Here is a 53,527-nt window from a genome sequence, read left to right as displayed (position 1 = left end):
CGGCCACATCCTCGCCTTCGCCGGAACCGTGCCGGGAGCCGAGGACGCGCTGGCGCGCGCGGTGAACGAGGCGCTGGTCTTCTCGGGCATCGAGGCGGGCGCGCTCGACGTGCTCTTCCTGCGCGACAGCGATCCGCTGGCGGCCTCGCTGACCCGCGTCGGCCTGCGCTTCGACCTGCCCGAGATCGAAGAGCCCACGCGGATCGAGCGCGTCGCCCCCGGTTCCGACCCCGACAGCCCGCCGATCCTGCGGTGATGCGCCTCCGCTGAGCGGGGCGCCCTAAAGGCCGAGCTCCTCGCGCAGCGTCGGCAGCGTGTCGCCCAAGGCCGGCGTCGCCTCCCAGACCGCGCGGGCGATGGCCCGCGACAGGCACAGGCTTGCCGCGTGTCCGATCTGCGCCAGCTGCTGCGCCGGGGCGCGCAGCGCCTGTCGCCCCGTGGCGCAGGCGAACACGAGGTCCCCGTCCATCGGCGAATGCGCCGGAAGGATCGCCCGCCCGATGCCATCCTGTGCCGCCACCGCCATGCGATGCGCCTGCGCCTTGTCGATCTGCGCGTCGGTGGCGACCACGGCGATGGTCGTATTCCCGAGCGCCGCCATCGCCCCCGCCTTGCGACTCTCCGGCATGTCGTGGAAGCCCGTCATCGGCTCGCCTCCGAGCCCACCGAACTCTGCGTCGAACTCGAAGGGCGCGGCCCAGAAATGCCGCCCCGAGGGGGTCGTGACGCTGCCCATCGGGTTCACCGCCACCAGCGCACCGACGGTGATCCCGCCCTCGAGCACCAGCGAGGCCGAGCCCAGCCCGCCCTTGTGCTGCGCGGTCTGCGCACCGCAGCCCGCCCCGCGCGAGCCCAGCCGAAAGCACGTTGACGCATTGGCCAGCGCCTGCCGCCCCAGCGCCGGGTAGGGGTTCACCCCCCAGCGCTTCTCGCCACCATTGAGCAGGTCAAAAAGGATCGCCGCCGGCACGATCGGGACACGTGCCGAGAAGACCGCGAAACCGCGCCCCTCTTCGTAGAGAGCGTCCATCACCCCCTGCGCCGCGGCAAGGCCGAAGGCACTGCCGCCCGCGAGCACCAGCGCATCCACGCCCGGCGCGGTCTTGTCGGGGGCAAGAAGGTCAGTCTCGCGCGTGCCGGGCGCGCCGCCCATGACCGAGACAGAGGCCACCATCGGTGCCTCGGCAGTCACCACCGACACTCCGGACTTCAGCAGGGAATCCTCGGCATTGCCCACCTTCAGGCCGGGCACGTCGGTGATCAGGTTGAGAGGTCCGGGTCGCATGAGTCCACTCCTTGCAGCCACTGGTAAACATTTTGCTGCACTGCGGCGAAAGAACAAGGGCGCCTGCTGTCGCAGGCGCCTTTGCGTATTTGACGAACAATGAAAGGCGTGATGCCGCCGTGCTCAAGGCAAAAATCCGCGCGTGTCCCGCCGCTGAGACATCTGTCTCGGAAAGGTCGCGCGTGTCTCGCCTGCTGGCCTCAGATGCAGCGCCCGCCATCCACCTCCATGCACACGCCTGTCACCAGCGAGGCTTCGTCGGAGCACAAATAGAGCGCCGCGTTGGCCAGGTCCTCGGGGGTCGAGAACCGCCCCATGGGGATGGTCGAGAGGAACTTCGCACGCATCTCGGGGGTGTCCTCGCCCATGAAGCTCTTCAGCAGCGGCGTGTCGCCCGCCACCGGGTTCAGCGCGTTGACCCGCACGCCGAAGGGCGCCAGCTCGATCGCCATGGCCCGCGTCGCGGTGATCATCCAGCCCTTCGAGGCGTTGTACCAGTTCAGCTTCGGCCGCGGCGAGACCCCCGCCGTGGAGGCGACGTTGAGGATCGCCCCCGCGCCGCGCTCCTTCATGCCCGCGACCAACGCGCGGGCCGTCAGGTAGACCGACTTGCAGTTCACCGCCATGACGCGGTCGAAATCCGCCTCGCTGATGTCTTCCATGAAGCCCGGCAGGTGGGTGACCCCAGCGTTGTTCACCAGGATGTCGACCCGGCCCAGCTCGGCCCCGGCGCGCAGTGCCATCTCCTCGACCGAGGCGCCGTCGGCGACGTTCACCTCATGCGCGATGCCACCGAACTCCGAGGCCACCTCCATGGCGCCCTCCATGTTGATGTCGGCGACCATCACCCGCGCGCCCTCAGCCGCGAAGCGCCGCGCGATGCCCGCGCCGAAGCCCGAACCCGCGCCGGTCACGATGGCGGTCTTTCCCGAAAGTCTCATGCCTGTCTCCTCCCTCATGTCGTCTCGCGCGGCGCTCAGCCGTGATGCGCCGCCACCGTCTTCAGCACCGAGAAGCCGTAGAGCGCCTCGAAGCCCTTCTCGCGCCCGTGGCCGGACTTGCCGACCCCGCCGAAGGGCAGCTCGACCCCGCCCCCGGCGCCGTAGTTGTTCAGGAACACCTGCCCCGCCTTCAACTTCTTCGCGAGCCGCATCTGGCGCGCGCCGTCGCGCGTCCAGACGCTGGCGACGAGCCCGTAGTCGGTGCCATTGGCGATGCGCAGCGCCTCCGCCTCGTCCTCGAAGGGGATCACCACCTGCACCGGGCCGAAAATCTCGTCCTGCGCCAGCGCGTGCTCCGCAGGGACCGGGCCGTAGAGGCAGGGGGCGACGTAATGCCCGCCCTCGGGCAGCCCCTCGGCCAGCCTTGCGCGCGCCAGCACCGGCAGGTCGGCCCCCTGTTCGAGAAACCCCTCGACCCGGCGCTTCTGGGTTGCGTTGATCAGCGGGCCGATGTCGCGGTCATCCATGGCGGGGCCAACGAGCTTGGCCTCGTAAGCGGCGGCCATGCGGGTCATCACCTCGTCGAGCACCTCGCGCTGCACGAGGATGCGCGAGGAGGCCGAGCAGGTCTGCCCGGCGTTCTGCAGCCCGGCATTGACGAGGAACGGCAGCGCCGCATCGAGATCGGCGTCGGCAAAGACCAGCTGCGGGGATTTGCCGCCGAGCTCCAGCGTCACGGGGATCACGTTGTCAGAAGCCGCGCGCTGCACGGCGGCACCGGTGGCGACCGAGCCGGTGAAGCTCATGTGCTGAACGCCGGGATGGGACGACAGCGCCGCCCCCGCCTCGGACCCCAGCCCCGGCACCACGTTGAGCGCCCCCGCCGGAAGCCCCGCCTGCTGTGCCAGATCGGCGAAATGCAGCGCCGTCAGGCAGGCATCCTCGGCCGGTTTCAGCACGCAGGCATTGCCCATCGCGAGCGCCGCGCCGACCGAGCGGCCGATGATCTGCATCGGATAGTTCCACGGCACGATATGACCCGTGACCCCATGCGGCTCACGCAGGGTGTAGACGGTGTAGCCGTCAAGATAAGGAATGGTCTCGCCGTGGATCTTGTCTGCCGCGCCGCCGTAGAACTCGCAGTAGCGCGCCAGAGCCACCGCGTCGGCCCGCGCCTGCGAAAGCGGCTTGCCCACGTCCTGCGCCTCGATCCGGGCCAGCAGCTCGACGTTTTCCAGAACCAGCAATCCGATCCGGGTAAGGATGCGCCCGCGCTCCAGCGCGGTCATCGCGCCCCACTCCCCATCGAGCGCTGCCTGCGCCGAGGCCACGGCCGCGTCGATCTCGGCCTTGCCGCCGCGGGCGATGCGCCCGATCTCGGCTCCGGTCGACGGATCGCTCAGTGGCAGCGTCTCCGCGGTCTCGCGCCATGTGCCGCCAATGAGCACGCGGGCGCTGTCAAAGGGGTTCCCCTCCGGCATCGTCCTCTCCTCCCGTCTCCGGCGCCCGAAGTCTCGGCGCCGCCTCCATGAGGGTTTTGGTATACCAGTGCCGGGGATTGTCAAACACGTCGCTTGTGTCGCCGCGCTCGACGATCTCGCCCTCGCGCATCACAAGCACCCGGTCGGTGATCGAGCGCACGACGGAAAGATCGTGGCTGACGAAGAGATAGCTGAGGCCGCGCCTGCGCGACAGTTCGGCCACAAGGTCGAGGATCTGTGCCCGCACCCGCACGTCGAGCGCCGAGACCGCCTCGTCGAAGATCACCAGCTCGGGCTCGATGATCAGCGCGCGGGCGATGGCAATGCGCTGGCGCTGCCCGCCGGAGAAGGCGTGGATCGGGGCCCCGGCGTGCTCGGGCTTCAGCCCGACGGCGGTGAGCGCCCCGGCGATGGCGGCCTGCCGCGCGGCGCCCTTGGGCGGGTCCGGGAGCAGGTGGAAGGGCTCGGCGATGATCCGTCCGACGCTGTGGCGCGGATTGAACGAGCCGTAGGGGTCCTGGAACACCACCTGCACGCGGCGGCGGATCTCGGGGTCGGGCCTGCCATGCGAGAGGATCGGCTTGCCGTCGAGGGTGATCATCCCCGCCTGTAGCGGCTCCAACCCGAGGATCGCCCGGCTCAGCGTCGACTTGCCACAGCCCGACTCGCCCACGAGTCCGACCCGCTCGCCGCGGCGGATGTCGAAACTGACGCCCTTCACCGCGCGGAACATCCTGCGCGGCGCAAGGGGATGCCGGCGCGGCAGCGGGTAGTCGCGGACCGCCTGCTGCACGCTGAGCTGCGTTTCGCCGGGTGTGACCGGGGCCAGCGGCGCCTGATGGCGCGAGGCCTCGAAAAGCTGGCGGGTGTAAGGGTGGCGCTGCTCGGCCAGCACCTGCGCCGTAGGCCCCTGCTCGACGATGCGCCCGGCGTTCATCACCGCAATGCGGTCGGCCATGCCCGCTACCACTGCAATGTCATGGGTGATCATCAGCAGGCCCATCCCCTCGTCGCGCACCAGCCCGGTGAGAAGATCGAGGATCTGCGCCTGCGTCGTCACGTCGAGCGCGGTGGTCGGCTCGTCGGCGATCAGCAGCTTCGGCCGCAGCGCAATGGCCATGGCGATGCCGACCCGCTGGCGCTGCCCGCCCGAAAGCTCATGCGGGTAGCGGGTCGGCGGAATGCGCTCCGGGTCGAGCCCGACGCGGGCCATGACCTCGGCGGCGCGGGCGCGGGCGGCGTCGCGGGACATCGCCTTGTGGATCAGGATGGTCTCCATCACCTGGTCGCCAATGCGCTGCACCGGGTTGAGCGCGGTCATCGGCTCCTGGAAGACCATGCCCACCTCGCGGCCGCGCAGCGCGCAGAGATCGCGCTCGGGCAGGGTCATGAGGTCGCGGCCCGAGAGCAGCAGCCTGCCGGACGTCTCGGCCCGCTCCGGCAGCAGACCGATGGCGGCGAGCGCGGTCATCGATTTGCCCGAGCCCGACTCGCCGGTCAGCGCGAGGATCTCGCCCTGCGGCAGCGACAGGGAGACGTCCCTGAGGATCGCGGTGCCGCCGAAGGCGAGGCTGAGCCCTTCGACCTGCAGCAGCGCTTGCGAGACCTGCCGGACCGGGGGCTCTGCCCCCGGACCCCCGGGATATTTCTGCCCAGAAGAAACACTCATGCGCGGGACGGCCTCAGGCGGGGATCGAGGGCGTCGCGCAGACCGTCGCCGAGCAGGTTGAGGCCGAGCACCGTCAGCAGGATGGCGAGGCCCGGCACGATGGCGACATGCGGCGCCAGCGACACCATCGTCTGCGCGTCGGCCAGCATGCGGCCCCAGCTCGGCACCGGCGGCTGCGCGCCGAGGCCGACGTAGGAGAGACCGGCCTCGGCGAGGATGCCGAGCGAGAACTGGATGGTGCCCTGCACGATCAGCAGGTTGGCCAGGTTCGGAAGGATGTGCTCGAGGCTGATCCGCGGCGCGCCCTTGCCGGCGACGCGGGCGGCGAGGATGAACTCGCGGCGCCAGAAGCTGAGCGCCGCGCCGCGGGTAAGCCGGGCAAAGACCGGGATGTTGAAGATGCCGATGGCGAGGATCGCGTTGAGCGCGCCGGGGCCGAAGATCGCGGTGATCAGGATGGCGATGACCAGCGAGGGGAAGGCGAAGATCAGGTCGTTGGCGCGCATCACCAGCTCGTCGAGCCAGCCGCCCTGCCTTGCGGCGGCGGCAAGCCCCAGCGGCACACCCAGCCCCATGCCCAGTCCCACAGCCACCAGCGCAACGGCGAGCGAGGTGCGCGCGCCGGTCATCACCATGCTGAGCATGTCGCGGCCGAGGTGGTCGGTGCCCAGCCAGTGCGCCACGGAGGGCGGCTGCAGGCGGGCGGCGATGTTCACCGCCTCGACGTCACCCGGCGTCCAGAGGAACGACAGCAGCGCCGCGAGGGTGAAGGTCAGCGTCAGCAGCGCGCCGAGGATCAGCGTGGGTTTCATCGCGCGTGCCTCAGTCGCGGGTCGGCGATGGCATAAGCCATATCGGTGAGGAAATTGACCGCGATCACCGCGAAGACCAGCAGCATGACGACGCTTTCGACCACGATCAGGTCGCGCTGGGTGATCGACTGGAAGATCAGCCGGCCCAGGCCGGGCAGGAAGAACACCTGCTCGATGATGATCGCCCCCGCCAGCAGGAACGAGAACTGCAGCCCGAGGATGGTCAGCACCGGGATGAGCGCGTTGCGCAGCCCGTGCCGCCAGAGCGCCTGCCGGCGCGAGAGACCCTTGGCGCGGGCAGTGCGGATGAAATCCTCCGAGAGGATGTCGATCAGCGAGGACCGCATGACCCGGGCGAGGATCGCCGCCTGCGGCAGCGCCAATGCCACCGCCGGCAGGGTGAGGGATTTCAGCGCCAGGAGCGGCTGCTCCCAGCCGGGAAAGCCGCCGGCGCTGAACCAGCGCAGTTTCAGCGCGAAGAGCAGCACCAACAGCATGGCGAACCAGAAGTTGGGGATCGCGATGCCGAGCTGCGTTGCGCCGATCACCCCGGCGTCCCCGGCCTTGCCGCGGCGCGCGGCGGCGTAAATTCCCGCGGGCAACGCGATCAGCGTCGAGAGCCCCAAGGCGTAGAGCGCCAGCGGCAGCGAGACGGTGATGCGCTCAGCCACCATCTCGGCCACCGGCGTGCGGTAGGTATAGGACGTGCCGAAGTCGCCCGTGAGCATGCCGCCGAGCCAAGCGAGGTAGCGCTGCCACTTCGGCAGGTCGAGGCCGAGTTCCGTGCGCAGCGCCGCCACCGTGTCGGGCTGGGCGTTCATGCCGAGCATGTAGCTGGCCGGATCGCCGGGGGCGACCTCGACCACCAGGAAGATGACCAGCGACGCCACCAGCAGGGAAACCGCCAGCGAGGTCAGACGTTTGAGCGCGTAACCTAGCATGGGGCCACGTTAGGCGCGGGGCGCGCCCCGGTCCAGATGCTCAATGCTGGATCAGCTCGAGCGGGTCGTATCCGAAGCCCCTGCCCCAGGCCACATGCGGCAGGCTGTCGGGCTTGAAGCGCAGCGCCGCCATCTCGTCGCGGGTGACGAAGCGGCGCTCGGTCACCACGCCTTCGGGGTCCTGCCAGGTGGCATCGAGCTGGCCCGCCATGATGTGGCAGCGGAAGAAGATCTCGACCTGGTGGAAGCCGCTGCCCGGATCGTGGAACTCATTCACGAGACACGGCGGGCCGACCTTCACCGCGAGCCCGGTTTCCTCGCGCAGCTCGCGGGCAAGATTGTCGGGGAGCGAGGCACCGGTCTCGACGCCGCCACCGGGGGCACACCAGAGGTCGCTCTTGCCGCCGGGCCAGGCGTTGACCAGCAGCAGCCGGTCCTCGTGCAGCAGCACGGCGCGGGCGGCGAGGCGGGGGGACTTCGGCATGGGCTTCCCTTCGGGCGTGTCCTTTTGCCCCTTTCATAGGGCCGGGCGGGCGCGTATCTCAAGCGCCGACCCAGCCCTGCCCCTGACAGGCCCGAAGAAAGGCCCCTGCCCGTGCTCAATCTGACCCTTCTGAATGCCCCCGCCCTGCGCCCCGAGGGCTGGAGCGACGCGCCGCTGTCCATTGCGGGCGGGGTCATCGGCGGCGGCGGCGGCAAGGAGGTGGACCTGTCGGGCTTCGAGCTGCTGCCGGGCATCGTCGACGCGCATGGCGACGGCTTCGAGCGCCACATGGCGCCGCGCCGCGGGGCGCTGCGCGAGCGCGCCTCCGGGGTACAGGCATGCGCCGCCGAACTGGCGGCCTGCGGCATCACGACGGCGGCGCTGGCGCAGTTCTGGTCCTGGGAAGGCGGCATGCGCGGGCCGGAGTTCGCCGAGGAGGTCTTCGCCGCCGTCACCGAGGTCGCCCCGACCGTGCCCGTCGACCTGCGCCTGCAGCTGCGGCTCGAGACGCATTTCCTCGAAGGCTTCGCCGGGGCCGAAGACGCCGTGGCGCGCTGGGGCATTTCCTACGTGGTGTTCAACGACCACCTGCCGCACCAGCGCCTCGCCGAGGGGCGCAAGCCGCCGCGGCTGACCGGTCAGGCGCTGAAGAGCGGTCGCAGCCCCGAGGCGCATCTGGCGCTGATGATGGATCTGCACGACCGCGGGGCCGAGGTTCCGGCGGCGCTCGACGGGCTTTGCGCCCGGCTCGCGGCGCGCGGCGTGACCATGGGCAGCCACGACGACCGCACCGCCGAGGGCCGTGCCGCATGGCGCGCGCGCGGCGCGCTTGTGTCGGAGTTCCCCGAGACGGTCGAGGCGGCGCAGGCGGCGCGCGACGCCGGGGAGTTCATCGTGCTCGGCGCGCCCAACGTGGTGCGCGGGGCGAGCCACGCGGGCAATGTCTCGGCGCTGGAGCTGGTGGGGATGGGGCTGTGCGATGCGCTGGCCTCGGACTACCACTACCCCGCCCCGGCGCGCGCGGCCTGGCGCTGCGTGGAACTTGGACTGCTGAACGAGGTCGAAGCTTGGAAGCTGGTGTCGGAAGGACCCGCGCGCCTGCTGGGGCTGACGGACCGGGGACGCATCGAGGAAGGGCTGCGCGCGGATCTCATCATTCGCGAGCGGGAATCGCGGCGCATCGTGGCGACCATCGCCGGGGGCGTTGTCGCCTACATGAGCGGCGAGGTGGCCGGGCGCTTCATCGTCTGAAGCGCCCCTTCACGACTGATCAGCCGCCGCGGACGATGCGGTTGACGTGGCCCATCTTGCGGCCCGGCTTGGCCTCGGCCTTGCCATAGAGGTGCAGCGCGGTGTCGGCCTCGCGCAGCAGTTCGGGCAGCCGGTCCATGTCGTCGCCGATCAGGTTCTCCATCTGCACGTCGGAATGGCGCGCGCCATCGCCCAGCGGCAATCCCGCCACCGCGCGGATGTGCTGCTCGAACTGGTCGACGCTGCAGCCGTTCTGCGTCCAGTGGCCCGAGTTGTGCACCCGCGGTGCGATCTCGTTGACCACCAGCCCATCGGCGCAGACGAAGAGCTCGACGCCCATCACGCCGACGTAGTCGAGCGCGTTGAGGATGCGCCCCGCCAGCAGGATCGCGTCCTGCCGGTGCGCCGGGGTCAGCCGTGCGGGCACGGTGGTGGTGCGCAGGATGCCGTCGCGGTGGACGTTCTCGCCGGGGTCGAAGCAGGCAACCTCGCCATCGACGCCGCGCGCGGCGATCACCGAGACCTCGTGGCTGAAATCGACAAAGCCCTCGAGGATCGCCGGGGCGCCGTTCATCGCCTCGAAAGCATCTGCGGCATCGTCCTTCGACAGGATGCGTGCCTGACCCTTGCCGTCGTAGCCGAAGCGGCGGGTCTTGAGGATGGCGGGCGCGCCGATCAGCTCGAGCGCATTGCTCAGGTCAGCCTCGGTGTCGATCGCGGCGAAGGGCGCGGTGCGCAATCCGAGACCGGCGAGGAATTCCTTCTCGGTCATGCGGTCCTGGCTGACGCGCAGCGCCTCGCGGCCCGGACGGATCGGGCGCAGCGCCTGCAGCGTGTCGAGCGCCTCGGTGGGGATGTTCTCGAACTCGTAGGTCACCACGTCCACCGACTCGGCGAAGCGGGTCAGCGCCGCCTTGTCCTCGTACGAGGCGGTGGTCACCGCGTGGGCGACATGGCCGGCGGGCGGCTCGGCACCCGGCTCGAAGACATGCGTGCGGTAGCCGAGGCGGCTGGCGGCCACGGAGAGCATCCGTCCCAGCTGTCCGCCGCCGAGAATGCCGATGGTTGCACCTTGGGGAAGAGCGTCAGACATGGGGGTCTCCGTTGCTGGGGTCGGGTTTGGCCGCTTTTCCTGCGGATTGGCGCGGCTTGCAACACCCCTTTGTGTGGCGCGGTGAAGGAGTGCGCCACGGAGGGCGCACCCAAGGCATCTGCGCGTGCCGGGGTATCAGTCCGGGGGTCAGTCCCGCAGCGGCTCGTCGGGGATCGAGTCCGAGAGCGCCTGCCGCCAGGCGTCGAGCCGTTCGGCCAGCGCCGGATCCTGCAGCGCAAGGATGCCCGCCGCCATCAGCCCGGCGTTGGCCGCGCCCGCAGCCCCGATCGCCATGGTCGCCACCGGGAAGCCGCGCGGCATCTGGAGGATCGAGTAGAGGCTGTCGACGCCCGAGAGTGCCTTGGTCTGCACCGGCACGCCAATCACCGGCACGCGCGTCTTGGAGGCCATCATGCCCGGCAGGTGCGCCGCGCCGCCGGCGCCCGCGATGATCACCTGCAGCCCGCGCCCGGCGGCTTCCTTGCCATAGGTCCAGAGCCGGTCCGGCGTGCGGTGCGCAGAGACGATCTTGACCTCATGGGCCACGCCCAGCTCGTCGAGCATCTGCGCCGCTTCCTGCATCGTGGGCCAGTCCGACTGGCTGCCCATGATGATGCCGACCTTCACCTGTTCCGTCATGTCCGGGCCTCTTTCGCCTGCTGGATCCGTGTTGTGAAGGCGGCACTATAGCCGCGCCGCTCCCGGTGTCCATGCGTACCCATGCCGTGACGGGCGATTGCGCGCGGTCTGGGCGGCGGGCGAGAAATTGCGCCCCGTGACCGGCTGCCCGATCCTCCGGGTTTGGTGCCCCGCGCCCGTCGTGCCATGGTACCGCGAACGGCGTCGCAAGGGAGAATGCCATGAAGGTGGGGATCGTGGGGGCGGGCATGGTCGGCTCGGCGGCGGGCTATGCGCTGGCGCTGCGCGGCGGGGCGAGCGAGATTGTCCTGGTCGATCGCAGCGCCGCACTGGCGACAGCGCAGGCCGAGGACATCGCCCACGCGGTGCCCTTCGCCCACCCCTGCCAGGTGCGCTCGGGCGGTTACGAGCGGCTCGAGGGGGCGGCGATCGTCATCCTCGCCGCCGGGGTGGCGCAGAAGCCCGGAGAGAGCCGCCTGAGCCTGCTGTCGCGCAACGCCGAGGTGTTTGCGCAGGTGATCGAGGGCGTGCAGAGAGCCGCTCCCAAGGCGATGCTGCTCGTCGCCTCGAACCCGGTGGACGTGATGACCGAAGTGGCGCTGCGCGCTTCGGGCCTGCCCGCCGGGCAGGTGATCGGCTCGGGCACCATCCTCGACACCGCCCGCTTCCGCTGGCTGCTGGGCGATCACCTCGGCATCGCGGCACAATCGGTTCACGCCTACGTGCTCGGCGAGCACGGGGACTCGGAGGTGCTGGGCTGGGCCTCGGCCCGCGCCGGGGCGATCACCGTCGGCGAGTTTGCCGAGCAGGTCCACGCGCCGATCACCGAAGAGGTCCGCGCCCGCATCGACGAGGCCGTGCGCCGCGCCGCCTATCGCATCATCGAGGGCAAGGGCGCGACCTGGTACGGCATCGGCGCCGGGCTGGCACGGATCGTGCAGGCGGTCCGCGACGATCAGCGGGCGGTGCTCTCGGTCTCGGTGGTGACGCCAGAGGTGGAGGGGGTGCGGGATGTCGCCCTGAGCCTTCCTCGCGTGGTCGGTGCAAGCGGGGTGGTGGCGACGCTGGCCCCCGATCTCGATCCGTCCGAGGCAGCCGCGCTGCGCGCCTCCGCGGAGATGTTGAAGGAAACCGCGCTCGGGATCCGCTAGGGGCGGTGCGAGGGCCGCGCCGGCCCGTCGCAATGCTGGGTCAATGGGCCGTGCTCAGGCGCGGCCGTAGGCTTCCGCGATGGCGATTTGCAGGGCTTCTTCGGCGGTCTTGCCAGCCCAGTTGATCAGCTGGAAGCAGGGGTAGTAGCGCTCGGATGCCATCACCGCCGCCCCGATCATCGTGTCGATCTGATCGGCGCTGGCGACCTGACCGCCGGCCAGAACGAGGCCGTAGCGGTAGACCATCAGCTTGGAGTCGGGCCAGTAGCAGAAAGCACCCGCCCAGCACTGGTCGTTCACCAGGTTGAGCCCGGCATAGAGCTCGGACAGCGAGTCCTTGGGAGGCTCCATCTCGAAGCTGCAGATCATCCGCAGCGTCTCGTCATAGGGCGACCATGCGAGGGTGATGGAATAGGTGCGCCATTGCCCCTCAACCGCCATGGCGATTTGGTCTTCGCCAACGCGGTCGAAATCCCAGTCGTTGGTCTCGGCCAGAGTCTCGACGATGTCGATGGGGTGCAGCTCTTCGCTCAGGAAATCTTCGGACAGTGCCATGCGCCACCTCTTATGGTTGTAGCTTCGGGGCTTTGGCAGCGCCCCGAGTGCTAGGTGCCTGCTCGAGAGATGTTGGGGTTAGGCCCTCGTCTCTTACCATATATCGTGCCTGTGGCGCGCACCTTCTGTAAAGCGAAATATTCGCGACACACGCAATAAGTTGTGGAGTGATCTGTTATTTAATCAAGATGCAGATTCCCCCCTCTGTGGGCAACTCCGGGGAATCCGCAGGGGGGCAGACTCAAGGTTCTGAGTCTTTTCAGCGGCCTGACTCCCGCGGTTGGCATGTGGATGAAATCGGTGAAACGGTTGCGAAAGACGGGACAATTCCGCGGTTGAAAATGCCGGTGATTTTTCTGGAAAATGCCGTGTCGCACGTATCGGGTGACACAAATACCCTAAGATACCGTTTAGCGTGTTAAGGATCGCGAACGCGCCCCGATCACGACACTGCCGCCGGGCCATCGCAGGCCGCCAGCACCGGCCGGGCGGCATCGCCGGGGACCACGGTGAACTGCTGTTCGAGCAGACGCTCGCCGCCGGCCTCGAGCGCCATCGTCCAGCTGCCCTCGACCATCTCGTAAGCGTATTCGAAGGTGAACAGGCTGACGCTCGGTGCCCCCGGCGCAGCCTCGGTGGTCCAGCTCTCCACCTCGACCCCGCGCGGTCCCATCGGCGGGTGGGTGACGATCACCCGCAACGCCATGGGCGCGGCGGTCTCGGACAGGGTGAAGCGGATGCCGAAGCTGATGCCGAGCGCGGCAGGCACGATCTCGGTCAGTACATCGACACGTCGGCCCGGCTCGATCAGGTTGATCACCCCCTGCTCGGTCTCGGGCGCCGGGCGACTGCCCTCGGGGGTGACCTGGCAGATCACCCCGCGCTCGATCAGCACCAGGGGCGGCTCGGCAAAAGAAAGGCCGGACCCCGCCAAGGCGGGTCCGGCCAGCAGCATGAGGATCGCGGCGAGGCGCATCAGCCGATCGCGGCGGCTTTCACGTCTTCGTCGATGTAGGGCACGTATTGCGCGAAGTTCTCGGCGAACATGTTCACCAGCTTCTCGGCCTGCGCATCGAAGGCCGCCTTGTCCGACCAGGTGCGGCGCGGATCGAGCAGCAGCTCGGGCACACCCTCGACCGAGACCGGCACCTCGAAGCCGAAGTTCGGGTCCTTGCGGAACTCGACCTTGGCAAGCGAGCCGTTCAGCGCCGAGTGCAGCAGCGAGCGGGTCGCCTTGATCGGCATGCGGTGGCCGGTGCCATAGGCGCCGCCGGTCCAGCCGGTGTTCACCAGCCAGCAGGTCGCGCCGTGCTTGGCGATCTTGTCACGCAGCAGGTTGCCGTAAACTTCCGGGCGCAGCGGCATGAAGGGCGCGCCGAAGCAGGTCGAGAAGGTCGGCTGCGGCTCGGTCACGCCACGCTCGGTGCCCGCCACCTTCGAGGTGAAGCCGGACAGGAAGTGGTACATCGCCTGCGCCGGGGTCAGCCGCGCGATCGGCGGCAGGACACCGAAGGCGTCGCAGGTCAGCATGATGATGTTCTTCGGGTGGCCGCCAAGCGCGGTGGACGACGCGTTCGAGATATACTCGAGCGGGTAGGCGCAACGCATGTTCGCGGTCAGCCTGTCATCCTCGAAGTCGAGCTCGAAGGTCTCCTCGTCGAAGATCATGTTCTCGATCACGGTGCCGAACTTCGAGGTGGTCGCGTAGATCTCGGGCTCCGCCTCGGCCGACAGGTTGATCGTCTTGGCGTAGCAGCCGCCTTCGAAGTTGAAAGTGCCGCGGTCCGACCAGCCATGCTCGTCGTCGCCGATCAGCACACGCTCGGGGTCGGCTGAAAGGGTGGTTTTTCCGGTGCCCGACAGGCCGAAGAACACGGCGGTATCAACCGGGTTCCCCGGCGCGTGGTTGGCCGAGCAATGCATCGCCATGATGCCCTTCATCGGCAGCATGTAGTTCAGCAGCGTGAAGACCGACTTCTTGTTCTCGCCGGCGTATTCGGTGCCGCCGATCAGGATGGTCTTCTTGTCGAAGTTCAGCGCGATCACGGTGTCGGTGCGGCAGTTGTGCTTCGCCGGGTCGGCCTTGAAGCTCGGGCAGTTGATGATGGTGAAGTCGGCGAGGAACTCGTCGAGCTGCTCGCGCTCGGGGCGGCGCAGCATGTGGCGGATGAACAGGCCGTGCCAGGCCAGCTCGGTCACCATGCGCACCTTGATCGAATGCGCCGGGTCCGCGCCGCCGATCAGGTCCTGGACGTAGTAGTCCTTGCCCTTCATGTGTTCGAGCATGTCGGCATGCAGGGCGTCGAACCCTTCGGGCGACATGGCGCGGTTGTTTTCCCACCAGATGTGCTCTTCGACCGAGGGGGTCTTCACCACGTGCTTGTCCTGCGGCGAACGGCCGGTGAACTTGCCGGTTGTGACGTAGAAGGCGCCGCCCTTGCCGAGGGTGCCCTCGCCGCATTTCAGGGCGGCCTCGATCAGAGCAGGCTCCATAAGATTGTAATAGACATTGCCCAGGCCTTCGATCCCCTGATCTTCAAGCCGGAATTGCGGGTTCACCCGTCCAAATGTCATCTGCCAAGCTCCTGTAGCCGCGGTGTGGGCGGCGGTAGTCATTGGGGCGGCACGTCGCCTGCCGTCCACCGGAGGCGCCCGCCACCGGTATCAGAGCCTTTAACATGTTGGGATCGGCCAAGAACAGAAGGCATCCAGCCAGTTAGCGCAACCAAAATAGCTTTAGCGTTAGCACTCGTTAAGGCTAGCGTTACCATCGGTTACAGTTTCTGCACCTTGCGCTGGCGAGGTGAGGCATTTTAGCCATTCCTTACCCAATCTGCGCTGCAATTAAGTCGCAGCTCTGCACTGATTCGCGGTATGGGATTGTTGAACAATGCGAAACTCCGCATACTCGGCGGAAAAAGAAGGCATAACAGAGCAGTACAAGGATGAAGTGCTATGTCTAAAATCGCCCTGGTGGACGATGACAGGAACATCCTGACATCCGTGGCCATGACACTCGAGGCGGAAGGGTTCGAGGTTGAAACTTACAATGACGGGCAATCTGCGCTGGATGCGTTCAGCAAGAAGATGCCCGACATGGCCGTGTTCGACATCAAGATGCCGCGTATGGACGGCATGGACCTGCTCCAGCGAGTGCGTCAGAAGTCCCGCATGCCGGTGATCTTCCTGACCTCCAAGGACGACGAGATCGACGAGGTGCTCGGGCTGCGCATGGGCGCGGACGACTACGTCAAGAAGCCGTTCAGCCAGCGCCTTCTGGTCGAGCGGATCCGTGCGCTGCTGCGCCGTCAGGAAGCTCAGGCTGGTGAAGTCGTTGGGGATACCGAAGACACCAAGCTGATGACCCGCGGCTCGCTGACCATGGACCCCCTGCGCCACGCCGTGACCTGGAGGGGCAAGGACGTCTCGCTCACCGTGACCGAATTCCTGCTGCTGCAAGCGCTGGCCCAGCGGCCCGGCTTCGTGAAATCGCGCGACCAGCTGATGGACGTGGCCTACGACGACCAAGTCTATGTCGACGACCGCACCATCGACAGCCACATCAAGCGCCTGCGCAAAAAGATGCGGACCGTGGACGAAGACTTCTCGGCCATCGAAACGCTCTACGGCATCGGGTATCGTTACAACGAAGAGTAAGCGATGGCCCTGGCCGAAAGGATCTCTATGCGCGACGACAAGTCGGGCGAGCGACAGGATGCCGATGTTGTACTCGGGGATGACTGGATCGCCCCGGACAGCACCGTCGAAAAGGAATTGCGGGACAGCCGGGCCCGGCGGTCGCTCTTTTCCCTGAACCGTTCCCCGCTCACGCGTAAGATCATCACGTTCAACCTGATCGCCCTGAACGTGCTGGCCGCGGGCATCCTTTGGCTCAACTCCTCTCGCGACACGCTGGCCCTGCAACGGGCCGATGCGTCGCTGGCCCAGGCCGAACTCATCGCCGACGTGCTCGAGATGCAGCTGCCCGAGGGTGCGCCGGTCAGCCTCGGCTCGTCAGACGGCATCGATCTGGCTGCGATCCTTGGCAGCCTCAATCTGCACCGCGGCACCCAGGTCCTGATCTTCGACAGCGGCAATTTCCTTGTTGGCGAAGCCGGCGGCCCGCCATCGCTGTCCACCGGCCCCGCCGGACGCGAGACGGTGATCTCGACCTTCCTCGACCAGCTCTGGCAGGGCATCTCGGAGTTCTTCAGCAACTTCCAGCAGGCCCCCGCGCTCGGCCTCGAAGATCAGCTGCGCCAGCGGATCGAAACCGGCGACCCTGCCGTTCCGCGGGTGGAGGCCGGGACAGGTGCGGAGGGCGCGACGCGCTTCAATGCCTTCGCACCGATCCGCCAGGGAGCCAACATCATCGGCAGCGTGGCGCTGGTCACGGCAGCGCCCGAGATCGATGCCGCCGTCACCGCCGAGCGCGAGCGCGTGCTGCAGATGTTCGTCATCGCCACGCTGGTCTCGATCGGCCTCAGCCTCGTGCTGGCCTCGACCATCGCCAACCCGATCTCCGACCTTGCAGATGCCGCCGAGATCGGTCGCGACCGCAACAAGTCGCAGGGCAATTCGCGCCGCATCCGCATCCCCGACCTGACCGCCCGCCCCGACGAGATCGGTCGCCTGTCCGGTGCGCTGCGCGGCATGGTCGCCGCGCTCTACGACCGGATCGACGCCAACGAGCAGTTCGCCGCGGACGTGGCGCATGAGATCAAGAACCCGCTGGCCAGCCTGCGCTCGGCCATCGGCAGCCTGCGCATCGTCAAGAAGGACGAGCACCGCGACAAGCTGCTCAACGTGATCGAGCACGACGTGCGCCGGCTCGACAGGCTGGTGTCGGACATCTCCAACGCCTCGCGTCTCGATTCCGAGCTGGTCAAGGAAGAGGAGCAGGAGTTCAACCTGCTCGAGATGCTCGGCAACCTCGGCCAGTTCCTCGGCGAGGACGCGCGCAAGAAGGGCATCGAGTTCATCACCGACCTGCCCGAGAAACCGATCCAGATCAACGGGCTGGAGCCGCGCCTTGCGCAGGTCTTCGTCAACCTGATCACCAATGCCATCTCATTCTGCGAGGATGGCGACGCGATCCGCGTCTGGGCGCGCCGCCGCGACAACCGCGTTCTGGTGGTGGTCGAGGACACTGGCCCCGGCATTCCCGAAGAGGCGCTTCAGAAGATCTTCAAGCGCTTCTACTCGCAGCGCCCCGAGAACGACTTCGGCAATAATTCCGGCCTCGGCCTCGCCATCTCCAAGCAGATCGTCGAGGCGCATGGCGGGGTGATCTGGGCCGAGAACATTCGCCCGACCGAGGCGGACATCACCTCCGAGCCGCTCGGCGCGCGTTTCGTCGTCGGCCTGCCCGTCTGATCCAATGACCCCCGCGGCGCCGCTCATCCTGCACGCCACCGCGGTGGCGGTGGACGGGCGCGCGTTGCTGATCCGCGGCGCATCGGGTTCGGGAAAGTCGGGACTGGCGCTCGAGATGATGGCGCGCGGGGCGCGTCTGGTGTCCGATGACCGGGTGGTGCTGACCCTGGAGGACGGCGGGCTCTGGGCCGCGCCCCCTGCCCCGCTCGCCGGGCTGATCGAGGCGCGCGGATTGGGGCTGCTGCACGCGGCGCATCTGCCCCGCGCCGAAGTCGTCGCCCTGCTCGACCTCGACACGCCCGAGACCGAGCGGCTGCCGCCACGGCGTCAGATCATGCTGCACTCGCAAAATCTCCCCTTGCTTCACAATGTCGCGCATCCCTATTTTCCCGCAGCGCTCGTTCAATATCTGAAGGGCGCAACAAGGGATCCGGAGAATGGATGACTCGCCGAAAGGACCCCAGCACGTCGTGCTGGTGACCGGCCCCTCGGGCGCCGGGCGCTCCACCGCGATCAACGCGCTGGAGGATTTCGGCTTCGAGGCGATCGACAACATCCCGCTGGGGCTGATCCCGCGGCTGTTGGAAGGTCCCGCGCTGGAGCGTCCGCTGGCGCTTGGCGTTGACATCCGGAACCGCGATTTCACCGTCGACGGGCTGCTTTCGCTACAGGCCGCGCTGGCGGCCGAACCGCAGATCGCGCCGCAGCTGCTCTATCTCGACGCCGCGCCGACGGTTCTGGCCCGGCGTTATTCCGAAACCCGACGCCGCCATCCGCTCGCGCCCGACAGCGCCTATACCGAGGGCATCACGCGAGAGCTGGCGCTGCTCGAACAGGCGCGCACCGCCGCCGACATCCTGATCGACACCTCCGAGTTGAGCCCACACGAGCTGCGCGCCCAGCTCGCAACCTGGTTCGCGGGCGAACAGGCGCAGCAGCTCGCCGTGTCCGTGCAGAGCTTCTCCTACAAGCGCGGCGTGCCGCAGGGGCTGGACACGGTCTTCGACTGCCGCTTCCTCGACAACCCGCATTGGGTTCCGGAACTGCGCGGGCTGACCGGCCTCGACTCCGAGGTCCGCGCGCATGTGAAGGCAGATCCGCGCTTCGATCCATTCCTCCATAAGGTGATTGATCTGGCGCTCTTTCTACTTCCTGCGTGCATTGAAGAGGGAAAGGCGCATCTGTCCTTCGGTTTTGGCTGTACCGGCGGGCAACATCGTTCCGTCACTGTGACGGAAACCGTCGCGCGTGCCCTTGCGGAGCACGGCTGGCAGGTGTCAACTAGGCACCGGGAACTCGAACGCCGCGGCCATGCCGCCAAGGGCGTGGCAACTGGACTGGACGAGAGGTCGCAGGCGTGATCGGCATCGTGATCGTGGCGCATGGTGGGCTGGCCAAGGAATACCTTGCCGCCGTGGAACATGTGGTCGGGGCACAACCCGGAATCATGGCGATCTCGATCGAGGCCGACCATGACCGCGGCCAGAAGCAGTCCGAGATCTGCGATGCGGCGGACCGCGTCGATACCGGCGATGGCGTGGTGCTTGTCACCGACCTTTTCGGCGGCTCTCCGTCCAACCTCAGCCTGCTGGCCTGTCAACCCGAGAACCGGCGCATCCTCTACGGGATGAACCTGCCGATGCTGATCAAGCTCGCCAAGACGCGGCAGCTTCCGGTGCCAGATGCCGTGCGCGGCGCGCTGGAGGCCGGGCGGAAATACATTGACAGTCAGAACGTCAGACCCGATCCCGTCTGAACCCGCCCAACGGCCTGAACAACCAAGAGACCGAAGATGAGTGATACCTCTGTTCGCCGCGTGTTGAACATCGTCAACGAAAAGGGCCTGCATGCCCGAGCCTCCGCCAAGCTGGTCGAGGTGGTCGAGGGTTTCGATGCCCATGCAGAGGTCTCCAAGGACGGGATGAGCGCCGGTGGCGACAGCATCATGGGGCTTTTGATGTTGGCAGCTTCCAAGGGAAGCTTTATTGAAGTCGAAACCTCCGGCCCTGACGCCGCCGCGCTCGCCGATGCGCTGGAGGCCCTGGTCGCGAACCGCTTCGGCGAGGACAATTGAGGCCGCAACCGTCGCCCGAAAGGGTGCAAGACAAAGCAGGGTGGGCACATGCTTGACAGCAATGACGCCTCGGCCAGGCAGAAGCCCCACCTGCCTTCGCCCCCGGCGCCCTATGACAAGCGCAAGCTCAGCTACGCCAATACGTTCACCAACCCGTGGAAGGCCAACACCATTCGGGTGCTTGAGTGGCTGACCGGGAAGATCCCGCTGATCCGCCTCGTGCGCCGCTTCGAGCGCGCCGGCGTTCCCGAGGGACAGGAATTCTGGGCGCAGGCGCTGCGCATGATGCGCATCGAGCTGCAGACCCCCGCCGAGCAGATCGCCCGCATCCCGGAGGATGGCCCGGTGATCGTGGTCGCCAACCACCCGCACGGGCTGGTTGACGGCATGGTGCTGGCCGAGCTGATCGGGCGTATCCGGACCGACTACCGCATCCTGACGCGCTCGCTGCTGACCGGGGTGCAGGAGATCGCAGAGTTCATGATCCCCGTGCCCTTCCCGCACGAAGAGACCGCCCGCGAACAGAGCCTCGAGATGCGCGCCACCGCCATGGAGCATCTCAAGCGTGGCGGGGTGATCGCACTGTTTCCCTCGGGGGTGGTGGCCTCGTCGGAGTCGATGTTCGGCGCGGCGGTCGAGGCGGTCTGGAACCCGTTCACCGCCAAGATGATCCAGCGCTCGGGCGCCACGGTGGTGCCGATCTACTTCCCCGGCGAGAACAGCCGAGCCTACCAGATGGCCAACCGCATCTCGCCGACGCTGCGCCAAGGCCTGCTGATCCACGAGGTGATCCACGCCTGCGGCAAGCCGCAGCGCCCGGTGGTCGGCACGCCGGTCAGCCCCGAGGAGGTCCGCCGCTGGAGCGGCAATCAGCGCGAGTTCGTCGCCTGGCTGCGCGACAGAACGCTGGCGCTGAAAGGCTAGCGCGCGGCGCGCAACCCGAGCGCGGAGGGGGCGCTGCCCCCGTCCGCTGCCGCGGCCTCCCCCGGGATATTTTCAACTAGAAGAACCGCCGGAGGCAGGCCGGAGGCAGGCCAGAAACAGGCAGGGCGGCGGTGGCGCGCTCAGCGCGTCGGCACCGGCTCGTCACCGCGGTAGTCGTAGAAGCCGCGCTTGGTCTTGCGCCCCAGCCAGCCGGCCTCGACGTATTTGGTCAGCAGCGGACAGGGACGGTACTTGGTGTCGGCGAGCCCTTCGTGCAGCACATTCATGATCGCAAGGCAGGTGTCGAGGCCGATGAAATCGGCCAGCTCGAGCGGGCCCATCGGGTGGTTCGCGCCGAGCTTCATCGCCATGTCGATCGAGCGCACGTTTCCGACGCCCTCGTAAAGCGTGTAGACCGCCTCGTTGATCATCGGCACCAGGATGCGGTTGACGATGAAGGCGGGGAAATCCTCGGCCGAGGCGGCGGTCTTGCCGAGCTTCTCGACCACCGCGAGGCAGGCCTTGTAGGTCGGCTCGTCGGTGGCGATGCCGCGGATCAGCTCGACCAGCTGCATCACCGGCACCGGGTTCATGAAGTGGAAGCCGAGGAATTTCTCGGGCCGGTCGGTGCGCGAGGCGAGCCGGGTGATCGAGATCGACGAGGTGTTCGAGGTCAGGATCGTGTGCGGCAGAAGGTGCGGCAGCAGCCCCTCGAAGATCTTCGTCTTCACCGCCTCCTGCTCGGTGGCGGCCTCGATCACCAGATCGGTGCGCGCCACCTCGACCACGTCGAGCGTGGTGGAGATATTCGCCAGCGCCGCGTCGCGGGCTTCGGCGCTGATCTTCTCGCGGCTGACCTGGCGGTCGAGATTGCGGGTGATCAGCTGCACCGCGGCCTCGAGCGCGTCCTGGCTCACGTCCGACAGGCGCACCTCGTAGCCGGCAAGCGCCATGACATGGGCGATGCCATTGCCCATCTGGCCCGCGCCGATCACCCCGATGCTCTTGATTTCCATGCGCCCTATCCTGCTCTGATGCGCGGCAACCTTATGCGCCCGGCTTGCCCCGCCGCAAGCACAAGCCAGGCGATTTTTTCGCGGATTTTCGCATTAGCGAATTGTTGGGGCGCGCGGCCGATCCTGATGCCGGGTGAATGGGAATCAGAATGGGGGGCGTCATGTCCGTTGCCGGGTCCTTTCAGGGTGCTCTGGAGTATTTTCCGTGTCGCTACGGCAAGTCCCGGCTGCTGTTCCGGGGTCCGAAACGTGGGTTGGACGGCCGCTACCTCGCCTTCCTTGGCGGCACCGAGACCTTTGGGCGCTTCGTCGAGGCGCCGTTCCCCGCATTGGTCGAGCAGGCACTCGCGACCGGCGGCAGCGTCGAGGGGCCGGGGATTCCCTGCGTCAATCTCGGCGTGGTCAACGCAGGCATAGACCTATACCTCGGTGATCCGGCGGTGCTGAACCTGGCCGCGCGGGCCGAGCTCTGCGTCATCCAGGTGATGGGGGCGCAGAACATGTCGAACCGCTTCTACGGGGTGCATCCGCGGCGCAACGACCGGTTCCTGCGCGCCTCGGACCGGCTTCAGCAGCTTTTCCCCGAGGTGGATTTCACCGAGTTCCATTTCACCCTGCATATGCTCGGCCGGCTGCGCGAGATCTCGGAGGAGCGGTTTGCCGAGGTCACCGCCGAGCTGCGCATCGCCTGGGTCGCGCGGATGAAGCACCTGCTAACCCTGCTCGGAGGGCGGGCGGTGGTGCTCTGGACAGCCGGTCATCCGCCGCCGGACACCCATGTCAACGCGCTGTCCCCCGCCCCGCTTTTCATCGAGCGCGGCATGATCGAGGCCCTGCGCCCGCGCGCAGCGGCGCTTCTCGACGCGCCGCTTTCGCCCGCCAGCCTCGCTGCGGGCACCGCGGGCCTGGTCTTTGCCGAGTTCGAGGCCGGGGCGGCTTCCGAGTCGCTCAGCACGCTTGCCCATGAGGAGATCGCCGGGAGGTTGGGCCCGATCCTCGAAGGATTGCTGGAGCAGAACCGCTAGGGGCGGGTCAGGTCGCGCCCCACCCGACGTCAGGGCGGGGCGCATGGGTTCCCCTCAGCTGGGGAAGACGGTCAGCTTGCCGCCAAGTTCGGCCAACCTGCCCCAATGCGCGCGATAGTCCTCGCTCGCCTTCTGGAAAAAGGCGCTCTGGATGTGGATCAGCTCCGCCGGCGACTTGCAGTGCAGCATCTTGTGCTGCGTTGCCACATCCGCGCGCACGCGGTCCGCGGTGAAGCTCTGCAACTCCGCACCGATGTCGAGCATCGTGTCGACCAGGGCGGTGGCGGCATAAGGCTCAAGGTTCCAACTGACCCGCACCATGCGCTCCGCCGGAGCCTCTGTGGTCGCCATCGCGGGTGTGACGGAGGGCTTCTGTGGGGCTTCCCCTGAAGCCTGCCGGGACGGCTTGGCGGCTGCCAGGGATGCCGGCTTTGCAGCGGGCTTCGGCGCGGGCCGTTTCGGCGTCGCAGCCTTGGCCACCGGCTGGCGCGATTCGGCGGGTTCCGCTTCCTGCACGGGCGAGGCGACGCGGGGCTCCTCCGCGGGTGCGACCACCTCGGCGGTCACGGGCTCCACCGGCGCGGCGGGCTCGGTTTTCGGCGTCTGGGCCATGGCTGCGGGCGCGGGAACGACCGCCTCAGATGTCTCTTTTGTCACGGAAGTTGCGGCCTTGGCCGGGGCAACCTCGGCAGGTTTCACCGGCGTCCGGCGGCGGCTCATGCTGCCCCGCGACGAGGTCGACTGGCTACGCTTGGTGGTCTTGCGGGGGGTCGGCTTATCCATGTCTGGGCTCCTTCCAAGCAGGATAGTTCTGCCCACCCTTACCACAGGTGAGCCGCAAGCGGGACGCTGCACGCCCCGCTCGAGGTCAATTTGTCACAGGCTGCTCTGCAATGCGGCAATGCTGTCGCGCAGGATGTCCGCAACCCGGCCGATCATCGCGTCATCCATGATCAGCGTCGGCGACAGGATCAGGATATTTCCCAGCGGCCGCGCGATCAGCCCGCGCTTCTGCGCCTCGCGCGCAACGCGCAGGCCGATGAGCTCCTCGGGGGCGAAGGGGGTCTTGGTTGCCTTGTCCTTCACGAACTCGATGCCGATCATGAAGTGGCTGCCGCGCACCTCGCCGACGATGTCGAACGCCTCGAGCTGGCGCAGCAGCCCCTCGAAGGTCTTGCCCGAGGTGCGCACCCGCTCGGGGATCCGCTCGCGCTCCATCAGCGCGATATTGGCCAGCCCGGCGGCGGCGGCGGCCGGGTGACCCGAGTAGGTCATGCCGTGGAAGAACATGCCGCCCGGGCCCGAGATCACCTCGTGGATCTCGTCCGACATGATTGTGGCCGAGAGCGGCTGGTAGCCCGAGGTGAGCCCCTTGGCGGTGTTGATGATGTCGGGCTGCACGCCGAAGACATCCTTCGAGGCGAAGAAATGCCCGAGCCGGCCAAAGGCGGTCACCACCTCGTCGGTCACGTATTTGATGTCATGGGCGCGGCAGATCGCGGCCATCTCGGTGTGGTAGCCCTCGGGCGGCACGATGACGCCGCCGGCGCCCATGATCGGCTCGGCGATCATGCAGGCGATGGTCTCGGCACCGTAATGCTGGATGGTGTCGAGCAGGTCCTGCTTCAGCGCGCCGAGGAACTCCGCCTCGGTCATCTCGCCGCCCTCGCGCCAGTGGTGCGGGCAGCGCAGGTGATGCACCAGCTCACCGGACTTGTCCCAACCCTCGGAATAGCCCGGGGTGGTCATCGCCACCGCGAGGTTGGTCGAACCGTGGTATGCACCGTGGCGCGACAGGATGCGCTTCTTCTGCGGCTGTCCAAGGCGGTTGTAGTAGTGGTGCAGGATGCGGATCGCGGTCTCGTTGGCGACCGAGCCGGAGTTGCCGAAGTGCACCTTGTTGAGGTTCCCCGGCGCCAGCTCGGCCAGCTTCACCGCCAGCGCAGCCGCCGCGGGGTGGGTGAAGTTGTAGAAGGTCGAGTAGAAGTCGAGCGTGTCGAGCTGCTCCTTGATCGCGTCGATGATCTCGGTGCGGCGGTGCCCGGCGTTGACGCACCACAGCCCGCCGATGCCGTCGATCAGCTCGTTGCCCTCGCTGTCGCGCACCATGGCGCCCTCGGCGCTGACGATGACCGTGCGCGCGCCCGACTGCTTGAGCGCGTTGAGATCGGCCCAGCTCTGCACGAGGTTGGTGTCGGCGGTGAGCACGCCGTCGGTGGAAATGTCGAGATCGAGCGACATGGGTTAGACCTCCCTGTAGTCCTGGATTTGGGTGGAGCGGAGCTCGGGCGCGATGGGCGCGCCGACCTCGGCGATCAACAGCGTCTCGCCGGTCCCGGCCTTCGCGATGAGCCGGGCGTCGGGGGTGGCGATGACGGAATTTCCGCCGAACTCCAGCCCATCATCGGTGCCGCAGAAGTTCGCGTAGGCAATGGTGACGCCCGACTCCGCCGCGCGGGCAGGCACGAAGATGTTGGAGACATGCTCGAAGCCCGCCGGGTTGGCGGTGGGCACGAGGATCAGCTCGGCCCCGCGTTCGGCGAGCGCCCTCACGTGCGGCGCGAATTCCACGTCGTAGCAGATCAGCATCGAGGTCTTAAGACCCTCAAGCTCGAACAGGCAATAGGCATCGCCCGGAGCAAAGCTGGCCTTCTCCATCGGGCCGAAGAGCTGGATCTTGCGGTAATGGCCGACCTCGGTGCCGGCGGCATCCCAGCAGGTGGCCGAATTGTAGACCGTGTCGCCGTAGCGCTCGGCCCAGCCGAGGCAGAGTCCGCATCCGGCGGCCCGCGCCATGGCCGAAAGACGCTGGCACCACGCCCCGCCGCGCGGCTGCGACAGGGTGCCGTGCAGGTCGGGCCGGTTGTAGCCGGGCAGGAAGAGCTCGGGCGCGATCAGCAACCGCGCCCCGGCGGCTGCGGCGGCCGCGAGTTGCGCCTCGAGGCGGGAGAACCCCGCCTCGAGATCACCGCCGATCGGCGGACCCTGGTAGAGGGCAAGCTTCATCATCACGGATCAGCCGATCACTTCTTCAGGTTGGTCCAGATCGCGTCGTACATTTCCTGCACGTCCTGCGCGCAGGCTTCGACGAAGACGCCCTTGGCATCCGCGGGCGGGTTCGATTCCGGGGAATTGGCAACCTCGGGGTCGAGGAACTCCTCCACGCCCTTCACGCCGGCGGTGTATTGCGCGTAGTTGGTGACCGCCGCGGCATTCTCGGGCTCGAGCAGGAAGTCCATGAACTTCAGCGCGTTGTCACGGTTCGGCGCGTCCTTCAGCAGCACCACGTTGTCCATCCACACGATCATGCCTTCCTTGGGGAAGACGTATTCGATGGGCGCGCCCTCGGCGCGGGCCTTGGCCGAGAAGCCCGACCAGATCATGCCCGCCGCCGCATCGCCCGAGACCAGCACGTCCTTGGCCACGTCAGAGCCGAAGCTCGCCCAGTCGGCTTTCGCGCCCTGCACAAGCGCGTTGAGCTGCTTGAGCTGCTCTCGGTCCGAGCTGCACTGCGGGATGCCGAGGTAGAGCGAGGCCAGCGTCAGCGTTTCGCCCGAGGTGTCGAGCACGTTGATCTTGCCCTTCAGCTCGGCGGGCGGCTCGAAGATCAGCGACAGGCTGTCGAGCGGGCCGTCGTAGACCTCCTTGTTCACCGAGAAGGAGGTCGAGCCCCACTGGTAGGGGATCGACGACTTGCGGCCCGGATCGAAATCGACGTCCAGCCACCTGTCTTCGATATTGCCGAAATTGCTCAGTTCACTCGGCTCGAAGGTGTCGAGCATGCCCTCGTCACCCATGATCTTGACCATGTAGTCGCCCGGCACGGCCAGATCGTAGCTGCCCATCTTGCCCGCCTTCAGCGCGGCCAGAAGCGCCTCGTTGCTGTCAAAGGTGTCCATGGTCACCTCGACGTCGTATTCGGCGGCGAACTTGTCGAGCAGCTCCTGCGGGATGTACTCGAACCAGTGGTAGAGCGAGAGCTTGCCCTCGGCGCTGGCACCGGTTGCCAGCGACAGCGCCAGCACGGACGTGGTGAGGAAGGTCTTCATGTCAAAGTCTCCGCTGTTGGTCTGTTGGATGTTTTCTTTGGTTTTTATCGTTTGGACTGCCCCGCCCGCCCGATGATCCAGGAGAGCGTGACGAAAACCACCGAGACCCCCAGAAGCAGGGTCGATATGGCCATGATGTTGGGCTTGATGCCCTGTTTGACCGATCCGAAGATCGCCGTGGGCAGGGTCTCGACCCCGGCGCCCTTGACGAAGTTCGTGATCAGGAAATCGTCGAGCGAGATGATGAAGGCCAGCAGGAACCCCGAGAGGATCCCCGGCACCATCAGCGGCAGCAGCACCAGCCGGAACGCCTCCCATGGCGTCGCGTAGAGGTCCATCGCCGCCTGCTCGTAGGTGTCCGGCACGCTCTGCATCCGCGCCGAGATCGGCAGGTAGGCAAAGGGGATGCAGAACACGATATGCGCGATGAAGATGGTCAGAAGCCCGGTCTTGAAGCCGATGGTGATGAAGAACACCAGCGAGGCCACGGCGGTGACGATCTCGGGCACCATCAGCGGCAGGTTGATCAGCGCGAGGCTGGCGGTCTTGCCCCGGAAGCGCCCGGCCCGGTTCATCGCGACGGCGGCGGCGGTGGCAATCAGCGTCGCGCAGACCGCGGCGCCGATGGCGATGGTGAAGCTGTTGATCGCCGCGTCGCGGAACTTCGGCGCCTCGGGGCCGGTGAAGACATCGACGTACCACTTCAGCGAGAAGCCGCCCCAGCGGGTGATCGAGGTGCTGTCGTTGAAGCTGTAGATCGCCACGATCACCAGCGGCGCGTAGAGCACGAAGAGGCAGAGCCAGGTGATCGCGCGGAAGCCGGTGAAGCGGCGCAGGTCGACGGGTTTGGCCATCACCGCTCTCCCTTCGTCTGTGCCCGCGCGTGCACCAGCAGCACGCCCATGACGATGGTCAGCAGGATCATCGAGGCGGCCGCGCCGAACGGCCAGTTGCCCGCCGCGCCCTTGAACTGCTCCTCGATCAGCGAGCCGATCATGAAGGTCTTGGCCCCACCCAGCAGGTCTGGCGCAAGGAACGCCCCCAGCGAGGGCACGAAGACGAGGATGCAGCCCGCCACGATCCCCGGCTTCACCACCGGCAGGATCACCAGCCGCAGCGTCGCCCAGCTGCTGGCGTAGAGGTCCGCCGCCGCCTCGGACATCGAGAAGTCGTAACGCTCGACCGCGGCGTAGATCGGCAGCACCATGAACGGCAGGTAGCTGTAGAACAGACCCAGCTGCACGGCGAAATTGGTGTTCACCAGCGCCAGCGGCGTGTCGATCACCCCGAGCGCCAGCAGCAGCTCGTTCAGCGGCCCGGTGTCGCGGATCAGGAACTTCATCGACACGGTGCGGATCAGCAGGTTCACCCAGTAGGGCACGGTGATCAGGAACAGCCAGACCGAGCGCTCCTTGACGTCGCGCGTGGCGATGAACCAGGCCGTCGGGAAGCCGATCAGCAGGCAGAGCACCGTGGCAAGGCCCGCCTGCCAGATCGAGCGCCAGAAGATGCCGATGTAGGTCCACTCGATGCTCGGCGGCTCGTCGCCGAAGAGCCCCCGGTCGAGGAAGAACTGGTCATAGGCGGCAAGGGTGAACTCCCAGATGACCCCGCCGCGAAATTCCTTGGTCAGGAAGGAGTAGATCGCCATGATCGCCACCGGGGCGACGAGGAACACCCCGATGAAGATCCATGCCGGCAGCAGCAGCCGCGGCCCGTTGCCCTTGTAGATCTCCGACTTGGAAGCGCCGCCCGGCGCGCCTCCGGCCATCAGTCCGACAGCAGGCGCGCCGCGCCTGCCTCGATCTCGAGCCCCAGCCGCGCGCCCCGCTCGGGGATCGCGGCTGCGCCGTTCTGCAGCCGCACCACCAGCGCCTCGCCGCTGCCGAGCCGCGTGTGCAGCTGCGTGTCGGTGCCGAGATAGACGTGGTCCTCGACCGTCGCCTGCAACTGGCCCTGCCCCGGCGCGGCGATCCCCAGCCGCTCGGGCCGCAGCGACAGGTGCCCCTGCCCCGCCCGCGCGCCCAGCGCCGCCGGGCAGCTCAGCCGGGCGCCACCGGGCAGCAGGATCTCGGCGATCCCGTCCGAGACGCGGTTCGCCGTCACGTCGAGCAGGTTAGTCTCGCCGATGAAGTCGGCCACGAAGCGGTTGGACGGCGCCTCGTAGATCTCGCGCGGGGTGCCGATTTGCTGCACGTGGCCCGCCGACATCACCGCGATGCGGTCGGACATGGTCAGCGCCTCTTCCTGGTCGTGGGTGACGAAGACGAAGGCAATGCCGGTCTCGCGCTGGATTGCTTTCAGCTCCGAGCGCACCGCCTGCCGCAGCTTCAGATCGAGCGCCGAAAGCGGCTCGTCGAGCAGCAGCACCTTGGGCCGCGGCGCCAGCGCGCGGGCCAACGCCACGCGCTGCTGCTGCCCGCCCGAAAGCTGGCCGGGGCGGCGCTCGGCGAACTGGCCGAGCTGCACCAGTTCCAGCACCTGCTTGGCGCGGGCCTCGGCGTCGGACACGCTCCAGCCCAGCCGCAGCAGGCCGAAGCTGACATTCTGCAGCACGGTCATATGCGGGAAGAGCGCGTATTGCTGGAAAACCGTGTTCACCTCGCGCTTGTGCGGCGGCAGCGGCGCGATGTCCTGGCCGTGCAGGCGGATGGCGCCCTCCGAGACGTCCTCGAAGCCGGCGATGCAGCGCAGCAGCGTGGTCTTGCCACAGCCCGAGGGCCCGAGCAGGGTGAAGAATTCGCCATCGCCAATCTGCATCGACACGCCATGCAGCGCGGTGACGAAGCCGTAGCGCTTCACCACATTATCGATCTCGACCGCATTCGCCGTCGCAACTGCCGCGGTGCTCGTCATCGAATCCCCTTGCCCTATACCCCCGGTTTCTCGAATGTCAGGCTAAGAACTGGCGAAACGAGGGGTATATACCCCCAAAGAGGTATAATGGAGCAGCTTGCAGGCAGCCCCGAGGCGCAACTGGGGGGCGCGATCTGCGCGCTGGGAACCGACGAGTTCGCCGCAGCGCTCTACCGCTGGCTCACCCTCAGCTACGACATCGACAACACCACGATGCTGGCCTATTTCCAGGCGAGAAAGCCGCAGGTCCTGTTCACCCAATCGCGCGAACCCAAGGTGCATGAGAGGCTGGAAGTAGATTATCTTTCAGGTGCTTACCTCCTAGACCCCTTTCACGACCTGCATGTGCGCAAGGTGCCGTCAGGGCTCTACCGGCTGCGCGACATCGCGCCCGACGCCTTCCTCCGGAACGAGTACTTCGCGGCTTATTACCGGCGCACCACGCTGATCGATGAGATCGCCTATGTGGCCAATCCCGCCGAGGGGGTATCCGTGCATGTCTGCCTTGGCCGCGACGCCTCGTCCGGCCGCAGTTTTTCGCCGCGCGACATGGAGCTTGCCCAAAAAATAGCACCGATTGCCTGCGGATTGTGCGAAAAGCAATGGGGCGGCCTGTCGTCTTCGGGCGACTACACGGACGCCGCCCTCACTCAAAGGTTGATAGACGCGCTGCAGGAGCAGCACCGCATCGGTCTCAGCCCGCGGCAGGCCGAGGTCGCGCTGCTGATCCTGCGGGGGCATTCCACGGTTTCGATCGCTCTCCGGCTCGACCTGAGCCCGCAGACGATCAAGGTCTTCCGCAAGCAGCTCTACCGCAAATGCGGAATCTCCTCGCAGGGAGAGCTGTTCTCGCTGATCCTGCCGCTTCTGGCGGAGTGAGTGCTGCGCCTCAGGCGGGGAACCAGTCCTCGCCGCCGGCGCGCATCTGCGGCAGGCCCACCATCCGCGCGATCCAGCCCGCCATCGCGTCAGAGGGCGCGAGCCCGGCCTTCTCCAGCCACTGCACGTATCCCCAGATGGCGCAGTCGCCGATCCCCGGTGCACCGCCATGGAAGAAAGGCCCCGCCCCCAGCAGCCGGTCGAAGTTCTGCCGGTCGGTCTCGAACCGCCCGGTGAGCCAGGCGATCGCGCCCTCTGGGAAGACCTCGCCTCCCGGACGACGCGACTCGACGAGCTGCGGGACGCACATGCCGATGCGGTTCGCCTCCCACATCAGCAGCTCGGCGCCGCGCCGCATCCCGGCGGCGCTCTCGCCGCCCAGCACCTGCCAGCGGCGGGCGATCTCGAGCAGGATCGCCCCCGACTGCGTCATCGTCTCGTCACCGATCACCAGCGCGGGAACCTGCGCCAGCGGGCTGGCAGCAAGAAAGGCGGCGGGGCGCGTCTCGGGCGCGGCCCAGATGTCCACGAAGACGGTTTCGTGATCGATCCCCGCAAGGGCGAGGGCCAGCGCCACCTTGCAGGCGTGGCCACTGTCGGGATGTCCATAGAGGGTGATCGTCGTCATGCGTGCTGTCCCGTGCTTGTTCGCCCACAAGAAATGCCGTCCCCGCGGGGGCGGTCAAACGGTGTTTCGTGCGCTCCCCGATCACGGCGCGTGATGGCGCGCTGGAGGGGCACGCCGGTTTGACTTGACGGGCGCGCGTTTTGCGGGCTCGGTGCGCGCCGTCTATCAACGGTTTCTAGACGGCTCCCCGGAGTCGCATCGGAGCACAGAATGACCCTCCACGATCCCGCTGCAGAGCTGCGCGCCAATGTCGCCGTGCCCTTCGAGAGGGCGCAGGCCATGCCGGTCTCGGTCTACACTTCCGATGCCTTCCTGGCGCTGGAGCAGGAGCACGTGTTTGCCAAGAGCTGGCTCTGTGCGGGGCGGGCGGACACCCTGAAAGCGCCGGGCGATTTCCTGACCATGGAGATTTCGGGAGAGCCGATCATCGTCCTGCGCGACCGGGACGGCGCGCTGCGCGCGCTGTCCAACGTCTGTCGCCACCGCATGTCGGTGCTGCTGGAGGGGCGCGGCAACACCCGCACGATCACCTGCCCCTACCACGCCTGGAGCTACAACCTCGACGGCTCGCTGCGGGGCGCCCCCGCGATGGACCTGAACACGAGCTTCTGCAAGGAGCAGACCCGGCTGCCCGCCGTGCGCTGCGTGGACTGGAAGGGCTGGATCATGGTGACTCTCGACCCCGCCCTGCCCGAGCCCGGCGACGCGCTGCGCGAGGTCGATGACCTGGTCGGCTACCTGCGGATGGAAGACTACGTCGAGACCTTCCGCGAGGAGCACCGCTGGGACACCAACTGGAAGATCCTCGCCGAGAACTTCATGGAGAGCTACCACCTGCCGATGTGTCACGGCGGCACCATCGGCGGCGCGGTGGATCTGAAGAAGATGACCTGCCCAGAGGGGTTCGAGGGGTTCAACTACCACCACATCCTGAAGGACGACTCGATCGCCCTGTCGATCGCCCACCCCGGCAACACCACGCTGCAGGGCGAGGAGCGGTATCGCACCTGGCTGCTGGCGATCTACCCCTCGCTGCTGATCACCCTGACGCCGGGGTATTTCTGGTACCTGAGCCTGACGCCCGACGGGCCGGGCCACGTGAAGATCCTCTTCGGCGGCGGGCTGCATCCGGATTTCGTGGCAGACCCCGAAGCGACCGCGCATTTCGCCGCGCTGAAGGCGCTTCTCGACGCGGTCAACGACGAGGACCGGGGCTGCACCGAACGGGTGTGGAAAGGCCTGCAATCGCGCTTCGCCACACCGGGCGCGCTGTCGCATCTTGAGCGGCCGAACTACGAGTTCGCCCGCTGGATCGCCGCGAAGATCCCGGCGACACTCTGAGCCGGAAACGGCAGGACCGGGGGTTTCACACCCCCGGACCCCCGTGGGATATTTCGACCCAGAAGAAGGGGCCGGCGCAGCGGCTCAAGTCTTCGAGGTGACGTTTTCCTCGAAGGCCTTCTCGAAGGCGGCCTGTTTTTCCGGGCCGGCCTCGGTCTGGTTCTGCGCGCGCCAGTCGTCATAGGGCATGCCGTAGAAGACCTCGCGCGCCTCGGCCTTGCTCATCGGGATGCCACGCTCGGTGGCGGCTTCCTCGTACCAGCGCGACAGGCAATTGCGGCAGAAGCCGGCGAGGTTCATCAGGTCGATGTTCTGAACATCGGGACGGTCTTGCATAAGGTGCTGGCGCAGGCGGCGGAAGGCGGCGGCCTCGAGCTCGGTGCGGGTGGTGTCGTCCATGGGTCTCTCCTCTCAGTCGGGGGCGTGGGCGAGCGCGGCCTTCAGCAGCGGCGCGAGGCGGCGGCCCCAGTGCTGCTGCGCTTCGGGCTCCGCGATCAGATCGTTGCGCACTTCGATCAGCGTGTTGTGGCGGCCGTGCTTCAGCGCGTGGCGGTGCACCGCGTCGCCCGGCAGATGGCCGGGATAGGGCGCGTTGCGCCCAACCACGAGATCGGGCTGCGCCGACAGAAGATCAATCAGCGCATCCGAGAGCCGCGCATCCCAGGCGTGCAGGATACCGACATGCCACGGCCGGGGCAGCCTTCCGCGCAGCTGCGGGGTGAAGGAATGCACCGAGACCAGCGCCAGTTCGGGCCGCGCGGCGAGCAGGCCAGCCACGGCCTCGTGATAGGGGCGCCAGTAGGCCGCGATCCGGCGCTGGCGTTCGGTCTCATCCGCGTGGCGGTTGCCGGGGATGATCGAGCCGTCGTAGAGCCGCATGAGCAGCGTCGGATCGTCCTCGCCGCGGTTCGGGTCGATCACCAGCCGCGAGAAGTCGGACCAGACAAGCGGGCTGTCCATCGCCTCGGCCAGCGCCCGCGCGGTTCCCAGCGCGCCTATGTCATAGGCAATATGGCGCGCCATGTCCTCTGGCGGCAGTCCGAGGCTTCCCCCCAGTTCCGCCGGCACGCTATTGGTCGCATGGTCGCAGGTGACGAGAAACCGGCCTTTGCGCGCCGCCCCCTCGATGTGAAATGGCATGTGGGTCATCTGTGCTTCGCAGTTTGCCGACATGTCTAGATCAGTTGCGTCGGGAAGGGAATTCCGCAATAAGGTTGGCAACTGTTAGCGATAACCTTAACAGAATATCAATGGTGGAAGGGTCAAGGTTGAGCCATTAGGTTGAACCGGGAAAAACCCGAGAACGACGGCCGGACCCGGCCGCGGGCAGGAGGTCCAGGAGTTCCAGATGAGACGTTTGCGCAAAGTGAAGATCGTGGCCACGCTTGGCCCGGCAAGCAATACCTATGAAATGATCCGCACGCTGCATGAGGCCGGGGCGGACGTGTTCCGGCTGAACATGAGCCACGGCAGCCATGAGGACATCACCAAGCTGCACCGCGCCATCCGGCAGGTGGAGAAGGACCTCGACAGCCCGATCGCCATCCTCGCCGACCTGCAGGGTCCGAAGCTGCGCGTGGGCGAGTTCGCCAATGGCTCGGAAGAGCTCGAATGGGGCGAGACCTTCCGCCTCGACCTCGATGACGCGCCGGGCACGGACAAGCGTGTCTGCCTGCCCCACCCTGAGATTTTCCAGGCGCTCGGCGTCGGCGCGCACCTGCTGGTGAACGACGGCAAGATCCGCCTGCGGGTCGAGGAATGCGGCGAGGACTTCGCGAACTGCATCATCGAGGCGGGCGGCACCATCTCCAACCGCAAGGGGGTGAACGTGCCCGATGTGGTGCTGCCTCTGGCGGCGCTCTCCGAGAAGGACAGGCACGACCTCGAGTTCGCCGCGGCGCTCGGCGTTGACTGGCTGGCGCTGAGTTTCGTGCAGCGCCCCGAGGACGTGGAAGAGGCGCGCAAGCTTTGCGACGGCCGCGCCGCGATCCTGTCGAAGATCGAGAAGCCCTCGGCGGTGAAGGCCTTTGACGAGATTCTCGCGGTGTCGGACGGGGTGATGGTGGCGCGCGGCGATCTTGGCGTCGAACTGCCGGTACAGGCGGTCCCGCCGATCCAGAAGCGGCTGATCCGAAAGTGCCGCGCCGCCGGCAAGCCGGTGATCGTGGCGACGCAGATGCTCGAATCGATGATCGAGAGCCCGATGCCGACCCGCGCCGAGGTCTCGGACGTGGCCACCGCGATCTACGAAGGCGCCGATGCGGTGATGCTTTCGGCCGAATCCGCCGCCGGGCAGTACCCGGTCGAGGCGGTGACGACGATGAACAACGTGGCCATCAGCGTCGAGAACGACCCGACCTACACCGAGGTGATCGAGGCGTCGCGCAACATCGCGCGCACCACCGTCGCCGATGGCATCGTTGCCGCCGCCCGCGAGATCGCCGAGACCGCCAACGTCAAGGCGATCTGCTGCTTCACCTCCTCGGGCACGACCGCCGCGCTGGTCGCGCGCGAACGCCCGCGGGTGCCGATCATCGCCATGACCTCGCTGCGTGGCACGGCGCGGCGGCTTTCGCTGACATGGGGCACCAACTGCGTGATGACCGGCGAGCTCGAGCGCTTCAAGCAGGCTGTGGTAAATGCCGCGCGCGCCGCGCGGGCACAGGGCTATGCCGGCACCGAGGATCAGATCGTGGTGACCGCGGGCGTGCCCTTCAACATGTCGGGCACGACCAACATCCTGCGCGTGGCCCCCTGCGACGAGCGGCTGATCTACTCGACCGATCCCGAATGATCGCCCTGCCGCGCCCGCCCTCTTGGGACGGGCGCGGCTTTACTCCGGATTAGGGGGTGCCGATTAGGCTATGCCCGAACGATCTGGAGGCCCCATGCATCCCGCGATTCCCGGCAGCTGGTCCGACGAGAAAAAGCGCCAGGGTGCGGCGCTGCACGGCGTCATCGCTCCGGGGTTCGATCCGATGATTCGCCGGGTTTATGCCGCGGCACTCAACATCGCGCCGGAAGATGTGCCCGCAGAAACAGTGGCGGTCGAGCGGCAGAAGTTCGGCTTCATTCTTCGTGGCGAGTTCTCGCGTGAGTATGCCGCGGTGCAGGCCGGCATCGCCCGCAACCTCATCGAGGCGGGGCTCGACTATCCGGCCTATATGATCGGCTATGCGCACTATCAGGCCGGGATCCTCGGGCTCGTGATGGGCTGTACCACGCCGCTACCCATCGATCTGCCGACCGCGACGGCGCTGGTGCAGCTTGCCACCATGTGCGATGCCGCCGTCACGATCGACCATTTTTTCGCCGCGCAGGCCGCGCGCGCCGCACAGGACCGCGACGCCCTGCTCGATCGGCTGTTCACCGGCATCGGCAGCGACACCGGGGCGCTCGAAACGATGGCCGCCGAGCTGCGCCAGACCTTCGACAGCCTCTCCGAGCGAACGATGACCCAGGCCGCCTCGCTCGAGGAGAACACCGCCTCGCTGACCGAGCTGACCGAAGCCGTCGCCGACACGGCGCGCAACGCCCGCGACTCGGCGCGGTCCGCGGAACTGGCCGATCAACGCGTCCGCGGCGCCCAGGACGAGGTCCGCCGCACCCGTGACGCCATCGCCGAGGTGGATGAAAGCACCGGTCAAATCCGGAACTTCGTCAATGTGATCGACAAGATTGCGCTGCAGACCAAGCTGCTGGCACTCAACGCCTCGGTCGAAGCGGCGCGGGCCGAAGACTATGGTCGTGGCTTCGGCGTGGTGGCCACCGAAGTCCGCGCGCTTGCCGAACAGACCACCACGGCCGCCGGCGAAGTGGCCGCCACGATCAAGGAGATCGTGAGCAGGGTGCAGATCATCTCGCAACGCTCCGACAGAATGGACACCAGCCTCGCCGAGCTGGTCGCGACGATGGCGGCGCTGGTCGCCGGCTTCGCAAGGATCGAGCAGGCCACGGGCGAGCAGAGCGATTCCGTGTCGCAGGTGGGCTCGGTGCAACAGCAGCTCGATACGATCACGCAGGAGAATGCCGCGGCGGTGAGCCGCGCGGCCGACCACATGCGCGCGCTTCAGGCCCGCGTTGCGGCGATCAACAGCAAGATATCCGAGTTTCAGACCGAGACCGTGGCGGGGCGATCCAGCAGCGCGGGACCGCTTCCGCCGCAGCCTGCGCCCCGGCGCAGCGGCGCCGGCGGACAGGCAGCCGCCTGAAGCGCAACGCCCCTCCGCGGCGCGTTTCACGCTTGCAATGGCCGCCTTCGCCGCCTATAGGGGCGCCTCTAACCGCGCGGCCGGCCCATTGCGGCATGCCGAGTCGCGCCTGTACGCACTTCGTTAAGGAGACGAAAATGCCCAAGATGAAGACGAAGTCGAGCGCCAAGAAGCGCTTCAAGGTCACCGCGACCGGCAAGATCGTCGCTGGTCAGGCAGGCAAGCGCCACGGCATGATCAAGCGCACCACGAAATTCATCCGCGACGCGCGCGGCACGACCACGCTGTCGGCTCCCGACGCGAAAATCGTCAAGGGCTACATGCCCTACGACCGCTGATATAGGAGAGCTGAACAATGGCACGAGTCAAAGGTGGTGTCGTCACCCACGCCCGTCACAAGAAGGTCATCAAGGCAGCCAAAGGTTACTACGGCCGCCGCAAGAACACCTTCAAGGTTGCAGCCCAGGCCGTCGACAAGGCCAACCAGTACGCGACCCGCGACCGCAAGAACCGCAAGCGCAATTTCCGCGCGCTGTGGATCCAGCGGATCAACGCGGCCGTGCGCGCGCATGACGAGGCTCTGACCTACTCGAAGTTCATCAACGGCCTGAACCTGGCTGGCATCGAAGTCGACCGTAAAGTGCTGGCGGACCTCGCCGTGCACGAGCCGGAAGCCTTCAACGCCATCGTCGACCAGGCGAAGGGCGCGCTGGCCGCCTGATCGGCGCCAGAGGCTGACTTTCGGAAACGCCGCTCCTTCGGGGGCGGCGTTTTTCGTTTTTCCCGCCTCTCCGGGGGCTCTGCCCCCGCTGCCTGCGGCAGCTCCCCCGGGATATTTGCACCTAGAAGAACGCGGCGGGCGGCGCGCAGGCTTGCGCGCGCGTCCCGCAGCCGGTAGTGGACGGACCCGAAGAAATGCTCGGAAGAGGCCCGGAATGGACGACCTGCGCGACAAGTATATCGACCTGATTGGCAAGGCCGCGGACGAATCCGCGCTTGAGGATTTGCGGGTGCAGGCCGTGGGCAAGAAGGGCGAGATCAGCCTGCAGATGCGCGAGCTGGGCAAGATGAGCCCCGAGGAGCGGCAGCTCATGGGGCCGAAGCTGAACGCGCTGAAGGACGAGATCAACGCCGCGCTCGGCGCCAAGAAGGCGGCGCTGGCCGATGCGGCGCTGAACGAGCGGCTGCAGGCGGAATGGCTGGACGTCACCCTGCCCGGCCGCACAAGGCGTGTCGGCAGCATCCACCCGGTGAGCCAGGTCTGGGAAGAGTGCACCGCGATCTTCGCCGACATGGGCTTTGCCGTCGCCGAGGGGCCGCAGGTCGAGACCGACTGGTATAACTTCGACGCGCTGAACATCCCCGGCCACCACCCGGCCCGCGCCGAGATGGACACCTTCTACATGCACCGCGCGGAAGGCGACGAGCGCCCGCCGCACGTGCTGCGCACCCATACCTCGCCGGTGCAGATCCGCTCGATGGAAGCCGGTGGCGCGCCAACCCGGATCATCTGCCCGGGCCGCGTCTACCGCGCCGATTACGACCAGACCCACACGCCGATGTTCCACCAGGTCGAGGGGCTTGCCATCGACAAGGATATCTCGATGGCGAACCTCAAGTGGGTTCTGGAAGAGTTCTTCTCGGCTTATTTCGGCCGTTCGGTAAAGACCCGCTTCCGCGCCTCGCATTTCCCCTTCACCGAGCCTTCGGCCGAGGTGGACATCCAGTGCCAGTGGAAGGACGGCTCGGTCACCGTGGGCGAAGGCGACGACTGGCTGGAGGTTCTGGGCTCGGGCATGGTGCACCCCAAGGTGCTGCAGGCCGGCGGCATCGACCCCAACGAATGGCAGGGCTTTGCCTTCGGCATGGGCATCGACCGGATCGCCATGCTGAAATACGGCATCCCGGACCTGCGCGCCTTCTTCGATTCGGACCTGCGCTGGCTGCGGCACTACGGCTTTGCGTCGCTGGACATGCCGACGCTGCACGGCGGCCTGTCGCGCTGAGTGCGTCCTGTCGCGCTCAGGCGCGCTCAGGCGCGCTGCGCGAAGATTTCGGGGCCCGGTGCATCAGCGCCGGGCCTTTTCCTTTCCGGATCGCGCGCCATCTTGGCGTTCATGCAGCTTTTCGATCACCGCAACCGCGAGCGCAACGCGGACACGCGGCGCATCTATGCGCTTTTCGAGATGCCCATACGGCGGTGGATTTCGGCGCCGCGCTCTGTTTCACCCTCGGCTCGGTGCTGTTCTTCTGGAAGCAGTATGAGACCGAAGCCATCTGGCTCTTCACCCTGGGCTCGGTGCTCTTCATGGTGAAGCCCTCGCTGCGGCTGGCGCGCGAGATCAAGCTCTGGCGGATGGGAAAGATCGACCGGCTGGCTGAGCGCGAGCGCGGCGACTGAGCGGCTAGCGCCGCGAGGCGAGCCAGGCGAGGCGCACGAAGTTGCGCTCGACCAGCGCCATGGCGGGCGCGCGGGCTCCGGCGGAGCGGATCGAGAGGTCGGTCTCCATCAGCATTCCCAGCGCATCCTCGAGCCGGTCGGCGTTCCAGCCCGAGGCCTGGCGCAGCATGCGGTCGCGGCGCGGGCCGAAGAGCGGCGGACGCAGGCGCTGCACCCCGGCCTGCGGGCCACCCTGCGCCGAGGCCAGCGCGTAGAGCAGGCGGAAGTGGCGCATCGCCATGATCAGCAGGGTGACCGGCGCGACCCCCTGCCCTTCGAGCCGCTGCATCAGCGGGCCGATCTCGGGCGAGCGGCCCTCGGCCACCACGTTGAGGATGTCGTCGAGCTCGGCCTCGATAGAGGCGGGGGCGCAGGCGGCCACCTCCTCGGGGGTGAGCGGTGCGGGATCGTCGAGCTTGTAGAGCCCAAGCTTTTCCAGCACCTGCCGGAAGTCACCCGGCTCGAGCGCGCGGGCGAGGTGCTCGAGCGCGTCGAAGGCAGCGCGGTCAACCCGCGTGAGCCCGGCCTTGGTGAGAGCGGCCTCGATCTCGTCGCGGCCCGGCGGGTCGGAGTAGATGCCGATGGCCAGCGCCTCGGGTGCTGCTTCGAAGAGCTTGCGCAGGGCGGACTTGGCGGTGAGCGAACCGGCGGTGACGATGATCTGCGCATCGCCGGGGCGCCAGTCGGTCAGCGCCGCGCCCATGGTCTTGGCGAGCCCGTCGGAGGCCTCTTCGACGAAGACGACGCGCGGGCCGGGGAAGAAGCCCTGTGCCTTGACCGCGTCGAGCAGCAGGGCCGGGTCCTTGCGCAGCTCGGCCCCGCCCATGCGGGTGAGGCGCATCTCGGCTTCGGCCTCGGGGCCGACGAGGGCGGCGATGATCTCCTGCCGCCTGTGCGCCACGCGCATGGCGTCCTCGCCAAAGAGCAGCACGCCGGAGCGGGTCGGATCCGGCTTGCGGAAGAAGGCCTGTGCGTCGCGCCCGCCGAGTTTCACGAAGCCCCCGTCACTGCGGCAGATCCGCCGCGACGAGCAGCAGCCGGTCGATCACGCGGTCGGCGAGCATGACCATCAGCCGCTCCTCGGCGTCGCGCTCGGCGGACTGGGTGGCGGCGGTGGAGCCGGTGGTGGAATAGCCGGTGAACGAGGAGGTGTCGCCGGAGGACAGCGCCTCGTTCGTCACCGCGTCGCGCAGCGTGAAGGTCGCCGTTCCGATCACCCGGATACGCGTGGTATTGCCGTCGGCCAGAGAGCCGTGGCCGGAGGTCTCGGTTTTCAGCCCGGTGTCGAGCAGGTAGCGCGCGCCGGTTCCGGCGCGGCCGAGGCGCTCCTCGATCCGGCGGTTGTAGAGATAGGCATTGGGCGAGCCGGGATCGGCGAGCGCAATCTGCCCGAGCAGCTTCTGCCCGCCCCCCTGCGGCCCATAGGCCGGGGTAAAGCCGCAGCCCGCGAGCGCGAGCGCGCCGCAGGCTGCAAGCAGGGTTCTTCGATCAGGCGACCACATTGACGATCCGGCCAGGCACAACGATGAGCTTCTTCGGCGCGGCCCCTTCGAGGGTCCGCACCACAGCTTCATGCGCGAGGACGAGTTTTTCAATCTCTTCCTTGGTCATGTCCTTGGGAACGGTGAGTTCGCCGCGGCGCTTGCCGTTGACCTGGATCGGCAGGGTGACGCTGTCCTCGACCAGCATCGCCGCGTCGGCCTTGGGCCATGCGGCATTGGCGATGAGCCCCTCGCCGCCGAGCAGCTGCCAGATCTCCTCCGACAGGTGCGGGGTCATCGGCGACATCAGCTGCGCGAGAACCTTGGCCGCTTCCTTCTTGGCGGCGGCACCCGCCTGCGATTTGCCGAGCACGCCGGTGAAGGCGTAGAGCTTGGCGATCGCCGCGTTGAAGCCGAAGCTCTCGACGCCCATGGTCACGTCGTGGATGGCCTTGTGCATCTCGCGCAGCAGCGCGGCATCCTCGGCGCCGGCGGGCGCATCGGAGGCGGCGATCTCGGCGGCGATGCGGTAGACGCGGGCGAGGTGCTTCGAGGCCGCCTCGGCCCCCGAGGCGGTCCATTCCACGTCACGTTCGGGCGGGCTGTCAGACAGCACGAACCAGCGCGCGGTGTCGGCGCCGTACTGGCCGATGATCGCGACCGGATCGACGACGTTGTTCTTCGACTTCGACATCTTGGCCGAGGGGATGATTTCGACCTCGGTGCCGTCGTTCAGGAAGCCCTTGCCGTCGCGCAGCTCGACCGTTTCCGGGTAGTGGTAGACCGGACGGCCGTCGGCGTTCTTGGTCTGGTAGATCGCGTGGGTCACCATGCCCTGCGTGAAGAGCGCGTTGAACGGCTCTTTCGACTTCTCCGGCAGGTGGCCGGTGATGTTCATCGCACGCGCGAAGAAGCGCGAGTACAGGAGGTGCAGGATCGCGTGCTCGATGCCGCCGATGTACTGGTCGACGTTCATCCAGTACTCGGCCTCGGCCAAGTCGATCGGCGTCTCGGCGCGCGGCGAGGTGAAGCGGGCGAAGTACCAGCTGGAGTCGACGAACGTGTCCATCGTGTCGGTCTCGCGCCGCGCCGGGGCGCCGCAGGACGGGCACGCACAGTCACGCCACGACGGGTGACGGTCGAGCGGGTTGCCGGGCACCGAGAAATCGATCGCCTTGCCGTCCTCGTCGTAGGGCAGGCTGATCGGCAGGTTTTCCTTCTTCTCGGGCACCACGCCGCAGGCCTCGCAATGGACCACGGGAATCGGGCAGCCCCAGTAGCGCTGGCGCGACAGGCCCCAGTCGCGCAGGCGGTACTTGGTCACCCCCTCGCCGATGCCGTTCTTCTCGCAGAAATCGACGGCGGCGTTCACGCCCTCTTCGCCGGTCTGCACCTCGGTCCCGGCGACGAGGCGGGTGTAGCGCACCTTCTCGGTCTTGGCCGGCACGAAGGGCTCGGCCAGGATGTCGATCTCGCCCTCGAGCGGCACGAAGGTCTCGACGATCGGCAGGCCGTACTTGCTGCAGAAGTCATGGTCGCGCTGGTCGTGGCCGGGGCAGCCGAAGATCGCACCGGTGCCGTAATCCATGAGGATGAAGTTGGCGATGTAGACCGGCAGCTCCCAGTTCGGGTCGAACGGGTGACGCACCTTGAGGCCGGTGTCGAAGCCGCGCTTCTCGGCCTTCTCCAGCTCTTCTTCGGAGGTGCCCATGCGGCGGCACTCGGCAACGAAAGCGGCGAGCTCGGGGTTGCCCTGCTCCAGCTCCTTTGCGAGCGGGTGATCGGGCGAGATGCCGACGAAGGAGGCGCCGTGCAGCGTATCGGGGCGGGTGGTGTAGCACTCGATCTTCTCGAAACCAGCGGGGGCCTCGATCGTATCGAAGGAGAACTGCAGGCCGCGCGAACGACCGATCCAGTTCGCCTGCATCAGCTTCACCTTCGCGGGCCAGTCATCGAGCGTGTCGAGCGCGTCGAGCAGCTCGCCCGAGAAGTCGGAGATCTTGAAGAACCACTGGGTGAGTTCCTTGCGCTCGACCAGCGCGCCCGAGCGCCAGCCGCGGCCGTTCTCGACCTGCTCGTTGGCCAGCACGGTCATGTCGACCGGGTCCCAGTTCACCACGGCGTTCTTGCGGTAGACGAGGCCCTTGTCGAGCATGTCGAGGAACAGCGCCTGCTGCTGGCCGTAATATTCCGGATCGCAGGTGGCGAACATGCGCGACCAGTCGAGCCCGAAGCCCAGCGGCTTCATCTGCGCGACCATCGTGTCGATGTTGGAATAGGTCCAGTCCTTGGGGTGACCGCCCGAGGCCATGGCGGCGTTCTCGGCCGGCATGCCGAAGGCGTCGAAGCCCATCGGGTGCAGCACGTTGAAGCCATTCTGCTTCTTGTAGCGGGCGATCACGTCGCCCATCGTGTAGTTCCGCACGTGGCCGATGTGGATACGGCCCGAGGGATAGGGGAACATCTCGAGCACGTAGTATTTCGGCTTGTCGGCCGAGCGGGTGGCCTTGAAGGTCAGGGCGTCTTCCCAGGCGGCCTGCCATTTCGGCTCGATCGTGGCGGGGTCGTAGCGCGACATAATCTCTTGTCCCTCGGAGCGGATGGGTCTTGCCGGGTGATAGGGCAGGCCCCGCCGGACGTCCAGTGCCCCGACCCCTCGCGCGGCTCCGGCGAACGACATTTCAGCAACCTCCGCATGGCAAATTCAAATGCGACGTGGTTTCTACGTGGCTTCGGCCCGCACGCATGGAAAACTGCGATCCGTAGACCAAGATTGTATAGAACGTCATGAAAATACTTTGCATTCACCAGAATTTCCCCGGCCAGTACAAACATCTCGCGCCGGAACTGGCACGGCTCGGGCATGAGGTCACCGCCCTGACTCCCAAGGTCAAGGAGCCGACCCTCTGGAACGGGGTCCGCGTGCTGCCCTACGAGATCCGCGGCAGCAGTACCAAGGACATCCACCCCTATCTGACCGATTTCGAGACCAAGATTCTCCGCGGCGTCAGCTGCTGCAATGCCGCCTTGGCGCTCAAGAAGCAGGGTTTTGCGCCCGACGTGATCCTGGCCCATCACGGTTGGGGGGAGAGCCTCTTTCTCAAGGATGTCTGGCCGCACGCCCGGCTCGGCCTTTATTGCGAGCTGTACCACCGCACCACGCCGGAGTTCCTCGCCTTCGATCCGGAATTCGCGTCACCGGCCTCGATCAGCGACCTGCAGCGCCTGAGGCTGAAGAACCTCAACAACCGCATGCACGAAGAGGTGATGGACGCAGGGATCAGCCCGACCCGCTTCCAGGCCGGCACCTTCCCGGAGAATTGGCAGGATCGTCTCTCGGTCGCGCATGACGGCATCGACACCGAGCATGTGGTGCCCGATCCGGCCGCGCGACTGGAGCTCGACGACGGCACCGTGCTGACCCGCAACGACGAGGTGATCACCTTTATCAACCGCAACCTCGAACCCTATCGCGGGTACCACGTGTTCATGCGCGCCCTGCCCGAGATTCTGCGCCGCCGCCCCAACGCCCGGATCACTTTGATCGGTGGCGACGAGGTGAGCTATGGCGCAAAGCCAACTCAGGGGAAGAGCTGGAAACAGATCTTCATCGACGAGGTGCGCGGACAGATCCCCGATGCGGATTGGGCAAGGGTCCACTTCCTCGGTCGTGTGCCCTACGCGCGCTTCCTGTCGATGATGCAGGTGAGCCGGGTGCACGTCTATCTGACCTACCCCTTCGTACTGAGCTGGTCGCTGCTCGAGGCGATGAGCGCCGGCTGCGCCATCCTGGCCAGCGACACCGCCCCTGTGCGCGAAGTGCTGACCGAGGACGAGACCGGCTGGCTGGTGGATTTCTTCGACCGAGAGGCGCTGGTCAACAGGCTCTGCACCCTGCTCGAAGAGCCGCAGACCCGCGACCGTCTGGGTTCGGCGGCCCGCGCCCATGTCCGCGCAAACTACGACCTGCGCGGCCATTGCCTGCCGAAACACGTGGAATGGGTCACGCGACTTGCAGCGCTGGAGCCGCGCCCGCCGCAGGACTGACACCGTTGCGCAAGCAAAAGGCCCGGTCGATCCACCGGGCCTTTTCAATTCCATTGCGCCGAACCCCGGTCCGGCCGTGCGGATCAGATTTTGCTGTCAACCGCGCGGAGCTGCCGGGCGCGGGTGAGGATCGCATCCTCGACCGCATGCACCGCGGCGGCGCTTGCCGGGCCAGACCGAGTCGTCAGCGCGACGTTGAGCGAGCGCGCATCCAGCGCCGGATCGGAAATGAGGATCGTCGCACGATAGGCGGTGCCGCCGCCCGGCGGCGTGCCGTAGCCGGTGGTGATGACGCCGGTGAAGGGATCAACGCTTTCGACCGGCAGGAAGTCCAGCACCTGCAGCGAGGCATTCCAGATGTACTTGTTGACCGCGCCAACCCGGCCAGCGTCCGGCTTCGCCTTGAAAATGTCCCAGACCGTCGAGTCGGGGGCGCCGCGCCCGTCGTAGACATCGGCTTCCATGATCTCATCGGCAGACCGGGTCTGTACCACCTGGCGCGTCTCGCTCTGTCCGCAGGCAGCCAGACCCAGCGTCACCGCGATCAGGGCAAGGCCCTTAGCAAACCGCTTATATTCCATGAAACCAAAGCTCCTGCCCGTCCGCTTCTTTGCCCCTGCATACCCGTGGGCACCGCGTATCACAAGCCGTCAATCCTTCGGCCCCGCGCCGCCCGCATGCCCTCCGGACCCCGCCGGCTGCGGCCCAAAAGTCCCGTGATATTTTTGTGGCAATTGGGCATCACTGGTTTGCTTCGTGGGCGGCTGCCCCAGCGACGGGTTGCCAGAGCGGGAAGGCAAAGCGCATAGAAGTGGCCATCAAGGCCGGGCTACCCGGATTGGTACGTGCCTTAGAACACATGAGGGAAACAATGAAAAAGATTCTGTTTGCTTCCACCGCGCTGGTTGCAACCGCAGGCATCGCCTCGGCAGAAGTCACGCTGTCCGGTTACGCCGAAATGGGTATCTACAACCCGGGCAAATACGCTGACGTCAAGAACGACGAAGTTCAGTTCTTCACCGATGTCGACCTGACCTTCACCATGTCCGGCGAAGCCGACAACGGCCTGGTGTTCGGCGCGAACATCGACCTCGACGAAGCGCAGAAGCCGTTCACCAACCCCTGGCAGCAGGGCGGTGAGGCACTGTTCGTTTCGTACGGCGGCGCGACCCTGACCATGGGTGACACCGACTCGTCCTACGACAAAGTGGTCCCCGAGATGAACCTCGGCGGCGCAGGCTCGCTGGCTGACGACGAAACCATCCACGCTGGCTTCAACGCCGGTGGCGACTACGACGGCGGCGCGCTGAACGGCGCAGACGGCCAGATCGCTCGCTTCGACTACGCATTCGAAGGCATCACCTTCTCCGCGTCGGCCATGCAGGTTCAGAACGGCTCCAAGCCGGAAGAAGTCGTGAAGTCGACCACCTCCACCAGCGTGGCAGACCTCACCACCGGTGTGGTCACCACCACCTCCACCGACAACTTCTATGCTGACACCGGCGAGACCGTCTGGTCGGCAGGTGTTGCATACAAAGGCGAATTCTCGGGTCTCGACCTGAACGCCGGTGTTGGCTACATCACCCTCGACGAGTTCGCAGAAGTCTGGGGCCTCGGCGTGACCGCGGGCTTCGCAGGCGGCTTTGAAGTTGGCGCAACCTACAGCGACATCAACTTCGAAGACTCCGACGCAGACGGCGAGCACTGGGGTGTGGGCTTCGGCTACTCCATGAACGCTCTGTCGCTCGGCGTGAACTACGGTGAGTGGTCCTTCGAAGGTGCAGACCGTTCGGGCTACGGCATCGCAGTGAACTACGACCTCGGCGGCGGTCTCGTCGCTCAGGCCGGCTACGGCAACAGCGAATACGAAGATCAGGAAGACGACGACACCTTCTCGATCGGCCTGGCAATGTCCTTCTAATCTCACCTGAGATTAGACTGATTAGGGAAGAGCGGGCTCCGGCCCGCTCTTTTCTTTTGCGCCGCCAACGGGCAGAACGGTCCCGGTCAACCTAGGGCCGGAAAGACAAGGGATCCCCATGCTGCCACTCTCGGCCGCACGCAAGGCCAGCCTGCTGGACAAGGTCCGCCCCGCCCTCGCGCAGGGCCGTCTCGGCGAAGCCCGCGCCGCGCTGGAACAAGTGCTGCCGTCAGAACCCGACCGCGGCGATCTGGCCTTCCAGCTCTCGCAGATCTGCTTCGAGCAGGGCGACCGCGAAGCCTGCCTGCGCTACCTCGACCGCGCCGTGGCTCTGGCGCCGGGCCAGCCTCAGGTCACCGCCACCGCCATCGAGCGCTACCGCGCGCTGGACCGGCCCGAGCAGGCGCTCGCCGCCTATGATCGGCAGATCGCGGCCGATCCCAAGGCGATCAAGCCGCGCGCGGACAAGGCACACTACCTGCAACTCCTCGGACGTTTCGACGAGGCGGAGACGTTGTTCCGCGCGCTGATCAAGCGTCATCCCGCCACCCCCGAGCTCTACCGCATCTTCCTCGCCACCAAGAAGCTCTCCGCCGGCGATCCGCTGCTGCGCGCGATGGAGAAGCTCTGGGCGAAACGGGACCTGCCCGACGCGCAGCGGCTGCACCTGGGATTCGCGCTCGCCAAGGCGATGGAGGAGACCGGACAGACCGCCAAGGTCTTCCCCTACCTCGCCCGCGCAAACGCCCTCCAGCGCAAGGCCGCGCCTTGGGACAGCGCCGCGCAGGCGCGCGAGTTCGCCGCCGTGCGCAAGGCGCAGGCGGGGCTCCTCCCCGCCCCCGACGGCGCGCCGCCGCTCCGCCCGATCTTCGTCACCGGCATGCCGCGCTCTGGGACCACGCTGGTCGAACGCATTCTTGCCGCCCACCCCGAAGTCGGTGCCGGGGGCGAGCTCGGGCACGCGCTGAAGCTGGCTTACGGCTATTTCGGCGCCGGCGAGCAGATGCGCCCGATCGCCGAGGAACCGACCGCCCGCGTGAGGGCCTTCGCCGACCACTACCTGCGGCTCGCCGTCCGCGACAGTGGCCACGGCCGCGGCGCGATCACCGACAAGTCGATCCTCTGCCACCTGATCTTCGGCCTGCTCGATCACGCGCTGCCCGCTGCGCGGATCATCGTCGTGCACCGCGACCCGCGCGACATCGCCCTGTCGATCTACAAGAACCACTTCGCGCTCGGCAGCCATCGCTACGCCACCGACCTTGCGGATATCGCCACCTCGATCAAGCGCTTCCGCGCCAATGTCGCGCATTGGAAAACAGCATTGCCGGGCCGCATCCACGAGATCCGCTACGAGGACCTTGTGACCGATCCGGAAGAGCAATCGCGCGCGCTGGTTGCCGCCGCCGGGCTCGACTGGCACCCGGCGTGCCTCGAATCGCACGAAAGCAAGGGCGCCGTGAAGACCCTCAGCGTGAGCCAGGCGCGCCAGCCGATCTACCGCGGCTCGGCCCAGGCCTGGAAGACATACGAAACCGAACTGGCGCCCTTCATCGAGGCCTGGGGAGAAGAACCATGGGACTGAACGACATCAAGGCACGCATCGCCAAGGCCGAGAAAACGGCGGGCCGCATTCCCGGTGCGACACAGCTGATCGCGGTCAGCAAGGTGCAGCCGAATGCCCGCGTCGAGGCGGTTCTGGAGGCAGGCCACCGGCTCTTCGGCGAGAACAAGGTGCAGGAAGCTGCGGGCAAATGGCCCGCTTTCCAGGAGCGCTTTCCGGATGCGAAGGTGCATCTCATCGGCCCGCTGCAAAGCAACAAGGCACGGCAGGCGATGCAGCTCTTCGCGGCAATCCATTCGCTGGACCGGCCCAAGCTGGCCGCCACGCTGGCACGTCTGGCGCAGGAGCTGGGCCACTGCCCGGAGCTTTTCGTGCAGGTGAACACCGGCGAAGAAGCGCAGAAGGCCGGCATCCTGCCCGCTGAAGCCGACGCCTTTATCAAGGAAGTCCGCGCTCTCGACCTGCCGCTGAAGGGCCTGATGTGCATCCCTCCCGTGGACGAGACCCCCAGTCTGCATTTCGCCCTGCTGGCGAAGATCGCCGAGCGCAACGGGCTCGAGGGGCTGTCGATGGGCATGAGCTCGGACTTCGAGCAGGCCATCGCCTTCGGCGCCACCCATGTGCGCGTCGGATCAGCGATCTTCGGCGAGCGCGACCCCGGCTGAGCCCTTGCCCCGCGCCGCGCGCGCGGCGGCGTCCGGCCTGCCTCCGGCGGGGATATTTGGACCTAGAAGAAGCCGCGCGCGCCGCCTCTTCTTCTAGGCAGAAGTATCCCGGGGGGTGAGGCGCGAAGCGCCGAGGGGGGCGGCGCCCCCCTTTCCCTCTCCCACGCGCAGGATAGAGTGCGCCGATGGCAATTCCGGTCGAAACCTTCTTCCTGCGCCCCGGCGATAAGGGCACGCTGCAGGCGCGGATCCAGCAGATGGTGGCCGAGGGCGTGCTCTCGGGCCGTTTCCGCCGCGGCGAGAAGATGCCCTCGACGCGGCGGCTGGCGGCGCATCTCGGAGTCAGCCGGATCACCGTCGCGCTGGCCTATACCGAGCTGCAGGCCACCGACTACCTGACCTCGCGCGACCGCTCGGGCACCTACATCTCCGAGGGCGCGCCGGAGCCGCCGGATTTCCCCGAGACGCCGCGCGCCGAGCGGGTCGACTGGCAGCGCGCCATGGGGCGGCGCTTCGCGGCGGGGGCGGTGCCCGTGCGGCCCGCCGACTGGGCTTCCTACCGCTATCCTTTCATCTACGGGCAGGCCGATCCCAAGCTCTTCGACCATGCCAACTGGCGGCTCTGCGCGGTGCAGGCGCTGGGGGCGCGCGATTTCGGCGCGCTGACCCAGGACTATTACGACCGCGACGACCCGCAGCTCGTGGAGTTCCTCGCGCGCCAGACCCTGCCCCGGCGCGGCATCCAGGCCCGGCCCGAGGAAATCCTGATCACCCTCGGCGCGCAGAACGCGCTCTGGCTGGCCAGCCAGATCCTGCTGTCGCGCGGGCGGCGGGCCGCGGTCGAGGATCCCTGCTACCCGGCGCTGCGGGTGCTGCTGGGCCAGACCGGCTGCGCGCTCTCGCCGATTGCCGTCGATGCGCAGGGGCTGCCGCCCGAAGCGGTGCCCGAGGGCACCGACGTGATCTTCACCACCCCGAGCCACCAGTGCCCCAGCGGAGCCACCCTGCCGCTGACCCGGCGGCATGCGCTGCTCGAACGGGCGCGGGCGCTCGAAGCGGTGATCGTCGAGGACGACTACGAGTTCGAGATGGCCTATCTCCAGCCTCCCACCCCGGCGCTCAAGAGTCTCGATGGCGACGGGCGGGTGGTCTACGTCGGCAGCTTCTCGAAGTCGCTCTTTCCCGGCCTGCGGCTCGGCTACCTTGTCGGCGCCGAGCCCTTCATCCGCGAGGCCCGCGCCCTGCGCGCCTCGGTGCTGCGGCACCCGCCGGGGCACATCCAGCGCACCGCTGCCCATTTTCTGAGCCTTGGCCACTACGACAGCCTGGTCCGTCGAATCGGGCGGGCGCTGGGGCAGCGGCGGCAGGTGATGGAAGAGGAGATCGCCCGCAACGGGCTGGACGTGGCCGGGGTTGCCGCGCATGGCGGCTCGTCCTTCTGGATGCGCGCGCCCGAGGGGATCGATACCGACCGGCTTTCGGCCGAGCTGCAGCGGGACAGCGTGCTGATCGAGCCCGGTGGCCCGTTTTTCCAGCGCCCCGATACGCCGCGGAATTTCTACCGCCTGGGTTATAGTTCGATCGCCTCGGAGCGCATCCCCGAGGGCATCGCCCGCATTGCACAGGCGCTTGCACGTCCCCGCAGTCGGGGCTAGGGCTTTGCCCATGCGGACCATCCGGGATTACCAGTCAACCGAGCCTCGCGACCGGGGCGCCAGCGTCGCCATCGGCAATTTCGATGGCGTGCATATCGGCCATCGAGCGGTGATCGAACTGGCCCGAGAGAAAGGCAACGGCGCGCCCTTCGGCGTGTTGACCTTCGAGCCGCACCCGCGGGAGTTCTTCGCCCCCGACGCGCCGCCCTTCCGCCTGATGTCGGCCAAGGCCCGCGCCTCGCGGCTGGAGAAACTGGGGGTCGAGCGGCTCTACGAGCTGCCCTTCGACGCCGCGCTGGCGGCGCTTACGCCTGAGCAATTCGCGCGCGCGGTGCTGGTTGACGGGCTCGGCCTGAGCCACGTGGTGGTCGGCGCCGATTTCTGCTTCGGCAAGGGCCGCAAGGGCACGGTCGCGGACCTGCGGCGGTTCGGCGACGAGATGGGCTTTGGCGTGACCGTGGCAGAGCTGCTCGGCACCGCGGGCAGCGAGATCAGCTCCACCGCGATCCGCCGGGCGCTGTCGGAAGGCGACCCGCGCGCCGCGCAGGCGCAGCTCGGGCACTGGCACCGCATCGAGGGCGAGGTGATCGGCGGCCACCAGCTGGGCCGCAAGCTCGGCTACCCCACCGCCAACATGAGCATCGACGGTCTGCACCCGCCGCGCTTCGGCGTCTACGCCGTGCTGGTGGACGTGCTGACCGGTCCGCACCGCGGCAGCTACCACGGCGTGGCCTCGCTGGGGGTGCGCCCGATGTTCGGCGAGAACAGCGCCAACCTCGAAACCTTCCTGTTCGATTTTTCCGGCGATCTCTACGGCGCCGTGCTGTCGGTCGGTCTGGTCGAGTTCCTTCGCCCCGAGCTGAAGTTCGACGGGCTCGAGGCGCTGGTCGCCCAGATGGACCGCGACAGCGCCGAGGCCCGCCGCATCCTGGACGCGCCATGACCGACCATATCGACCGCAAGGGGCTGACCCCGCGCTTCTGGGAAAAGAAGCCGCTCACCAAGCTGAACGACAAGGAGTGGGAGGCGCTCTGCGACGGCTGCGGCAAGTGCTGCCTCAACAAGCTCGAGGACGAGGAGACCGGCGAGGTCGCGCTGACCTGCGTGTCCTGCCGTCTGCTCGACGACCAGTCCTGCCTCTGCTCCAATTACGAGATCCGGCACCAGTTCGTGCCGGAATGCATCGTCCTGCGCCCCGACAACATCGACCAGCACGCCTACTGGATGCCCGAGACCTGTGCCTATCGCCTCTTGTGGCAGGGCAAGCCGCTCTACGACTGGCACCCGCTGATCTCGGGTGATCCCGAGAGCGTGCATGCCGCCGGCGTGTCGATGCGCGGCCGCACCGTGCCCGAGTTCGAGGTCGGCGAGGACGACTGGGAAGACTACATCATCGAGGAGCCCACCTGATGTTCTTTGCCTCCGACAATTCCGGCCCCGTCCCTCCGCAGGTGCTCGAGGCGATGGCCCGCGCCAACCAGGGCCACACCTCGGGCTACGGGTCGGACGCGCTGTCGCTGCAGGTTGCGGATCGCATCCGCGACCTCTTCGAGGCCCCCGCGGCCGCGGTCTACCTCGTGCCCACCGGCACCGCGGCGAACTCGCTGGCGCTGGCGACGCTCTGCCCGCCCTATGCGACGGTGTTCTGCTCGCCGGTCGCCCACATCCACGAGGATGAATGCAACGCGCCGGAGTTCTACTCCGGCGGCGCCAAGCTGACGCTGGTCAAGGGCGGCGACCGGATGACCCCCGAGGCGCTTAGGGCGGCCATCGAGGGCGAGGGCAACCGCGGCGTACACGGGCCCAAGCGCGGGCCGGTGTCGATCACCCAGCTCACCGAGAAGGGCAACTACTACACGCTCGAAGAGCTGCGCGCGCTGACCGCCGTGGCCCGCGAGTATGGCCTGTCCGTGCACCTCGACGGGGCGCGCTTTGCCAATGCCGCGGTGAAGCTCGGCGTCACCCCGGCCGAGATGAGCTGGAAATCCGGTGTCGACATCTGCGTCTTCGGTGGCACCAAGAACGGGCTGATGGGCGTCGAGGCGGTGGTGATCTTCGATCCCGAGCTGGCGCTGGAATTCGAGTACCGCCGCAAGCGCGGCGCGCATCTCTTCTCCAAGCACCGCTACCTCGCGGCGCAGATGGATGCCTACCTCGAAGGCGACCTCTGGAAGGAGCTGGCGCAAAAGGCCAACGCGCGCTGCGACCAGCTGCTGCAGGGCCTCAAGGGACTCGGGCTGACGGTGCACAACGACACCCATGCCAACATGATCTTCTTCGAGATGCCGCGCGCCGCACACCGCAGGGTGCTCGAGGCCGGGGCGGTCTACTACCCGTCGGGCGATCTTGAAGGAGATGATGACGAGCTGCTCACCGGTCGGCTGGTCTGCGACTGGTCGCTGCAGCCCGCGGATGTCAGCGCCTTCCTCGACCTGCTGCGCGACGCGGCCTGACCCGGCCCAAGCCTTTTCCAAGTAGCGTGCAAGAGCCTCCGAGGGCTCTTGCCCCCGCCTCTGGAGGTCAGTTCAGCTGGAAATGCAGCTCGTAGCTGCCATCGACGAAGGCTCCGAAAAGATCGGGAATGTCGGGGTGCTCCACGGGTTCGCCGGAATAGTCGGCGACCAGGTTCTGCTCGGAGACATAGGCGACGTAGAAGCTCTGATCGTTCTCGGCCAGAAGGTGGTAGAAGGGCTGCTCACGGCGCGGGCGCGAGTCCTCGGGGATGGCCTGGTACCATTCCTCGGTGTTGTTGAACTCCGGGTCGACATCGAAGACCACGCCGCGGAACGGGTGCTTGCGATGGCGGACGACCTGGCCCAGATGGTATTTTGCGCGCGCTGTGTGCATGTTCACCTCTGAGAACAATTTTTGACATTTTTAGGGCATCTTGTCCAACACCCAGCCGGGCATGGCTGGAAACACACTGTGGACCCCGCGCCTACAGTTTGGCGGATATCCGCCGTGTCCCATTGAAAGAATTGTGATTCCAACGCGGCTGGCTTTGCGGTAAAATCCCTGTCAACAAAAGCTAAAAAACGTCCAGAAGAGCAGAAAAAAAGCGAGAGGCAGATGA

56 protein-coding genes (2 of these 56 running past the window's edge) are annotated in these 53,527 nt (G+C 67.1%); 28 read left to right on the top strand and 28 right to left on the bottom strand.

All coding sequences use genetic code 11. The features are described from left to right. A protein-coding gene (locus IQ782_RS04970; RefSeq protein ID WP_194133506.1) for an SseB family protein crosses the window boundary here: on the top strand, positions 1–256 show its final stretch. It extends 533 nt beyond the left edge of the window; 256 of the gene's 789 nt are visible here — the last part of the coding sequence; its start codon lies off the left edge, out of view; the stop codon is at positions 254–256. A 24-nt stretch (positions 257–280) separates the two neighbouring features. On the opposite strand, the gene IQ782_RS04965 is transcribed toward IQ782_RS04970, so the two are convergent. The 7 genes from IQ782_RS04965 to IQ782_RS04935 form a co-directional block, all read right to left on the bottom strand. After that, positions 281–1,285 carry a P1 family peptidase gene (locus tag IQ782_RS04965; protein ID WP_194133505.1) on the bottom strand — a complete coding sequence of 335 codons (1,005 nt, stop codon included), beginning with the start codon at positions 1,283–1,285 and terminating at the stop codon, positions 281–283. Positions 1,286–1,485: 200 nt separating this feature from the next. Further along, positions 1,486–2,226: an SDR family oxidoreductase gene (locus IQ782_RS04960; protein WP_194133504.1), complete on the bottom strand. Its 741-nt coding sequence runs from the start codon at positions 2,224–2,226 to the stop codon at positions 1,486–1,488. A 35-nt stretch (positions 2,227–2,261) separates the two neighbouring features. After that, a complete protein-coding gene (locus tag IQ782_RS04955; protein ID WP_194133503.1) occupies positions 2,262–3,707 on the bottom strand; it encodes an aldehyde dehydrogenase family protein in 1,446 nt (481 codons plus the stop codon). Next, the gene (locus IQ782_RS04950) at positions 3,685–5,376 is read right to left on the bottom strand and encodes an ABC transporter ATP-binding protein (protein WP_194133502.1); all 1,692 of its coding nucleotides are present in this window, start codon (positions 5,374–5,376) and stop codon (positions 3,685–3,687) included. The genes IQ782_RS04955 and IQ782_RS04950 overlap by 23 nt, the downstream gene beginning before the upstream one ends. After that, the gene (locus tag IQ782_RS04945; RefSeq protein WP_194133501.1) at positions 5,373–6,188 is read right to left on the bottom strand and encodes an ABC transporter permease; all 816 of its coding nucleotides are present in this window, start codon (positions 6,186–6,188) and stop codon (positions 5,373–5,375) included. The genes IQ782_RS04950 and IQ782_RS04945 overlap by 4 nt, the downstream gene beginning before the upstream one ends. Continuing rightward, positions 6,185–7,129 carry an ABC transporter permease gene (locus IQ782_RS04940; RefSeq protein WP_194133500.1) on the bottom strand — a complete coding sequence of 315 codons (945 nt, stop codon included), beginning with the start codon at positions 7,127–7,129 and terminating at the stop codon, positions 6,185–6,187. The genes IQ782_RS04945 and IQ782_RS04940 overlap by 4 nt, the downstream gene beginning before the upstream one ends. Before the next feature lie 40 nt (positions 7,130–7,169). Next, entirely contained in the window at positions 7,170–7,613 is a 444-nt protein-coding gene (locus IQ782_RS04935) for an NUDIX domain-containing protein (protein ID WP_194133499.1), read from the bottom strand. A 111-nt stretch (positions 7,614–7,724) separates the two neighbouring features. On the opposite strand from IQ782_RS04935, the gene IQ782_RS04930 reads away from it, so the two are divergent. Continuing rightward, positions 7,725–8,864 (top strand): alpha-D-ribose 1-methylphosphonate 5-triphosphate diphosphatase, encoded by a 1,140-nt coding sequence (locus IQ782_RS04930; protein WP_194133498.1) that lies wholly within the window; start codon positions 7,725–7,727, stop codon positions 8,862–8,864. Between the two features lie 19 nt (positions 8,865–8,883). Here IQ782_RS04930 and IQ782_RS04925 read toward each other — a convergent pair whose 3' ends face one another. Next, entirely contained in the window at positions 8,884–9,957 is a 1,074-nt protein-coding gene (locus IQ782_RS04925; protein WP_194133497.1) for a 5-(carboxyamino)imidazole ribonucleotide synthase, read from the bottom strand. Between the two features lie 147 nt (positions 9,958–10,104). Continuing rightward, a complete protein-coding gene (gene purE / locus IQ782_RS04920; protein WP_194133496.1) occupies positions 10,105–10,596 on the bottom strand; it encodes a 5-(carboxyamino)imidazole ribonucleotide mutase in 492 nt (163 codons plus the stop codon). 221 nt (positions 10,597–10,817) lie between these two features. On the opposite strand from purE, the gene IQ782_RS04915 reads away from it, so the two are divergent. Continuing rightward, a complete protein-coding gene (locus IQ782_RS04915) occupies positions 10,818–11,747 on the top strand; it encodes an L-lactate dehydrogenase (protein ID WP_194133495.1) in 930 nt (309 codons plus the stop codon). Between the two features lie 54 nt (positions 11,748–11,801). On the opposite strand, the gene IQ782_RS04910 is transcribed toward IQ782_RS04915, so the two are convergent. From IQ782_RS04910 to IQ782_RS04900, 3 genes are all read right to left on the bottom strand, one after another. Then, entirely contained in the window at positions 11,802–12,302 is a 501-nt protein-coding gene (locus IQ782_RS04910) for a type III secretion system chaperone family protein (RefSeq protein WP_194133494.1), read from the bottom strand. Between the two features lie 442 nt (positions 12,303–12,744). Beyond that, positions 12,745–13,278: a DUF3859 domain-containing protein gene (locus tag IQ782_RS04905; protein ID WP_194133493.1), complete on the bottom strand. Its 534-nt coding sequence runs from the start codon at positions 13,276–13,278 to the stop codon at positions 12,745–12,747. After that, a complete protein-coding gene (locus IQ782_RS04900) occupies positions 13,278–14,876 on the bottom strand; it encodes a phosphoenolpyruvate carboxykinase (RefSeq protein ID WP_194133492.1) in 1,599 nt (532 codons plus the stop codon). The genes IQ782_RS04905 and IQ782_RS04900 overlap by 1 nt, the downstream gene beginning before the upstream one ends. A gap of 381 nt (positions 14,877–15,257) precedes the next feature. On the opposite strand from IQ782_RS04900, the gene IQ782_RS04895 reads away from it, so the two are divergent. Genes IQ782_RS04895 through IQ782_RS04865 form a run of 7 tightly spaced genes read left to right on the top strand, consistent with a single transcriptional unit; the run spans position 15,258 to position 20,676 of the window. Further along, positions 15,258–15,959, top strand: coding sequence for a response regulator transcription factor (locus IQ782_RS04895; RefSeq protein ID WP_194133491.1), 702 nt, complete (start codon positions 15,258–15,260; stop codon positions 15,957–15,959). Between the two features lie 3 nt (positions 15,960–15,962). Next, positions 15,963–17,678, top strand: coding sequence for a sensor histidine kinase (locus IQ782_RS04890; RefSeq protein WP_194133490.1), 1,716 nt, complete (start codon positions 15,963–15,965; stop codon positions 17,676–17,678). 4 nt (positions 17,679–17,682) lie between these two features. Continuing rightward, positions 17,683–18,123 (top strand): HPr kinase/phosphorylase, encoded by a 441-nt coding sequence (locus IQ782_RS04885; protein WP_194133489.1) that lies wholly within the window; start codon positions 17,683–17,685, stop codon positions 18,121–18,123. Continuing rightward, a complete protein-coding gene (rapZ, locus tag IQ782_RS04880; protein ID WP_194133488.1) occupies positions 18,116–19,039 on the top strand; it encodes an RNase adapter RapZ in 924 nt (307 codons plus the stop codon). The genes IQ782_RS04885 and rapZ overlap by 8 nt, the downstream gene beginning before the upstream one ends. Continuing rightward, positions 19,036–19,434, top strand: a complete 399-nt coding sequence (locus tag IQ782_RS04875; RefSeq protein WP_194133487.1) for a PTS sugar transporter subunit IIA domain-containing protein — start codon at positions 19,036–19,038, stop codon at positions 19,432–19,434. The genes rapZ and IQ782_RS04875 overlap by 4 nt, the downstream gene beginning before the upstream one ends. Before the next feature lie 36 nt (positions 19,435–19,470). Continuing rightward, entirely contained in the window at positions 19,471–19,752 is a 282-nt protein-coding gene (locus tag IQ782_RS04870; RefSeq protein ID WP_194133486.1) for an HPr family phosphocarrier protein, read from the top strand. A 48-nt stretch (positions 19,753–19,800) separates the two neighbouring features. Further along, positions 19,801–20,676, top strand: a complete 876-nt coding sequence (locus IQ782_RS04865; RefSeq protein ID WP_194133485.1) for a lysophospholipid acyltransferase family protein — start codon at positions 19,801–19,803, stop codon at positions 20,674–20,676. A gap of 140 nt (positions 20,677–20,816) precedes the next feature. Here IQ782_RS04865 and IQ782_RS04860 read toward each other — a convergent pair whose 3' ends face one another. After that, positions 20,817–21,692: a 3-hydroxybutyryl-CoA dehydrogenase gene (locus IQ782_RS04860; RefSeq protein ID WP_194133484.1), complete on the bottom strand. Its 876-nt coding sequence runs from the start codon at positions 21,690–21,692 to the stop codon at positions 20,817–20,819. 161 nt (positions 21,693–21,853) lie between these two features. Between IQ782_RS04860 and IQ782_RS04855 the strand changes: the two genes are divergently transcribed. Then, positions 21,854–22,717, top strand: a complete 864-nt coding sequence (locus tag IQ782_RS04855; protein WP_194133483.1) for a DUF6473 family protein — start codon at positions 21,854–21,856, stop codon at positions 22,715–22,717. A gap of 54 nt (positions 22,718–22,771) precedes the next feature. On the opposite strand, the gene IQ782_RS29660 is transcribed toward IQ782_RS04855, so the two are convergent. From IQ782_RS29660 to IQ782_RS04820, 7 genes are all read right to left on the bottom strand, one after another. Beyond that, the gene (locus IQ782_RS29660; RefSeq protein WP_240989088.1) at positions 22,772–23,500 is read right to left on the bottom strand and encodes a phasin family protein; all 729 of its coding nucleotides are present in this window, start codon (positions 23,498–23,500) and stop codon (positions 22,772–22,774) included. Positions 23,501–23,593: 93 nt separating this feature from the next. Further along, positions 23,594–24,958: an aminotransferase class III-fold pyridoxal phosphate-dependent enzyme gene (locus IQ782_RS04845; protein ID WP_194133482.1), complete on the bottom strand. Its 1,365-nt coding sequence runs from the start codon at positions 24,956–24,958 to the stop codon at positions 23,594–23,596. A 3-nt stretch (positions 24,959–24,961) separates the two neighbouring features. After that, entirely contained in the window at positions 24,962–25,726 is a 765-nt protein-coding gene (locus IQ782_RS04840) for a carbon-nitrogen hydrolase family protein (protein ID WP_338092550.1), read from the bottom strand. A 14-nt stretch (positions 25,727–25,740) separates the two neighbouring features. Then, on the bottom strand, positions 25,741–26,766 hold the full coding sequence (locus IQ782_RS04835) for an extracellular solute-binding protein (protein WP_194133481.1): 1,026 nt from the start codon (positions 26,764–26,766) through the stop codon (positions 25,741–25,743). Between the two features lie 44 nt (positions 26,767–26,810). Beyond that, complete coding sequence (locus IQ782_RS04830) at positions 26,811–27,620, bottom strand: ABC transporter permease (RefSeq protein ID WP_194133480.1); 810 nt, start codon at positions 27,618–27,620, stop codon at positions 26,811–26,813. After that, positions 27,620–28,537 (bottom strand): ABC transporter permease, encoded by a 918-nt coding sequence (locus IQ782_RS04825; RefSeq protein ID WP_194133479.1) that lies wholly within the window; start codon positions 28,535–28,537, stop codon positions 27,620–27,622. The genes IQ782_RS04830 and IQ782_RS04825 overlap by 1 nt, the downstream gene beginning before the upstream one ends. Continuing rightward, positions 28,537–29,622 carry an ABC transporter ATP-binding protein gene (locus tag IQ782_RS04820; protein ID WP_194133478.1) on the bottom strand — a complete coding sequence of 362 codons (1,086 nt, stop codon included), beginning with the start codon at positions 29,620–29,622 and terminating at the stop codon, positions 28,537–28,539. The genes IQ782_RS04825 and IQ782_RS04820 overlap by 1 nt, the downstream gene beginning before the upstream one ends. Before the next feature lie 87 nt (positions 29,623–29,709). On the opposite strand from IQ782_RS04820, the gene IQ782_RS04815 reads away from it, so the two are divergent. Next, entirely contained in the window at positions 29,710–30,501 is a 792-nt protein-coding gene (locus tag IQ782_RS04815; protein WP_194133477.1) for a helix-turn-helix transcriptional regulator, read from the top strand. 10 nt (positions 30,502–30,511) lie between these two features. Here IQ782_RS04815 and IQ782_RS04810 read toward each other — a convergent pair whose 3' ends face one another. Beyond that, positions 30,512–31,129, bottom strand: coding sequence for a glutathione S-transferase family protein (locus tag IQ782_RS04810; RefSeq protein ID WP_194133476.1), 618 nt, complete (start codon positions 31,127–31,129; stop codon positions 30,512–30,514). 210 nt (positions 31,130–31,339) lie between these two features. Here IQ782_RS04810 and IQ782_RS04805 point away from each other — a divergent pair, with 210 nt between their 5' ends. After that, positions 31,340–32,470 carry an SRPBCC family protein gene (locus IQ782_RS04805; protein WP_194133475.1) on the top strand — a complete coding sequence of 377 codons (1,131 nt, stop codon included), beginning with the start codon at positions 31,340–31,342 and terminating at the stop codon, positions 32,468–32,470. An 84-nt stretch (positions 32,471–32,554) separates the two neighbouring features. Here the strand turns inward: IQ782_RS04805 and IQ782_RS04800 are convergent, their stop codons facing one another. Continuing rightward, positions 32,555–32,869 carry a DUF1244 domain-containing protein gene (locus IQ782_RS04800; protein WP_194133474.1) on the bottom strand — a complete coding sequence of 105 codons (315 nt, stop codon included), beginning with the start codon at positions 32,867–32,869 and terminating at the stop codon, positions 32,555–32,557. A gap of 12 nt (positions 32,870–32,881) precedes the next feature. Next, positions 32,882–33,619, bottom strand: coding sequence for an N-formylglutamate amidohydrolase (locus IQ782_RS04795; protein WP_194133473.1), 738 nt, complete (start codon positions 33,617–33,619; stop codon positions 32,882–32,884). A 199-nt stretch (positions 33,620–33,818) separates the two neighbouring features. Between IQ782_RS04795 and pyk the strand changes: the two genes are divergently transcribed. The 6 genes from pyk (at position 33,819) to IQ782_RS04765 (ending at position 39,082) form a co-directional block, all read left to right on the top strand. Then, the gene (gene pyk / locus IQ782_RS04790; protein WP_194133472.1) at positions 33,819–35,264 is read left to right on the top strand and encodes a pyruvate kinase; all 1,446 of its coding nucleotides are present in this window, start codon (positions 33,819–33,821) and stop codon (positions 35,262–35,264) included. Positions 35,265–35,358: 94 nt separating this feature from the next. Beyond that, positions 35,359–36,681 carry a methyl-accepting chemotaxis protein gene (locus IQ782_RS04785; protein WP_194133471.1) on the top strand — a complete coding sequence of 441 codons (1,323 nt, stop codon included), beginning with the start codon at positions 35,359–35,361 and terminating at the stop codon, positions 36,679–36,681. 137 nt (positions 36,682–36,818) lie between these two features. Continuing rightward, complete coding sequence (gene rpmI / locus IQ782_RS04780) at positions 36,819–37,019, top strand: 50S ribosomal protein L35 (RefSeq protein ID WP_092426082.1); 201 nt, start codon at positions 36,819–36,821, stop codon at positions 37,017–37,019. Between the two features lie 17 nt (positions 37,020–37,036). Continuing rightward, on the top strand, positions 37,037–37,402 hold the full coding sequence (rplT, locus tag IQ782_RS04775) for a 50S ribosomal protein L20 (RefSeq protein WP_066102884.1): 366 nt from the start codon (positions 37,037–37,039) through the stop codon (positions 37,400–37,402). A 214-nt stretch (positions 37,403–37,616) separates the two neighbouring features. Beyond that, entirely contained in the window at positions 37,617–38,687 is a 1,071-nt protein-coding gene (gene pheS, locus IQ782_RS04770) for a phenylalanine--tRNA ligase subunit alpha (RefSeq protein WP_194133470.1), read from the top strand. A gap of 194 nt (positions 38,688–38,881) precedes the next feature. After that, on the top strand, positions 38,882–39,082 hold the full coding sequence (locus tag IQ782_RS04765) for a YrhK family protein (protein ID WP_338092549.1): 201 nt from the start codon (positions 38,882–38,884) through the stop codon (positions 39,080–39,082). A gap of 4 nt (positions 39,083–39,086) precedes the next feature. Here IQ782_RS04765 and holA read toward each other — a convergent pair whose 3' ends face one another. Genes holA through leuS form a run of 3 tightly spaced genes read right to left on the bottom strand, consistent with a single transcriptional unit; the run spans position 39,087 to position 43,180 of the window. Beyond that, positions 39,087–40,115 carry a DNA polymerase III subunit delta gene (gene holA / locus IQ782_RS04760; protein ID WP_194133469.1) on the bottom strand — a complete coding sequence of 343 codons (1,029 nt, stop codon included), beginning with the start codon at positions 40,113–40,115 and terminating at the stop codon, positions 39,087–39,089. 10 nt (positions 40,116–40,125) lie between these two features. Further along, complete coding sequence (lptE, locus tag IQ782_RS04755; RefSeq protein WP_194133468.1) at positions 40,126–40,623, bottom strand: LPS assembly lipoprotein LptE; 498 nt, start codon at positions 40,621–40,623, stop codon at positions 40,126–40,128. After that, positions 40,610–43,180 carry a leucine--tRNA ligase gene (gene leuS, locus IQ782_RS04750; protein ID WP_194133467.1) on the bottom strand — a complete coding sequence of 857 codons (2,571 nt, stop codon included), beginning with the start codon at positions 43,178–43,180 and terminating at the stop codon, positions 40,610–40,612. The genes lptE and leuS overlap by 14 nt, the downstream gene beginning before the upstream one ends. Before the next feature lie 209 nt (positions 43,181–43,389). Here leuS and IQ782_RS04745 point away from each other — a divergent pair, with 209 nt between their 5' ends. After that, positions 43,390–44,649 (top strand): glycosyltransferase family 4 protein, encoded by a 1,260-nt coding sequence (locus IQ782_RS04745; protein ID WP_194133466.1) that lies wholly within the window; start codon positions 43,390–43,392, stop codon positions 44,647–44,649. A gap of 83 nt (positions 44,650–44,732) precedes the next feature. Here IQ782_RS04745 and IQ782_RS04740 read toward each other — a convergent pair whose 3' ends face one another. Beyond that, positions 44,733–45,230, bottom strand: a complete 498-nt coding sequence (locus tag IQ782_RS04740; RefSeq protein WP_194133465.1) for a DUF3576 domain-containing protein — start codon at positions 45,228–45,230, stop codon at positions 44,733–44,735. Positions 45,231–45,520: 290 nt separating this feature from the next. On the opposite strand from IQ782_RS04740, the gene IQ782_RS04735 reads away from it, so the two are divergent. The 7 genes from IQ782_RS04735 to IQ782_RS04705 all read left to right on the top strand — a co-directional run bounded on the left by IQ782_RS04735 (position 45,521) and on the right by IQ782_RS04705 (position 52,907). Then, positions 45,521–46,570 (top strand): porin, encoded by a 1,050-nt coding sequence (locus tag IQ782_RS04735; RefSeq protein WP_194133464.1) that lies wholly within the window; start codon positions 45,521–45,523, stop codon positions 46,568–46,570. Between the two features lie 118 nt (positions 46,571–46,688). Next, on the top strand, positions 46,689–48,155 hold the full coding sequence (locus IQ782_RS04730) for a tetratricopeptide repeat-containing sulfotransferase family protein (RefSeq protein ID WP_194133463.1): 1,467 nt from the start codon (positions 46,689–46,691) through the stop codon (positions 48,153–48,155). Next, positions 48,146–48,799 (top strand): YggS family pyridoxal phosphate-dependent enzyme, encoded by a 654-nt coding sequence (locus IQ782_RS04725; protein ID WP_194133462.1) that lies wholly within the window; start codon positions 48,146–48,148, stop codon positions 48,797–48,799. Before IQ782_RS04730 ends, IQ782_RS04725 begins: the two co-directional genes overlap by 10 nt. Positions 48,800–48,984: 185 nt before the next feature. Then, the gene (gene pdxR / locus IQ782_RS04720) at positions 48,985–50,454 is read left to right on the top strand and encodes a MocR-like pyridoxine biosynthesis transcription factor PdxR (protein ID WP_194133461.1); all 1,470 of its coding nucleotides are present in this window, start codon (positions 48,985–48,987) and stop codon (positions 50,452–50,454) included. 10 nt (positions 50,455–50,464) lie between these two features. Further along, positions 50,465–51,397: a bifunctional riboflavin kinase/FAD synthetase gene (locus tag IQ782_RS04715; protein WP_194133460.1), complete on the top strand. Its 933-nt coding sequence runs from the start codon at positions 50,465–50,467 to the stop codon at positions 51,395–51,397. Then, positions 51,394–51,864, top strand: coding sequence for a YcgN family cysteine cluster protein (locus IQ782_RS04710; RefSeq protein WP_194133459.1), 471 nt, complete (start codon positions 51,394–51,396; stop codon positions 51,862–51,864). Before IQ782_RS04715 ends, IQ782_RS04710 begins: the two co-directional genes overlap by 4 nt. Continuing rightward, positions 51,864–52,907, top strand: coding sequence for a threonine aldolase family protein (locus IQ782_RS04705; RefSeq protein ID WP_194133458.1), 1,044 nt, complete (start codon positions 51,864–51,866; stop codon positions 52,905–52,907). Before IQ782_RS04710 ends, IQ782_RS04705 begins: the two co-directional genes overlap by 1 nt. Before the next feature lie 67 nt (positions 52,908–52,974). Here IQ782_RS04705 and hspQ read toward each other — a convergent pair whose 3' ends face one another. Beyond that, positions 52,975–53,301, bottom strand: coding sequence for a heat shock protein HspQ (hspQ, locus tag IQ782_RS04700; protein ID WP_194133457.1), 327 nt, complete (start codon positions 53,299–53,301; stop codon positions 52,975–52,977). A gap of 222 nt (positions 53,302–53,523) precedes the next feature. On the opposite strand from hspQ, the gene IQ782_RS04695 reads away from it, so the two are divergent. Then, positions 53,524–53,527 carry the 5' portion of a transglycosylase SLT domain-containing protein gene (locus IQ782_RS04695; protein ID WP_194133456.1) on the top strand. The gene runs 593 nt beyond the window's last position, so only the first 4 of its 597 coding nucleotides appear in the window; the start codon lies at positions 53,524–53,526; its stop codon lies beyond the right edge, outside the window.

Source organism: Salipiger mangrovisoli, from assembly GCF_015223355.1.
Taxonomy (GTDB): Bacteria; Pseudomonadota; Alphaproteobacteria; order Rhodobacterales; family Rhodobacteraceae; genus Salipiger; species Salipiger mangrovisoli.
This window is presented reverse-complemented; position numbering and strand designations above follow the sequence as displayed.

What these genes read in the sequence shown, in the direction of transcription:
- IQ782_RS04965 (WP_194133505.1), bottom strand. Translation starts at nt 1,285, where the DNA reads ATGCGACCCGGACCTCTCAACCTGATCACCGACGTGCCCGGCCTGAAG.
- IQ782_RS04960 (WP_194133504.1), bottom strand. Translation starts at nt 2,226, where the DNA reads ATGAGACTTTCGGGAAAGACCGCCATCGTGACCGGCGCGGGTTCGGGC.
- IQ782_RS04955 (WP_194133503.1), bottom strand. Translation starts at nt 3,707, where the DNA reads ATGCCGGAGGGGAACCCCTTTGACAGCGCCCGCGTGCTCATTGGCGGC.
- IQ782_RS04950 (WP_194133502.1), bottom strand. Translation starts at nt 5,376, where the DNA reads ATGAGTGTTTCTTCTGGGCAGAAATATCCCGGGGGTCCGGGGGCAGAG.
- IQ782_RS04945 (WP_194133501.1), bottom strand. Translation starts at nt 6,188, where the DNA reads ATGAAACCCACGCTGATCCTCGGCGCGCTGCTGACGCTGACCTTCACC.
- IQ782_RS04940 (WP_194133500.1), bottom strand. Translation starts at nt 7,129, where the DNA reads ATGCTAGGTTACGCGCTCAAACGTCTGACCTCGCTGGCGGTTTCCCTG.
- IQ782_RS04935 (WP_194133499.1), bottom strand. Translation starts at nt 7,613, where the DNA reads ATGCCGAAGTCCCCCCGCCTCGCCGCCCGCGCCGTGCTGCTGCACGAG.
- IQ782_RS04925 (WP_194133497.1), bottom strand. Translation starts at nt 9,957, where the DNA reads ATGTCTGACGCTCTTCCCCAAGGTGCAACCATCGGCATTCTCGGCGGC.
- purE (WP_194133496.1), bottom strand. Translation starts at nt 10,596, where the DNA reads ATGACGGAACAGGTGAAGGTCGGCATCATCATGGGCAGCCAGTCGGAC.
- IQ782_RS04915 (WP_194133495.1), top strand. Translation starts at nt 10,818, where the DNA reads ATGAAGGTGGGGATCGTGGGGGCGGGCATGGTCGGCTCGGCGGCGGGC.
- IQ782_RS04910 (WP_194133494.1), bottom strand. Translation starts at nt 12,302, where the DNA reads ATGGCACTGTCCGAAGATTTCCTGAGCGAAGAGCTGCACCCCATCGAC.
- IQ782_RS04905 (WP_194133493.1), bottom strand. Translation starts at nt 13,278, where the DNA reads ATGCGCCTCGCCGCGATCCTCATGCTGCTGGCCGGACCCGCCTTGGCG.
- IQ782_RS04900 (WP_194133492.1), bottom strand. Translation starts at nt 14,876, where the DNA reads ATGACATTTGGACGGGTGAACCCGCAATTCCGGCTTGAAGATCAGGGG.
- IQ782_RS04895 (WP_194133491.1), top strand. Translation starts at nt 15,258, where the DNA reads ATGTCTAAAATCGCCCTGGTGGACGATGACAGGAACATCCTGACATCC.
- IQ782_RS04890 (WP_194133490.1), top strand. Translation starts at nt 15,963, where the DNA reads ATGGCCCTGGCCGAAAGGATCTCTATGCGCGACGACAAGTCGGGCGAG.
- IQ782_RS04885 (WP_194133489.1), top strand. Translation starts at nt 17,683, where the DNA reads ATGACCCCCGCGGCGCCGCTCATCCTGCACGCCACCGCGGTGGCGGTG.
- rapZ (WP_194133488.1), top strand. Translation starts at nt 18,116, where the DNA reads ATGGATGACTCGCCGAAAGGACCCCAGCACGTCGTGCTGGTGACCGGC.
- IQ782_RS04870 (WP_194133486.1), top strand. Translation starts at nt 19,471, where the DNA reads ATGAGTGATACCTCTGTTCGCCGCGTGTTGAACATCGTCAACGAAAAG.
- IQ782_RS04865 (WP_194133485.1), top strand. Translation starts at nt 19,801, where the DNA reads ATGCTTGACAGCAATGACGCCTCGGCCAGGCAGAAGCCCCACCTGCCT.
- IQ782_RS04860 (WP_194133484.1), bottom strand. Translation starts at nt 21,692, where the DNA reads ATGGAAATCAAGAGCATCGGGGTGATCGGCGCGGGCCAGATGGGCAAT.
- IQ782_RS04855 (WP_194133483.1), top strand. Translation starts at nt 21,854, where the DNA reads ATGTCCGTTGCCGGGTCCTTTCAGGGTGCTCTGGAGTATTTTCCGTGT.
- IQ782_RS29660 (WP_240989088.1), bottom strand. Translation starts at nt 23,500, where the DNA reads ATGGATAAGCCGACCCCCCGCAAGACCACCAAGCGTAGCCAGTCGACC.
- IQ782_RS04845 (WP_194133482.1), bottom strand. Translation starts at nt 24,958, where the DNA reads ATGTCGCTCGATCTCGACATTTCCACCGACGGCGTGCTCACCGCCGAC.
- IQ782_RS04840 (WP_338092550.1), bottom strand. Translation starts at nt 25,726, where the DNA reads ATGATGAAGCTTGCCCTCTACCAGGGTCCGCCGATCGGCGGTGATCTC.
- IQ782_RS04835 (WP_194133481.1), bottom strand. Translation starts at nt 26,766, where the DNA reads ATGAAGACCTTCCTCACCACGTCCGTGCTGGCGCTGTCGCTGGCAACC.
- IQ782_RS04830 (WP_194133480.1), bottom strand. Translation starts at nt 27,620, where the DNA reads ATGGCCAAACCCGTCGACCTGCGCCGCTTCACCGGCTTCCGCGCGATC.
- IQ782_RS04825 (WP_194133479.1), bottom strand. Translation starts at nt 28,537, where the DNA reads ATGGCCGGAGGCGCGCCGGGCGGCGCTTCCAAGTCGGAGATCTACAAG.
- IQ782_RS04820 (WP_194133478.1), bottom strand. Translation starts at nt 29,622, where the DNA reads ATGACGAGCACCGCGGCAGTTGCGACGGCGAATGCGGTCGAGATCGAT.
- IQ782_RS04815 (WP_194133477.1), top strand. Translation starts at nt 29,710, where the DNA reads ATGGAGCAGCTTGCAGGCAGCCCCGAGGCGCAACTGGGGGGCGCGATC.
- IQ782_RS04810 (WP_194133476.1), bottom strand. Translation starts at nt 31,129, where the DNA reads ATGACGACGATCACCCTCTATGGACATCCCGACAGTGGCCACGCCTGC.
- IQ782_RS04805 (WP_194133475.1), top strand. Translation starts at nt 31,340, where the DNA reads ATGACCCTCCACGATCCCGCTGCAGAGCTGCGCGCCAATGTCGCCGTG.
- IQ782_RS04800 (WP_194133474.1), bottom strand. Translation starts at nt 32,869, where the DNA reads ATGGACGACACCACCCGCACCGAGCTCGAGGCCGCCGCCTTCCGCCGC.
- IQ782_RS04795 (WP_194133473.1), bottom strand. Translation starts at nt 33,619, where the DNA reads ATGACCCACATGCCATTTCACATCGAGGGGGCGGCGCGCAAAGGCCGG.
- pyk (WP_194133472.1), top strand. Translation starts at nt 33,819, where the DNA reads ATGAGACGTTTGCGCAAAGTGAAGATCGTGGCCACGCTTGGCCCGGCA.
- IQ782_RS04785 (WP_194133471.1), top strand. Translation starts at nt 35,359, where the DNA reads ATGCATCCCGCGATTCCCGGCAGCTGGTCCGACGAGAAAAAGCGCCAG.
- rpmI (WP_092426082.1), top strand. Translation starts at nt 36,819, where the DNA reads ATGCCCAAGATGAAGACGAAGTCGAGCGCCAAGAAGCGCTTCAAGGTC.
- rplT (WP_066102884.1), top strand. Translation starts at nt 37,037, where the DNA reads ATGGCACGAGTCAAAGGTGGTGTCGTCACCCACGCCCGTCACAAGAAG.
- pheS (WP_194133470.1), top strand. Translation starts at nt 37,617, where the DNA reads ATGGACGACCTGCGCGACAAGTATATCGACCTGATTGGCAAGGCCGCG.
- lptE (WP_194133468.1), bottom strand. Translation starts at nt 40,623, where the DNA reads ATGTGGTCGCCTGATCGAAGAACCCTGCTTGCAGCCTGCGGCGCGCTC.
- leuS (WP_194133467.1), bottom strand. Translation starts at nt 43,180, where the DNA reads ATGTCGCGCTACGACCCCGCCACGATCGAGCCGAAATGGCAGGCCGCC.
- IQ782_RS04745 (WP_194133466.1), top strand. Translation starts at nt 43,390, where the DNA reads ATGAAAATACTTTGCATTCACCAGAATTTCCCCGGCCAGTACAAACAT.
- IQ782_RS04740 (WP_194133465.1), bottom strand. Translation starts at nt 45,230, where the DNA reads ATGGAATATAAGCGGTTTGCTAAGGGCCTTGCCCTGATCGCGGTGACG.
- IQ782_RS04735 (WP_194133464.1), top strand. Translation starts at nt 45,521, where the DNA reads ATGAAAAAGATTCTGTTTGCTTCCACCGCGCTGGTTGCAACCGCAGGC.
- IQ782_RS04730 (WP_194133463.1), top strand. Translation starts at nt 46,689, where the DNA reads ATGCTGCCACTCTCGGCCGCACGCAAGGCCAGCCTGCTGGACAAGGTC.
- IQ782_RS04725 (WP_194133462.1), top strand. Translation starts at nt 48,146, where the DNA reads ATGGGACTGAACGACATCAAGGCACGCATCGCCAAGGCCGAGAAAACG.
- pdxR (WP_194133461.1), top strand. Translation starts at nt 48,985, where the DNA reads ATGGCAATTCCGGTCGAAACCTTCTTCCTGCGCCCCGGCGATAAGGGC.
- IQ782_RS04715 (WP_194133460.1), top strand. Translation starts at nt 50,465, where the DNA reads ATGCGGACCATCCGGGATTACCAGTCAACCGAGCCTCGCGACCGGGGC.
- IQ782_RS04710 (WP_194133459.1), top strand. Translation starts at nt 51,394, where the DNA reads ATGACCGACCATATCGACCGCAAGGGGCTGACCCCGCGCTTCTGGGAA.
- IQ782_RS04705 (WP_194133458.1), top strand. Translation starts at nt 51,864, where the DNA reads ATGTTCTTTGCCTCCGACAATTCCGGCCCCGTCCCTCCGCAGGTGCTC.
- hspQ (WP_194133457.1), bottom strand. Translation starts at nt 53,301, where the DNA reads ATGCACACAGCGCGCGCAAAATACCATCTGGGCCAGGTCGTCCGCCAT.